The sequence below is a fragment of the Actinomycetospora chibensis genome (assembly GCF_028737215.1).
Taxonomy (GTDB): domain Bacteria; phylum Actinomycetota; class Actinomycetes; order Mycobacteriales; family Pseudonocardiaceae; genus Actinomycetospora; species Actinomycetospora chibensis.
In genome coordinates, this window is record NZ_JAQZAM010000001.1 from 169,542 (window position 1) to 227,212 (window position 57,671).

Genomic DNA, 57,671 nt, shown 5'->3' on the forward strand with positions numbered 1-57,671 from the left:
TCCTCCAGCTCGGCCTCGATGGCCTTGATGGCCTTCTCCATGCGCTCGGGCCCCGCGACGTAGTGCGTCGCTGGGAAGATCCGGACGTCGTCGACCTGCCGGACCACGTCGCCGGTGAGCGGGTTGAGGTAGTAGAGCGCCTCGATCTCGTCGCCGAAGAACTCGATGCGGACCGCGAGCTCCTCGTACGCCGGGATGATCTCCACGGTGTCGCCGCGGACCCGGAACGTGCCGCGGGCGAAGGCCATGTCGTTGCGCTGGTACTGCACGTCGACCAGGGCGCGCAGCAGGGTGTCGCGGTCGAGCTCCTCGCCGACGGCCAGCTGCACCGAGCGGTCGAGGTACGACTGCGGCGTGCCGAGGCCGTAGATGCAGGACACCGAGGCGACCACGACGACGTCGCGGCGGCTCAGGAGGTTGGACGTGGCCGAGTGGCGCAGCCGCTCGACGTCCTCGTTGATCGAGGAGTCCTTCTCGATGTAGGTGTCCGTCTGCGCGATGTACGCCTCGGGCTGGTAGTAGTCGTAGTACGAGACGAAGTACTCGACCGCGTTGTTCGGCAGCAGCTCGCGCAGCTCGTTGGCCAGCTGGGCGGCCAGGGTCTTGTTGGGCGCCATCACGAGCGTGGGGCGCTGGACCCGCTCGATGAGCCAGGCCGCGGTGGCCGACTTGCCGGTGCCGGTGGCGCCGAGCAGCACGATGTCGTGCTCCCCGCCCTTCACGCGCTTCTCGAGGTCGTCGATGGCCGCGGGCTGGTCGCCCGCCGGGGAGTACGGGCTGACGACCTCGAACGGCACACCGGTGCGCTCGATCTCGCCCACCGGGCGGTGCTCGGAGTGCGCGAGCGCCTCGTCGGGCAGCCCCTCGGGGTTCTCCCCCTCCCGGGCCGAGCCGGGAACCTCTGTCGCGAAGGCCATGGGATCGAGGTTAACCGCGCCCCCCGACAGCGGGGCCCCGGCTAGGGTCGCCGCTCGTGGGCCTGCACCCTCCGAAGATCGAGACGTTCGACGTCGCCGCCGGCACGAACACCGACCCCAAGGGCTTCGTGCGCGCCGTGGAGGTCTACCGCGAGGAGCCGTTCGGGCTCTACGTCAGCCGTCCGATGGTCGACCATCCGACGCTGACCCACCTGCGGTCGTGGTTGCTGCCCGGGCTGGGCGTCCGGGTCACCGACTTCAGCTGGCGGCCCGGCCACGAGCGCCTGCAGGACCACTACCTCGACATCGTCGACATCACCCGCGACGGGACCACCTGGTGGACCGAGGACCACTACATCGACCTGGTCGTGCACACCGGGGAACGCACCGAGGTGCTCGACCTCGACGAGTTCGCCGAGGCCGTGGCGGCCGGCGTCCTCGACGCGCCGCGGGCGGAGCGCGCCCTGGGGACGAGTCACCGCACGCTCGCCGGCCTGGCGGCTCACGGCCACGACCTCGACCGTTGGCTCGCCGGTCACGAGGTTGCCCTGACGTGGGAGTGATCCCCGTCACGCCGTGAATGACACGTCTGCGATTCGGGTAGGGCCCGCTTCGGGGACCCTCCATCGAGTGTCCTAGGGTCCTGCTCCGTGAGCCCCGTCGTCTCCCGCCGGCTGGTCGAGGTCGTCGACATCCGTAGCGCGACCCGCACCCTCCCCCTCGCCCCGGAAGAGGTCCTCGAACAGGCCCTCGACCGATGGCAGGTCACCGGAGGTGGCCTGCGCACCACGGTCCTGAGCCCCGACGACCCCTTCGTGCTGGCCGAGACATGCTGGTACGTGCCCGAGCACGGCCTGCGCCTGCGGCGACGCCGGCCCCGGCACACCGACGCGGCCGACGTCACCACCGAGATCGGCGCCGTGCGCATCGACGTCGACGACGCGCGGTGGCGCTGCACCGATCTCCTGCTCGGTCTGGAGATCGTGGACGGGCGCCCGGCACGGGTGGCGCACCACGCCGACTTCGCGGCCGCCGTCGCGGGCGGGGTCCTCTCGGCCACCGACGCCGACGAGGCGATGAGCACGGTGCACCGGGTGCTCGGCGAGCTCGGCGAGGCCCGCCACGACCTCGACGCGTGGACGGGGTCGCTGGGGATCGGGTCGCTGACCCGCTACTGATCGCACCAGGCAGACCAGCCTGGAGCCGCCCGGGCCCGGCGAGACCGGTCAGGGCAGCGCGACCTCGGTCCGCACGGCGTCGGGGTCGGTGCGCACGCGCCGCGGGTCCTTGCGGGCGGCGTCGCGCGCCTTGACGATCCCGCGCGCCTGCTTGGCCTGGCGCCGGTCCTTCGCGTCGAGCACGAGGATGCGGGCCGGGCAGCCGGGGTCGGCCGAGCCGTGCCGGCCCGCGTCGACGACGGGGTACCCGGACACCGCGAGCGCCTCGGCGAGCTCGATCCCGGGACGGTCGGCCTCGACGAGGAGGTCGACGACGGCCGGCGCCGGCAGTCCGGGCACGGCGCCCGGACCGACGTGCTCGACGCGGCGCACCGTCTCGCCGCCGGCCACGGCGACGCGGGCGGCCAGCCGCCGGCCGACGGCGGCGCGGTCCTCGGCGGGCGTCACGATGTCGGTCGGCACCTCGACGGCGCGGCGGCGCTCGATGTTCCCGGCGAACGGGACGAGCCGGGAGTGCCACAGACGCTCGACCTGCTCGCGCAGGGCGCCCGCGGGCCCCGCGTTCTCCAGCCACACGTCGGCGGCGGCCCGGCGGGCGGCGTCGTCGGCCTGGGCCGCCATCCGGGCCCGGGCGTCCTCGACGGTCATGCCGCGCGCCTCCACGAGGCGGCTGACGCGGACGTCCACCGGGGCGTCGACGACGAGCACCAGCGCGAACGCCGCCCCCATCCCGTTCTCGACGAGCAGGGGGACGTCGTGCACGACGACGGCGTCCTCGTCGGCCTCGGAGACCAGCTCGGCGGTCCGCCCGCCGATCAGCGGGTGCAGGATCCCGTTCAGCTTCTGCCTCTTGGCGTCGTCGGCGAAGACGATCTGCCCGAGCGCCGGCCGGTCGAGGGCCCCGTCCGCGTCGAGCACGTCCTCCCCGAACGCGGCGACGACCTCGGCGAGCCCGTCGGTACCGGGTTCGACCACCTCCCGGGCGATCGCGTCGGCGTCGATCACCACCGCGCCCAGCTCGGTCAACGTCGCCGCGACCGTCGACTTCCCCGCCCCGATCCCACCGGTGAGTCCCAGCCTCAGCACCCCCGCAGTCTGCACGAGCGGGGGTGGGCGTCACTCGACCCGGGGTCGAGACCGACCGGTGCGTCACTCGTGTCCCAGACGTCACAACGCTATGGTGGCGCCTCACCAGCATCACACGCCTCGGGGAGTTGCCGCCGTGTTCCGTTCGCGCCGCACTGCGGGTTCTCACGGGGGCCGTCATCGCCTCGGCGACCCCGGTCTGGTCTCGTGCCGGGCCATCCCCCAGATCGCGGCCGCCCTCGCGGTGCCCGAGATCGCCCGCCGCGGGCTCGTCGAGCGCCTGCTCGCCGGCTCCCGGCACCTGCGCCCGGCCTTCGAGCGCTCCGCAGCGCGTCCGGCCCCCCGCGCCGCCGTCGCCTGACGCCGCGAGGGCGTCCCTCGCTGCACCCTGAGCAGCCGAGGCGTCCCTCGCTCCCCCCGGGGCGCGCTTCGCCTGACGCCGCGAGGGCGTCCCTCGCCGCGCCCTACGGAGCCGAGGCGTCCCTCGCTCCCCCCGCGCGCGCCTTGGAACGACGACGGGCCCCCACCCCGCGAGGGGTGAGGGCCCGAGGTCGAGCAGGTCTAGCAGCTGATGATCAGCCGCCGGAGAGCTTCTCGCGCAGCGCCGCGAGCTGGGCGTCGCTGGCGAGCGCGCCGCCGCCGCTCTGGGACGGCGGGCCCTGGCCCGGGTCCGAGTCGTCGTCGCGGGCGGCGGGGGCCTCGTCGTCCCCGCCCTCGGACGACGGACCGCCCGAGGAGTAGTTGGCCGGCGCCGCCTCGGCGGCCTCGGCCTCCTGCTCCTGCGTGCGCTGGAGCTGCGCGATGTGCTGCTCGTAGCGGGCGTACGCCGCGGCGTACTGGCGCTCCCACTCCTCGCGCTGGGTGTCGTAGCCCTCGCGCCAGTCGCCCGAGTCGGGGTCGAAGCCCTCGGGGTAGATGTAGTTGCCGGCGTCGTCGTACTCGGCCGCCATGCCGTAGAGCGCCGGGTCGAACTCGGTCTCCGTGGTCATGCCCTCGTTCGCCTGCTTCAGCGAGAGGGAGATGCGGCGACGGTCGAGGTCGATGTCGATGACCTTGACCATGACGTCGTTGCCGACCTGGACGACCTGCTCCGGCACCTCGACGTGGCGCTCGGCCAGCTCCGAGATGTGGACCAGACCCTCGATGCCCTCGTCGACGCGGACGAACGCACCGAACGGCACGAGCTTCGTGACCTTGCCGGGCACGATCTGGCCGATCTGGTGGGTCCGGGCGAACTGGCGCCAGGGGTCCTCCTGCGTCGCCTTGAGCGACAGCGAGACCCGCTCGCGATCCAGGTCGACGTCGAGGACCTCGACCTTGACCTCCTGGCCCACCTCGACGACCTCGGAGGGGTGGTCGATGTGCTTCCAGGACAGCTCGGAGACGTGGACCAGACCGTCGACGCCACCGAGGTCGACGAACGCACCGAAGTTGACGATCGACGAGACCTGGCCGGACCGGATCTGGCCCTTGGCGAGCTGGTTGAGGAACTCGCTGCGCACCGCCGACTGGGTCTGCTCCAGCCACGCACGGCGGGAGAGGACGACGTTGTTGCGGTTCTTGTCCAGCTCGATGATCTTGGCCTCGATCTCCTTGCCCACGTAGGGCTGGAGATCGCGGACGCGGCGCATCTCGACCAGCGAGGCGGGGAGGAAGCCGCGGAGGCCGATGTCGAGGATGAGTCCACCCTTGACGACCTCGATGACGGTGCCCTTGACCGGCTCGTCGTTGTCCTTGAGCTGCTCGATCGTGCCCCACGCGCGCTCGTACTGCGCGCGCTTCTTGGACAGGATCAGCCGGCCCTCCTTGTCCTCCTTCTGGAGGACGAGGGCTTCGACCTCGTCGCCGACGGCGACGACCTCGTTGGGGTCGACATCGTGCTTGATGGACAGCTCGCGCGAGGGGATGACCCCCTCGGTCTTGTAGCCGATGTCGAGCAGGACCTCGTCCCGGTCGACCTTGACGATGGTTCCTTCGACGATGTCGCCATCGTTGAAATACTTGATCGTCTCGTCGATGGCGGCGAGGAAGTCCTCTTCCGACCCGATGTCGTTGATCGCAACCTGGGGGCTGGTCGACTGCGGGGCGGTGTGGGTGTCGATGGACATACGGTGGACGGCTCCGGGAACATGGTCAGATCGAGTGGGCAAGGGCTCCACGGGAGTGGGTCGTCTCTGCGACGCGTGCACCGGTGAAACCCTCGAGCAGGACCGGAGACGAGGACCGCCGCCCACCGCTGCCACAGAGGGGCCACAGAGGGCACGCGGAACAGGGCGAGACCACTGACGTGGACCTTCATCGTAACCACGCCCGACAGGGCCCGGCAATCGGGGCACCTCTCGCTCGCGCTCGGCGTGTCGCAGGGCACCACCACGGCGTGTCGCGCTCCTCGAGGTGTGGCGCCGGGGGGCACGACCCGCGCATCCGGGCGTGTCAGGATGCCCCGGTGGCGCCCCCTCCTTCGTCCGCGCGCGCGGACGGGCCTGCGCGGGGGGTGCCCGAGCAGGGGGTCTCGGCGGAGCAGTTCCTCGGCGCCGCCGGCGTCGCGCGCCGGTCGGTCGGTCCCGCGGAGTCCACCGCGGCCAGCCGCGCGTGGTGGGACGCCGACGCCGACGACTACCAGGACGAGCACGGCGCGTTCCTCGGCGACGACGACTTCGTCTGGTGCCCCGAGCGCCTGCGTGAGCAGGACGCCCGGCTGCTCGGTGCGCCGGACGCGCTGCGCGGCGCCCGGGTGCTCGAGGTCGGCTGCGGCGCGGCGTCGTGCTCGCGCTGGCTCGCCGGCCGCGGCGCCCGCGTCGTCGGTCTCGACCTCTCAGCCGGGATGCTCGCCCACGCGCGGGCCGCGGACCGGCGCACCGGCGCCGTCGTGCCGCTCGTCCAGGCCGACGCCGGGGCCCTCCCCTTCCGGGACGGCTCCCTCGACGCCGCGTTCTCCGCGTTCGGCGCCCTCCCGTTCGTGGCCGACGCGGCGGGGGTGGTGCGCGAGGTCGCCCGCGTGCTGCGGCCCGGGGCGCCCTGGGTGTTCGCCGTCAACCACCCGATGCGCTGGATGTTCCCCGACGACCCGGGCCCGGACGGGCTGACGGTGTCGCAGTCGTACTTCGACCGCACGCCCTACGCCGAGGTGGACGACGCCGACCGCGTCGTCTACGTCGAGCACCACCGCACGTTGGGCGACCGCGTGGCCGACGTCGTGGGCGCCGGCCTCGTCCTCGAGCGCCTCGTCGAACCCGAGTGGCCCGAGGACCTCGACGAGGTGTGGGGCCAGTGGTCGCCGCTGCGCGGGGCCCTCTTCCCCGGCACCGCGATCTTCTGCTGCCGCCGGCCCGGGAGCGCGGTCGCGTGATCGGCCGGTCGCGGGCCACGCCGTCGGGCCGGGCGCCCGAGGTGGTGCTCGACGACCTCCTGCGCGAGCAGCAGTCCCGGTTCGCCGACCTCGACCCCGGCCTCCCGCCCGCGGTGCTCCCGCCGCCCGGCGACGTGATCGTGGTGGCGGGCGAGGGCAGCGAGGCGGCCGGGGTCCTCACCCGCCACAGCTGGCCCGCGGGCAGCGCTCCCCTGCTGTGGTCGGCGGCCGAGGTCACCGAGCTCCACCCCGTCCTGGGTTCCGCGGGCCTGCGCGGCGCGGAGGGCCTGCTCGCCGAGTGGCGCGCCCGCATCCCCGCCCGCGTGCGGCATGCGTCGGACTCGGCGGCCGTGGTCACGTGGCCCAGCCGGGACGTCGTCGCGTCGCGCGCGTTCCTCGACCACGGCCTCGTGCCCCTGGCGGTGCTCGCCGTGCGCCGCCCCGGTCCGCCGGTGCCCCCGCCGTCGCCGGACCCCCACCTGCGGGTCCGTCGCGCCCGCGAGGACGACCTCGACGGGTGCGTCGAGCTGGCCATGCACGAGATCGCGTACTCGAGCCTCGTCGGCGGCAGCGTCATGCGCGCCGAGGCCGAGGCGGTGAAGCGGACCGCGCTGCGCGAGCGCTGGGCGCGCGACGAACCGATCTGGGTCGCCGAGCGCGACGGACGGATGATCGGGCTGCTCGAGTGCGGCTTCACCGACGCCTCGCCGGGCACCTGGCTCGCGGGCCTGCTGCCCGTCGGGCGCTGGGGCTACGTCAACTGCGCCTCGGTGCTGCCCGGACGCCGAGGGCAGGGGGTCGGCCACGCGCTCGTCGCCGCCGCCCTGCCCGGGCTCCAGCCCCCCGGGGCCCGCGGCACCTACCTCTACTACAACCCGCCCAACCCGGTGTCCTCGGTGTTCTGGCCCCGCCACGGCTACCGGCCGCTGTGGACGCTCTGGGAGATCCGGCCCGCGACCGCGTTGCGGTGATCCCTCAGGCGCTCCGCGTCAGCGAGTGCTCCACGAGCGTGATCAGCACGTCGGTGCACGACGCGTCGTCGCGGGCGTCGACGTAGCGGATCGGGCAGCGCGCCGGCACGGCGAGGGCGTCGCGCACCACATCGACGTCGACGCCGTCGGTGCCCGGGAACGAATTGAGGGCGACGACGAACGGCAGCCCGCGGTTCTCGAAGTAGTCGATCGCCGCGAAGGAGTCGTCGATACGCCGCAGGTCGACGAGCACGACGGCACCCACCGCGCCGCGGGCGAGCTCGTCCCACATGAACCAGAACCGCGACTGGCCCGGCGTCCCGAACAGGTAGAGCACGAGCGAGTCGTCGACGGTGACGCGGCCGAAGTCCATGGCCACCGTGGTCGTCGTCTTCTCCGGCACGATCGAGGTGTCGTCGACGCCGTCGGACAGGCTGGTCATCTGCTGCTCGGTCGACAGCGGCGGCACCTCGGACAGCGCCGCGACCAGCGTCGTCTTCCCGACGCCGAAGCCGCCCGCGATGAGGATTTTGAGCGGGAGCAGGTCGCGCGCCTCGCGGGTGGCGGTCCCCCCGGCGCTCACCCTGCGGTCACCGGGCTCGGAGTCCATCGAGCAGCCTCTCCAGGAGTTCACGGCGGGGACGGCCGTCGGGCCCGACCAGCGGCAGGTGGACGGCGAGGTGGTCCTCGGCGGCGAGGTCACTGACGAGCACGCGGGCCACGCCGATCGGGACGTCGAGCAGCGCGCCGATCTCGGCGAGCGACTGGGGCACCGTGCTGGCCTCGACGATCGCGCGAGACTCGGGCGGGAGACCGGGCGCCTTGGCGAGACCCGTGTCGGTGGCCGTTACCAGCGCCTCGATCGGCATGTCGGTCCCGGCCGTCGACCGGGTCCGACCCGCGGTGAACGCGTAGTTGGGGACGACCCGGCCGCCGTCGGCGTGCGCACGCTGGCGACGGTCCACGGTCACGGTGCGATCGGGTCCTGGGCCCGGGCCGAGCGCGCCGCGCCGGGGGTGAGGGCGTGCCCGACCCGCGAGGCGAGCATGGTCATCTCGTAGCCGACGAGGCCCATGTCGGCCGTGCGGTCTGTGACCACGGCCAACGTCGAACCGAGGCTGATCGAGGTCGCGAACAGGTAGCCACCCGCCATCTCGACGATCGTCTGCGCGACCGGCTCCGACTCGAGCAGCGTCGCCGTGCCCCGCGCGAGGCTCACGAGCCCGGAGACGGCGGCGCACAGCTGGTCCGCCAGGTGCTGGTCGACCCCGTCGCTCACCGCGAGGCGCAGCCCGTCGGCGGAGACGACGAGGACGTGCCGCACCCCCGGCGTCCCGCCGGCGAAGTCCGAGAGGAGCCAGTCCAGCCCGCTGTCGGTCGGTGCACTCACGTCTGCCTCCCGGAGGTGGTCCCGCGGTGCGGGTCGTGATCGTTCGCGGTGGACCCGTTCACGTCGGCGGGGGCGCCGATCGCGGACCGGGCCGCGGCGCGGCTGGCCTGATAGGCCGACAGGGCGTCCATGGCGTTCCGCCCGGCCCCGGTACCCGGCGTTTCGCCCGGCGGCATGGCCGGGCTCGCGGCGGTCGCCGCCGGGATGCCCGGCGTCACCGCCACGGCCGGCTCCGGGGGCCGCCGGATGAGCTCGGGGGCCAGGTGGCTCTGCGGGCGGCGGCGGGCGAGGACGAGCCCGTTCGGACCGACGACGGACGGGGCCTCCTCGTCGGACCGTCGTGGCGCCGGGGCCGTGCCGGCCGTCTCCGGCGCCTCGGTGCCGGCGTGGCGCCTGCCTCCACCCTTCGGATCGACGACCGGGGCGGAGGTCGGGTCGGGGGCCGCCGGGGGCGGCACGACGATCGGGTGGATGAGACCCCGCCGGCCCGCACCGGTCGGGCGGCCGGCGGCGGCGGGCATCTCCTCCACCGTGGCGTGCCCGTCGGCCCCGTCGGCGGGCGCGGCCTTCGTGACGGCCTCGGCCTTCCCCTCGGCCTTGGCCTCTGCCGTCACCGGGGCGTCCGACGCCGCGGGGGTGTCGGAGGGCCGGCCACCCTCCCGGTCGGACCCGGGCGCCGCGTGCGCTCCCCGGCGTGCGGGACCGTCCCCGGGCTCCGGATCCGTGCCCTCGGCCCCGTGGGCCCCGTTCGTCCGTCGCTCGCCGGGCCAGGCGTGCCGGCCGTCGATGGCGATCGGGCCCGACACCGGGGCCTCGTGGGCCGGGCGGTCGTTCCCGTTGTCGCCGGACCCGCGGCGCGGCGCGGGCACCGCCGAGGCGGGCACCCGCTCGAGGCCCCGCATCCCCTGGTCGCCGACCGTCGGCACCGTCGGGGAGGTCTCGGCGAAGAGGGGAGCCGGGACGACGAGGACCGCGGTCACCCCGCACCCGGGGGTCGGGGTCAGCGACACCTCGATCCCGTGGCGCTCGGCCAGCCGGGCCACGACGTGGAAGCCGAGCCGCCGCGCCGCGTCCGAGACGTCGACGTCCTTGGGGTTGGACAGCAGCTCGTTGGCTGCGTCGAGCTCGACCGGCGGCATCCCGATGCCGGTGTCCTCGATGATCAGCAGGTGGGAGCCCGGCGCCCGCAGGTGGGGCCGGCTCTGGATCGACACCGTGGCCGTCGGCGGCGAGTAGCGCGCGGCGTTCTCGACCAGCTCGGCGATCATGTGCGTGAGGTCGGCGACGGTGCTGCCGACGATGCGGGGCCGTTCGTCGACGGCCAGCGTGACGCGGTCGAGGTCCTCCGTCTCGGCCACCCCGGCCCGGACGACGTCGCGCAGCGCCACCGGCGCCGACCACACCCGGGCCGGCTGCTCTCCGGAGAGCACCAGCAGGCTCTCGGCGTTGCGCCGGACGCGGGTCGCGAGGTGGTCGAGCCGGAACAAATCGGCCAGCGCGTCGGGGTCGCGCTCGCGCTCCTCGAGATCGTTGATGATGTCGAGCTGACGATGGAACATGCTCTGGTTGCGTCGCGCCAGGTTCAGCAGCAGTTCCGAGGTGAATCTCTGCTGGCGCACCTGCGCGTCGTGCAGTTCGGTCGCCAGCTCCGCCCGCCGCCGTTGCTCGTCCTCGGTGAGCTTGCAGAAGATGGCCACACCGAGGCACGCGAGGAGCACCGCGGCGCCGTGGATCATCGACCACACCCACGGCGAGTGCTGCGCCGCGTGGTGGTTGAACATCAGCGACGGCACCAGCAGCGAACCGAGGCCGTGGCTCAGCGTCGTGAAGGCGATGTTGAAGACGAACGGCGCCCAGTGCTGGTACAGCGTCAGGAAACCGATGATCACGAAGAACGAGAAGTGCGCCTCGATCGACCCGCCGGAGAGGATCACGAGCCCGACGCAGCACGACGACAGGCCCGCGGTGACCCACAGCGAGCCCGCCAGTCGGCCCTTCGAGAACCAGCCCGCGGCCGCCGTGACCAGCGGGACCAGGGCGATCACGGTCGTCAGCGCCGGCGGGTTGCCGACGACGAGACCGAAGATCAGCAGGACAGGCGTCTGCGCGATCAGGACCGACAGGAGGAAATGGTGGCGCCGCAGCCATGCCGCGTCGTCGACCATGTCCCCGCGAGGGAGGTAGTCCAGGACACGGACCATCCGGCGTTTCACCGTCCTACTCCGGAGGCGGATGACGAACGCGCGGAACCGTACACGCGCCGTTGACCATTCCTGCGGGGAGAACCGGGGAAAGGGGTGCCATCGCACCGACCGGTCGCCCACGGTTTCACACACCGCATTCGCAGGTGTGTCCGTGGCATCCGGACGCCGACGTCGCCCAGCGCCGTTCGGCGCGCCACCGCTGAGCCGACCGGGCGTGTTCACGAACGCCGACAGGTCGTGGAAAAAGCGTCCGAAAGAGTCCGTGCGTGCGCCTCCCGTGGTCCGAGCGGCGTCAGGGGCAGAATCGTCCCGAGCCGTCCGGTCCCCCTCCTTCGACCGGTCGGAGCACGCCGAGGCTAGCCGGATGCTCCGGAGGCGGCGGAGGAACACGTTGGGTGACAGCTCATACGCCCTTCGCTGTCACTGACCGGGATTCCGGTCGGTTTCTCCCGACGCCGCTCGGGGTGCACCGGGCGGCCGCAGGCCGGCGGGGTCGGTGAGGTCCGGCGGGACCTCGTCCGGGCGCCGGGTGCCCCAGGCGCTGGTGGCCAGCGCGCGGTAGGCCTCGGCGAGACCCTCGGCGAGCGCGGGCGGCAGCCCGGCGGCCTCCTGCGTCGCGGCGATCTCGGTCATCTCGTCGACGAAGCGCCACGCCTTGGTGGCCGCGACCGCCGCGGAGGCGACGCCCGCGTCGGGGAAGTCGAGGCGGACGTCGGCGAGCACCTCGTCCAGCACACCGTGGGCCTCGGCGGTCACGAACGCCTGCGCGAGCAGTGCCTGGTACCCCTTGCGCACCGAGGCGGTGCACATCTTGGCGGCGCTCGCCGCGCCGACCGGCCCGTCGAGGACGATCCAGCGCACACCCGGCGCGCCCAGGGCCGCGACGTCCCCGGCGCGGGGTCCGGACAGGAACACACGGGTCGGGGTGGGCGTGTCCGGGCGCGGCGGCGGACCCGAGATCGCGCCGTCGACGAGGTCGCCCGGCAGGCGCTCGGCGACGGCGCGGACGGTGTGCGGGGCGACGGCGTCCATCTCGACGGTCAGGGGCCGGGCGCCGGTGGCCTCGCACGCCGCGGCGAGGGCGTCGCCGGCCGCGCGGGCCGCGCCGGGCGGGACGACGAGCAGGACCACGTGGACGGCGCGCACCAGGTCGCCGAGCCCGCCCGCGTCCTCGAACACGCCGTCGGCGCGGGCGACGGTGTCCCTCGAGCGCCCCGCGAGGCTCGTCAGCACCCGGTGGCCGCCCTCGGCCAGGCACCGCCCGAGGGCCGTGCCCATCGCGCCAGGGGCGACGAGCCCGACGGTGGTCATGCCCGAGATGATCCCGCTGATCATCCCGCCGCGCGCTCGGCCTCCGGGACCCGGCCGGCACGGGCCGGGACGAACCGGATGGCGTCGTCGTCGACCCGGCTGCGGCGCAGCGCCACCGCGTCGATCGCGTAGTTCATCGCGAGACGCCATGGCGCGCGGGTGCCCTGCTTCGGCAGCTCGTCGATGGAGCGCTGGACGTAGCCGGCGCCGAAGTCCAGGAACGGCGCCTCCTCGACGTCCGGGTCCCGCTCGGGTACCGCCACGCCGAGCCCGTGGTCGCGCAGGTGGCGCAGGAGCCGGACGACGTACTCGGCGACGAGATCGACCTTGAGCGTCCAGGACGCGTTGGTGTAGCCGATCATGTACACGAGGTTCGGCACACCGCTGAGCATCATGCCCTTGTAGGCCATGGTGTCGGGGAGGTGCACCGGCTCGCCGTCGACGACGACCTCGGCGCCGCCGAACATCTGCAGGTTCAGCCCGGTCGCGGTGACGACGATGTCGGCCTCGAGCTCCTTTCCCGAGGCGAGGCGGATGCCGCCCTCGGTGAAGGTCTCGATGGTGTCGGTGACGATGTCGGCGTGCCCGGAGCGCACGGCGCGGAAGAGGTCGCCGTCCGGGACCATGCACATCCGCTGGTCCCACGGGTCGTAGCGCGGGTTGAAGTGGGTGTCGACGTCGTAGCCCGCGGGGAGAGCCGCCTGCGTCGCCCTGCGCAGCAGGCCGCGCACGAACCGCGGGAAGCGCTGGCTGATCTGGTAGAGCGCGATGATCTGGGCGATGTTCTTGGTGCGCGTCAGCGGGTCGGCGACCGACCGCGGGAGCCACCGCGACAGCACCTCGGCCACGGGGTCGGTCCGCCCGATCGAGAGCACGTAGCTCGGCGAGCGCTGCAGCATCGTGACGTGGGCGGCCCCACCGTCGCCACTGCCCTGTCCCTCGAGCATCGCCGGCACCAGCGTCACCGCCGTTGCGCCGCTGCCGATGACGACGACCCGCTTGCCGGCGTAGTCCGTCTCGGGGTCCCAGAGCTGGGGGTGGACGACCGTGCCGCCGAAGCGGTCGAGGCCGGGTAGATCCGGCGTGTAGCCCTGGTCGTAGCGGTAGTAGCCCGAGCACATGAGCAGGAACGAGCAGGTCAGCGGCTCCTGGCCGGGCAGCTGGAGCGTCCAACGCTGGGCGTCGGAGTCCCACGACGCCCGCGTGAGGCGGTGGCCGTAGCGGATCTTCTCGTCGACCCCGTACTCCTGCGCGGTGTCGCGCACGTACTCCAGGATCGAGGGCCCGTCGGCCAGGGCGGTCGCGCTGCTCCAGAGCCGGAACCGGTACCCCAGCGTGTGCATGTCGGAGTCCGACCGGATGCCCGGGTAGCGGAAGAGGCTCCAGGTGCCACCCAGGTCCTCGCGGGCCTCGAGCACCGCGTACCGGGTGCCCGGCAGATCGCGCTCGAGGTGGCAGGCCGTCCCGATGCCGGACAGACCCGCGCCGACGATGACCACGTCGAGGTGCTCGGTACTCACGCGTACCACCGTAGCGGGCGGTACGCGCCGGTACCAGCCGGCGGGCCCGCCGTCACACCCTGATGGTCAGTGCGCCGCCTGGTCCCACGACCGGCCGAAGCCGACCGAGACCTCGAGGGGGACGTCGAGCTCGAACGCTGCGCCCATCTCGCGGCGCACGAGCTCGGTGACCGCCTCCTTCTCGTCCCGCGCGACCTCGAGCACCAGCTCGTCGTGCACCTGCAGCAGGATCCGCGAGCGCAGCCCGGACTCGCGCAGCGCCTGGTGCACCCCGAGCATCGCGACCTTGATGATGTCGGCGGCGCTGCCCTGGATCGGGGCGTTGAGGGCCATCCGCTCGGCCATCTCGCGACGCTGGCGGTTGTCGCTGGTGAGGTCGGCCAGGTAGCGGCGCCGGCCCAGGATCGAGCTGGTGTAGCCGTCCTTGCGGGCCTGGTCGACCACCTGCCGCAGGTAGTCGCGCACGCCGCCGAAACGGGTGAAGTACTCCTCCATCAGCTCCTTGGCCTCGTCGGTGGAGATCCGGAGCTGGGCGGAGAGCCCGTAGGCGGACAGGCCGTAGGCGAGGCCGTAGTTCATCGCCTTGATCTTGGCGCGCTGCGCGGACGACACCTCGTCCTCGGCCACCCCGAACACGCGCGCGGCGGTGACGGAGTGGAAGTCGTAGCCCGACTGGAACGCCTCGATCAGCGCTTCGTCCCGCGAGAGGTGCGCCATGATGCGCATCTCGATCTGCGAGTAGTCGACGGTCATGAGCTCGTCGAACTCGCCGTTTGCGGAGTCGGACCCGACGACGAACGTGTCCCGGATGCGGCGGCCCTCGGCCGTGCGCACCGGGATGTTCTGCAGGTTCGGCTCGGTGGAGGAGAGCCGGCCGGTGCGCGCGATCGTCTGGTTGAACGTCGTGTGGATGCGCCCGTCGTCGGAGAGCGCGTCGAGCAGCCCCTTGACCGTCACCCGCAGGCGCGTGGCGTCGCGGTGCTCGAGCAGGTGCTCGAGGAACGGGTGCGGGTTCGACTCGTTCAGCGTCTGCAGCGCGTCCGCGTCGGTGGTGTAGCCCGTCTTGGTGCGCTTCGTCTTCGGCATCTCGAGCTCGTCGAACAGCACCACCTGGAGCTGCTTCGGCGACCCGAGGTTGATCTCCTTGCCGATGACGTCGTACGCGGACTGCGCCGCGGCCTGCACGCGCGCCCCGAACTGCGACTCGAGATCGTGCAGCGCGCTGACGTCGACCGCGATGCCGGCGGCCTCGAGGTCGGCCAGCACCGCCAGCAGGGGAAGCTCGAGCTCGGTGAGCAGGGCGGTGCCGCCGAGCTCGGCGAGGTCCTCGTCGAGCTTCTCGGCGAGGTCGGTGACGGCGCGGGCGCGCAGCATCTCGGCCTGCGCGAGCGCCGTGTCGGCCTCCTCCTCGCCGCCGTCGAGCGTGAGCTGGTCGCCGGCGTCGCCGCTCTCCTCGACCCGCAGCTCGCGGCGCAGGTAGCGCAGCGCGAGGTCGGCGAGGTCGAAGCTGCGCTCGCCGGGCCGGGCGAGGTAGGCGGCGAGGGCGGTGTCGCTGGTGACGCCCTGGAGCGCCCAGCCGCGCGCCCGCACCGCGTGGCTCGGACCCTTGATCTCGTGGCCCGCCTTCGGAAGGGCGGGATCGGCCAGCCAGCCGGCGAGGGCCGACTCGTCGTTCTCGTCGAGCGTGCGCACGTCGACGAACGCGCTCTCGCCGTCGGCCGCGGCGAGCGCGATGCCCTCGAGGTCGCCCGCGCCGTGGGCCCACGTGCCGCGGAAGGAGAGGCCGGTGCGCGAGCCGTCGCGGGCGTGGTCGTCCAGCCAGTCGGACACCGCGCCGGGCTCGAGGGCGGCGCCGCGGACCTCGAAGCCCTCGTCGGCCTCCGGGAGCGCGGCCGTGAGCGTGGAGAACAGCCGCTCGCGCAGGACCCGGAACTCGAGCTGGTCGAACAGCTGGTGCACGGCATCGCGGTCCCACTGGCGGACCTCGAGGTCGTGGGGGCCCGCGCCGATGCCCTCGACGTCGCGGACGAGCTCGGTGAGCTGGCGGTTGAGCACCACGGAGGACAGGTTCTCGCGCAGCGCGTCGCCGGCCTTGCCGCGGACCTCGTCCACGCGGTCGACCAGCGCGTCGAGGGACCCGAACTCGCGGACCCACTTCTGCGCCGTCTTCTCCCCCACCCCCGGGATGCTCGGGAGGTTGTCGCTCGGGTCGCCCCGCAGGGCCGCGAAGTCGGGGTACTGCTCGGGCGTGAGGGTGTAGCGCTCCATGACCTGCTCGGGCGTGTACCGCACGAGATCGGACACGCCCTTGCGCGGATAGAGCACCGTGACCTCGGGGCTGACCAGCTGGAACGCGTCGCGGTCGCCCGTACAGATGGACACGCTCATGCCCTCGGCCACGGCCTGCGTGGTGAGCGTGGCGATGACGTCGTCGGCCTCGTAGCCCTCGACCGCGAGCACCGGGATCGCGAGCACCCGCAGGATGTCCTTGATGAGGTCGATCTGGCCGCGGAACTCGTCGGGCGTCGCGGACCGGTTGGCCTTGTAGGCCGCGAACGTCTCGGCCCGGAAGGTCTGCCGCGAGACGTCGAAAGCCACCGCGACGTGCGTCGGCTCCTCGTCGCGCAGCAGGTTGATGAGCATGGACGTGAAGCCGTAGACGGCGTTCGTCGTCTGGCCCGTCGTGGTGCTGAAGTTCTCCGTCGGCAGGGCGAAGAACGCCCGATAGGCCAACGAGTGCCCGTCGAGCAGCAGCAGGCGACCGCGCCCGCCCGCCGGTGCGTCCGGGACGGTCTCGGGTTGGGTCGCAGTGCCGGTCGGAGCCACGCCACGAGTCTAGGGGCGAGGTCCGACACACCCCGGGCGCCCGGGGAGCCGCACACGACCGACCGCCCTACCCTGCGGGGGTGACCAGCTCCCCGGCCCCCGAGTCCGCCGCGGTGCCCGAGATCGAGGTCCAGTACCCCGACGAGCAGCTCGCCGCCCGGATGGGCATCGAGATCACCGAGTGGACCAAGGAGCGGGTGGTGGGCACCATGCCCGTTGCCGGCAACCGCCAGCCCTTCGGCCTGCTGCACGGCGGCGCGAACGGCGTGCTCGCCGAGACCCTGGGCTCCACCGCCGCCGCGATGCACGGCTGGCCCGAGCGTCTCCCCGTCGGCCTCGAGCTCTCCTGCACCCACCACCGCTCGGCCCTCGACGGCCTGGTCACCGGCGTCTGCACGCCGCTGTCGGTGGGCCGCACGATCGGCACGTTCGAGATCGTGATCTCCGACTCCGAGGACCGCCGCGTCTGCACCGCCAAGCTCACCTGCGTCTACCGCTCGCGGCCGCCGGGCTCGACGGGCTGATCCCGGCGATCCGGGGTCGTCGCCCCTGGTCAGCGGGCCGCGAGCGCGCTGCAATGGGGAGATGGCCCGCCCCTGTCCCGTCGGCCCGATCATCGGCCGGGACGCCGAGTGCGACCTGCTGCGCGGCCGGGTCGGGGCGCTGACCGACGGTGTCGGCGGCGCGGTCCTGCTCACCGGCGAGGCCGGGATCGGGAAGTCGCGGCTGCTCGCTGAGGTCGCCGACGGCGCCCGCGCCCGCGGGCTCCCGGTGCTGCGCGGCCGCGCCGTGCCCGGCGGTGGGGCGTACCGACCCCTCGCCGAGGCCCTCGCGCCGCCGCTGCGCGCCGGGCCGCTCCCGGAGACGCCGCGGCTGCGGCCGTTCCGGACGGCGCTCGCGCGCCTGGTCCCGGGCGCGGTGGACGGTCCCGTCGACCCGCCGGCCGGACCCGGCGCCGATCCCGCCGTCGTCCTCGGCGAAGGGGTCCTCGCGCTGCTCGCCGAGCTCCACGGCGCCCGGGGCGCCGTGCTCGTGCTCGACGACCTGCACTGGGCCGACGCCGACACCCTCGACCTCCTGCACTACCTGGCCGGCACCGTCGACGCGGGCCCGGTGCTGCTCGCCCTGGCCACGCGGGACGACGAGGACCACCGCGGCGTCGCCGCCCTCGCCGCCCATCCGGACGTCGCCGTCCTCGCGCTGGACCGGCTCGGCGCCGACGCGGTGGCCGCCCTCGCGAGCACCCGGGCGAGGTCGCCCGGCGATCTCCGGGAGCTCCTCGCCCGCTCCGAGGGCCTGCCCTTCCTCGTCGAGGAACTGCTCGGCGCCGGGCCCGACGCCGTGCCCCCGAGCTGGGCGGGGCTCGTCGCCCGACGGTTGGGGGCCCTGCCCGACGGGGCCCGCGCGGTGGTCGACGCCGCGGCCGTCGCCCCCGGCGACCCCGACCACCGGCTGCTCGCCGACGCCACCGGCGTCGACGAGGCCGGGGTGCTCGCGGCGCTGCGGGCGGCGGTGGCCGTGGGCCTGCTGGCCTCCGCCGAGGGGCGCCTCGCCTGGCGCCACGCCCTGACCCGCGACGCGGTGCTCGCGGCCCTCCTGCCGCCCGACCGCGCGGCCGTGGCCGGCCGGCTCGCGGCGGCGCTGGAGGCGCGGGACTCCCCCGGCGACCGGGAGGCGGCCGCCGCGGGCTTCGCCGAGGCCGGCGACCACCGGCGGGCGACGACCCTGCTCGTCGACCTCGCGCGCCACGACGCCGACCGGGGCGCCCTGGGCCACGCCGAGGAGCTGCTCGTCCGGGCCGGGGAGCTGGGCGCGGAGCCCGGTCGCGTGGCGGCCGAGCGGGTGCGGGTGCTCGGCCTGCGCGGCCGGGCGGCCGAGGCGCTGACGGTCGGCGGGGCGGCCCTGGAGTCGGGCGAGGTCGTCGGCGACGAGCACGCGGAGCTCTGCCTGCGCCTCGCCCGGGCCGCGGTGCTCGGCGGGCGCTGGGCCGAGTCCGAGCAGTGGATCGCGCGCGCCGGCCGTCCCGACGACCCCCGCTCGCTCGTGCTCGCCGCCGACGCCGCGTTCGGGGCCGGCGACACCGCCGTCGCCACGGTGCGCGCCCGGGCGGCCGTGGCGGCCGCGGAGGCGGGCTCCGGCAGCGACGAGACGCTCATCGAGGCGCTGCTGGTCCTCGGCCGCTGCTCCCTGACCGACGACGACCTCGACGGCACGGCGATCGCGGAGCGTGCGGCGCGGATCGCCGGTGAGCACGGGCTGACGCCCTGGCGGGTCGAGGCGCTCTTCGCGCTGGGCGCGCGACGCCTCAGCACCGGCGACGTCCACGCGACGGACCTCGCCCGGGCCCGGGATCTGGCCGAACGGCACGGGATGCTCGCCCAGGCCGCGCAGTGCGACCTGCTGCGCGCGGACGCCGCGCTGCACCTCCACGGTCCGCGGGCGGCGCTCGCGATCGGGCGTCCGGCCATCGAGCGGCTGGGGCGCCTGCACCTCACCTCCCTGCAGGGCATGGCCGAGCTGTTCGCGGGCGCGGCCGCCGCCCTCGCCGGCGAACGGGCGGAGGCCGACGCCCTGCAGGCCGCCGGGCTCTCCCGCGCGGACGTGTCCCCGGAGGTCGCCGTGCTCGGACCGCTCGTGCCGGCGCTGGCCGCGCTCCTCGCCCACGACCTGCCCCGGTCCGCCGAGCTCCTCGACCGCGCCGTCCCCGCCGCCCTGGAGCACCGCAGCGCGGCCCCGCTCGCCTTCTACGGTCTCTGGCCACTCCTGCGGACCGCCGTCGGAGGCGGCGACGCCGAGGCCGCCCGCGACCGGGTGCGCGGGCACCACATGCTGATGGCGCGCCCCAACGCCGGCATGCTCGGCTACGCCGACGCGATCGCCGCCGGGCGGGCGGGGCGCGGTACGCGGGCGGAGACCCTCGCCGCCGAGGCGGCGGCCTTCCTCGACGACACGCCCTGGTGGCACCGCCTCGTGCGCACCGTCGTCCTCGACGCCGCCGTGCGCGACGGCTGGGGCGATCCGGTGCCCGCGCTGCGCGCCGACCTCGCGGTGCACGAGCAGTGCGACGACCCCGGCGCCCGGGCGCTCGCCCGCACGTGCCGCGACCTGCTGCGGGCCGCCGGCGCGCCCACCCGGACGTCGCGCTCCGCCGACCCCGTGCCCCCGGACCTGCGGCGGCTCGGCGTCACCGCACGGGAGGCCGAGGTGCTCCGGCTCGTCGTCGACCACCGGAGCAACGCCGACATCGCGGCGCGCCTGCACCTCTCGACGCGCACCGTCGAGTCCCACGTCGCCCGGCTGCTGGCCAAGACCGGGACGAGCGACCGTGCCGGGCTACGGACCTGGGCCGACCGCGGGCCGTTGATTCCGTAGTCGGTACGGATCCGCGCCGACCCCCGTGACGCGACGCTCGACGTCATGAGCCACCACAGCGACACCCACGTCCTCGTCGTCGGCGCCGGCCCCGCGGGCCTCGCGACCGCCCTGTCCGCCGCCCGGCACGGCGCCCGGGTGCTGGTCGTCGAACGGCATCGGAGCACCTCGATCCATCCGCGGGCCTCCGGCCTGAGCACCCGCACCATGGAGATCTTCCGGACGTGGGGCGTCGCCGACGCCGTGCGCGCCGCGGGCTCGGTGATCCTCGCCCGCGCCTCGGCCGGGGCGACCCTCGCGGACCCCGACCTCGCCGAGAGCTCGATCGGCTATCCCCTGCCCCGCGAGGCCCTCGCCGTCAGCCCGACGTTCCCGGCCTGCTGCGCCCAGGACCTCCTGGAGCCGATCCTGCTCGCAGCGGTGCGCCGCGCGGGCGTCGACGTCCGGTTCGACACCGAGCTCACCGACCTCGCCGTCGACGACAGCGGCGCGTGGGCGCGGGTCCACGACCGGGTCACGGGCGCGACGACGACGGTGGCGAGCCGTTTCGTCGTGGGTGCGGACGGCCCGCGCAGCCGCGTGCGCACCGCGCTGGGCATCGGCACCGAGCACCTCGGCGGGATCGGGCGCCACATCCAGCTGCTGTTCCGGGCCGACCTCTCCGCCGTGGTCGGCGAGTGGCAGCACGCGCTCTACATCGTGTCCCACCCGGAGGCCGCGGGGCTGTTCATCGCCTTCGGCGGCGACCGCTGGGGCTACGCCCGCCCCTGCCCCACCGACGACGACATCCCCGACGACGCGCAGTGGCTGACGCTCCTCCGGACGGCGTCCGGGATCGCGGACCTGGCGCCCGAGCTGCTCGGCACCGCGGTGTTCGACCTGGAGGCCGAGCTCGCCACCACGAGCCGGGCCGGTGCGGCGTTCCTCGTCGGCGACGCGGCGCACCGGATGACCCCGGTCGGCGGGGTCGGCCTCAACACCGCCGTCCAGGACGGCCACAACCTCGGCTGGAAGCTCGCCTGGGCCGCCCAGGGCCGGGCCGGCGAGCCGCTGCTGGCGAGCTACGCGCCCGAGCGCACACCCATCGGCGAGCGCCGGGCCCGGCGCTCGGTCCGCCCCGGCGAGCCCGACCCGGCCGACGGGCTCCTCGGCGACCTCGGGGCCGGCTACACCTCCCCCGTGCTCGCCGGCCACGCGCCCGCCCTGATCGACCCCGACGCCCTGGCCGCGGAGTCCGGCGAGCGGGCCCCGCACGTGTGGGTCCACGTCCACGGCCGGCGGTGCTCGACCCTCGACCTGTGGGACGGGCGCCTGACCCTGATCACCGCCGACGCGTCCTGGCGCGCGGCCGCCGAGGACCTGTCCCTCGCCGCCCCGGACCTCGCGAGCGCCCGGGTGACCAGCGCCTACCGGCTCGGCGACGGCGGCGCGGTGCTCGTGCGACCCGACGGCTACGTCGCCTGGCGGGCGGACGTCCCCGTCGCCGACCCGGTCGGAGCGCTCGCCGACGCCGTCGACCTCGCCCTCGGGCTCGCCGCTCGGGGAACGAACGGCGACTTCGTGCCGCGGGAAGCAGCGAACCCGCCGTTCGTTCCGACAGCCGGCGAGCCTCAGCTCACGCCGAGGTAGGCGTCCTGGATCGTGGAGTCGGCGAGGAGCTCCGCGCCGGTGCCGGAGCGGGTCACCTCGCCGGTCTCCATGACGTAGGCGAAGTGCGCCAGGCCCAGGGCCTGCTTCGCGTTCTGCTCGACGAGCAGGACGGTGGTGCCCTCGGCGTTGATCTCAGTGATCACGCGGAAGATCTGGGCGATGAACTGCGGCGCGAGGCCCATCGACGGCTCGTCGAGCAGCAGCAGGCGGGGCTTCGCCATGAGCGCGCGGCCCATGGCGAGCATCTGCTGCTCGCCGCCCGAGAGCGTGCCACCGGCCTGGGAGCGCCGTTCGGCGAGCCGCGGGAAGATCTCGTACACGCGCTCGAGGTCGGCCGCGAACTGCGGGGTGCGCCGGTCCGAGCGCAGGTAGGCGCCCATGTCGATGTTCTCGGCGACCGTCATGCCCGGGAAGATCCCGCGCCCCTCGGGCACCTGGCTGATACCGCGGGCCACGCGCAGGTCGGCGCGGACGGAGTTCAGGTCCTCACCGTCGAAGCGCATCGACCCCGACTGCAGGCCGAGGATCCCCGAGATCGCCTTCATGGTGGTCGTCTTGCCCGCGCCGTTCGCCCCGATCAGCGAGACGATCTGGCCCTCCTCGACGCGCAGGGTGATCCCGCGCAGGGCCTGGATGCGCCCGTAGGCGACGTGGACGTCCTCCAGCTCGAGCAGGCTCACGGGGCGGACTCCTCATCGAGGTCGCCGCCCAGGTACGCCGCGACGACCGCGGGGTCCCTGCGGACCTCGTCGGGGATCCCGTCGGCGATCTTGCGGCCGAAGTCGAGCACGACGAGACGGTCGGTCACGCCGAGGACGACGCGCATGTCGTGCTCGACGATGACGACCGTGTACCCGTCGTCGCGGATCTTGAGGATGAGCTCGGAGAGCGCATCCTTCTCGCTGGCCGAGAACCCGGCGGCGGGCTCGTCGAGGCAGAGCAGCTTCGGCTCGGTGGCCAGGGCCCGGGCGATCTCGAGCCGGCGCTGGTAGCCGTAGGGCAGCGCCGTCGCCTTGTCCGCCGCGCGGTCGGCGATGCCGACGAACTCCAGCAGCGCCATGGCCTTCTCGACGGCCTCGCGCTCCTCGCGGCGGTGGCGGGGCAGACGCAGCAGCGCCCCCGGCACCGACGTGCGGTGCCGTGCGTCGGTGCCGACCACGACGTTCTCCAGCGCCGTCATCGCCCCGAACAGCCGGATGTTCTGGAACGTCCGGGCGACGCCGGTCTGGATGATCTTGTAGCGCTTCATCCGCGCCAGCGACCTGCCCTCGAGGAGGATGTCGCCCGAGGTCGGCCGGTAGACGCCCGTCATGATGTTGAAGCAGGTGGTCTTGCCGGCGCCGTTCGGGCCGATCAGCCCGAGGATCTCGCCGCGGCGGACGTCGAAGCTGACGTCGTCGAGGGCCGTCAGGCCCCCGAACCGCACCGTCAGCCCGTCCACCGCGAGCAGGGTCTCGCCCTTCGCGACGCTGAAATCGCGCTCCGGCGCGACCGAGGCCGACACCGCCGCGTCGTGCTCCGCGCGCTCGGCGGCGTCCATGTGCTCGAGGGACTCGAGGAGCCCCTCCTCGCTCGGGGGCGTGTCGAGCGACGTGTCGGTGGACGACGGCTCGCTCATTCCCCACCTCCCCGCGGCGAGGTTCCGGCATGGTCGTCGGGCACCGTCTCCGGCAGGTCGCCCCGCGCCTTGCTCGACGGTGTCAACCCGCTCGGTGCCACGGCCGCCCCCGCCCCGAACAACTTCTGGTACGCCTGTCTGCCGTTGGCCAGCAGGTGCTGGCGCATCCCGAGCAGACCCTGCGGGCGGAAGATCATCAGGACGATGAGGGCGACGCCGAAGATCAGGAAGCGGTAGGTCGGCTCGAACTGGAAGCGGTCGGGGATGTACGAGACGAGGAACGCCCCGAGGATCACGCCGACCTTGTTGCCCTGCCCGCCGAGCACCACCGCGGCGAGGTACAACGTCGACGTCGTGATGTCGAAGCGCTGGTTGTTGACGTAGCCGACCTGGGCGGCGAACAACGTGCCCGACAGACCGCCGACCGCCGCGCCGATCGCGAAGGCCCAGATCTTGAACCGGTAGGTCGGGACGCCGGAGAGCTCCGCGGCGTCCTCGTCCTCGCGGACGGCGATCCACGCGCGACCCACGCGCGAGCGCTCGAGGTTCCCCATGAACAGCAGGACGATCACGATGATCATGACCGCGAGCCAGTAGAAGCCGAGGGCGTCGGTCTGCGAGAAGATCGGGGTGCCGTCGGGGAAGTCGCCGCCGGGACGCGCGATGTTCTGGAAGCCGCGGTTGCCGCGCAGCGGGTCGACGTTGTCGGCGAGCAGCCGGACGATCTCCCCGAAGCCGAGCGTGACGATTGCCAGGTAGTCGCCGCGCAGCCGCAGGGTCGGCGTCCCGAGGATGACCCCCGAGACCATCGTGACCACCATCGCGATCGGCACGATGACCAGCCACGGGTAGCGCACACCCAGCTCGGAGTCCGGGCTGGACAGCAGCGCCGCGGTGTACGCGCCGATGGCGAAGAAGCCGACGTAGCCGAGGTCGAGCAGGCCCGCCTGGCCGATGACGACGTTGAGCCCGATCGCGATGAGCGCGAACACCGCCGCGTTGAACAGCGAGATCGGGAAGTCGGTGTAGGGCTCGGTCGTGATGATCGGTGGGTTGAGCACCGGCAGCGCGAGCAGGAAGAGCACGACCGGGACCATGTAGCCCCACTGCGCCGGCCTGCTCTTCGCGTTCCACCAGTGCGAGACCCCTGCCATCCGTTCCCTCATGCCCGGGACCTCGCCAACGACTCGCCGAGGATGCCCGTCGGCCGGAACATCAGGATGAGCACCAGGAGCACGAACGCGACGACGTCGCGCCAGTCGCCGCCGAAGAGGCTCTGCCCGTAGTTCTCGACGACGCCGAGGATCAGCCCGCCGAGCAGAGCGCCCCGCAGGTTGCCGATGCCGCCCAGCACGGCCGCGGTGAAGGCCTTGATGCCCAGCAGGAAGCCGCCGTTGTAGACCGCGCCCTGGGGGATCGTCATGAGGTAGAAGAGCGCCGCGACGCCGGCGAGGATGCCGCCGACGGCAAAAGTGATCATGATGACCCGCTCGCGGTTGACGCCCATCAGCGTCGCCGTCGCCGGGTCCTGCGCCACGGCTCGGATGCCGCGTCCGAGACGGCTGCGGTTCACGAACTGGTCGGCGACGACGAACATCGCGAGCGACGCCAGGATGATGACGATCTGCAGGTTCGTGATCGGCGCGCCGAAGATCGTGAAGACCGGCGAGGGCGGCAGCAGGCGGATCGTGCCCTCGGGGTTCGACCCCCGCCAGATGCGGATGACCTGCTGGATGGCGAACGAGGCGCCGATGGCGGTGATGAGGAACGCGAGGCGCGGCGCGTTGCGCCGTCGCAGGGGTCGGTAGGCCACCCGTTCCAGGCCGACGGCGGCGAGGCCGGACACCGCCATCGCCACGAGCCCGGCGAGGATCAGGTCGAGGATGATCGCCGCGAGCGGCAGGTTCGGGATCGCGCCGGGCTCGAAGCCGAGGCCGAGGAACGTCAGGTAGACCGCGAACACCCCGATCACGAAGATCTCGGAGTGCGCGAAGTTGATCAGCTGGAGCACGCCGTAGACGAGCGTGTAGCCCAGGGCGATGAGCGCGTAGACGCTGCCGTAGGCGAGCCCGTTGATCGTGTTCGCCCAGAAGCGGTCGGCCAGCAGACCGACGTCGAAGTTGATCCAGGGCTCGGCGTGCACGACCAGCGGTGCGGCGTGCGCCACGGCCAGGTCGAGAACGGAAGTCGGGATGACGCGCTCCCGGGTGCGTCGGGCGCCCGCCGGGGCGGGCACGGAGGGGTGCCGGTAGGGCAGTGTCGAGCACCGTGGCGTGAGCCGTCACAGGGGGTGCCCGGGGGGGCCGACACCCGACGGCCGCGCCCCCGCGCGACGCTGCGCGGGGACGCGGCCGAGGGCGCCGGACGGGTCGGTCAGATCTGGCTGTCCGTGACGATCGTGTTGCCCTGGACGCGGTACATCCAGACCGGCGTGTTCGTCAGCTCGCCGGTGGGGCTCCACTGGAAGAACTTCGTGAGGCCCTGGCCCTGGTAGTTGCGGACGTGGTTGAGCAGGCCGGCCCGGTCCGCGATGCCCTGGTCCAGACCGCGCAGCAGGATCGTCGTGGCGTCGTACGACTCCGCCGAGTAGGTCTGCGGCGGGACACCGAAGGCCGCACGGTAGGCGTTCGTGAAGTCGGTGAAGCCCTCCTGCGGCACGCATGGGCAGGACAGCAGCGTGCCGTCGGCCGAGCCGGCCGCGTTGACGACGTACTGCTCGTCCTTCACGCCGTCGGGGCCGATGAAGGTCGTCTGCACACCGGCATCACGCAGCTGCTGGATCAGCGGCGCGGCCTCCTGGTAGTAGCCCGAGTAGAAGATCGCCTGCGGGGCGGCCTGCTGGACCTGGCCGATGATGGCCGAGAACTCGCGCTGGTTGGTCTTCACGTCGATCTGGCAGCCGGCTGCCGGGCCGAGCACCTGGCTGACCTGGGTGGCCAGGCCGATGCCGTAGTCCGAGTCGTCCTTGATGACGCACACGTTCTGGGCGTTGAGCCGCTGCTGCATGTAGCGGGCGACCGCCGGCCCCTGGACGGCGTCGTTGCCGAGGCCGCGGAAGAAGTTCGTCCACCCGTTCTGTGTGAGGGCCGGGTTGGTGGCCGACGGGGTGATGTTGACGATGCCGGCCGCGTTGAGGGCCGGGCCGACCGCCCGGGACTCGCCGGAGAACGGCAGGCCCACGATGCCGAGGACCGCCGGGTTGTTGATCAGCGCGGTGGTGGGACCGACCGCGGTGTCGGGCGTGCCGCCGGTGTCGGCGCGGACCAGCGTCACCTGGCAGTTCGGGTTGGCCGCGTTGTGCTGGTCGACCGCGAGCTGCGCGGCGTTGACGATGGCGATGCCGAGCGCGGCGTTCTGGCCCGCGATGGTGCCGGCGTAGCCGATCGACGTCCCGGGAGCGCAGCGCCCCTGGCCGTTGCCCGCGGGCAGCACGGCATTGGTGGGCTGGGAAGGTGCCCCGGCCGCCGGACCGCCGCCCTGCTGCTCGCCTCCCCCCTGGTTGGCGCAGCCGCTGAGGACCAGCGCCACCGCTGCCGCGAGCGCACCCACGGCTGCGATCCGTCGTCGGATCACGTCCACCTCCGTCACAGTTCGCGTCGGGTCCGCTGATCACGCTCGCCCGGTCGGGTGTGGAAGGTATAGGCGTGCGAGGTCTCGGGCGCAAGCGCCTGCGCCGTCGTATCCGGACCGTAACGTCCGGACCGGTACAGAGATCCGTTTCGTGCCCGTCGCGGGACAGGGCCGGGTGGCTCAGTCAGCAGGGCCGACGACCGCCCACCGCCCCTGCTGGACGCGGTACACGGTCACCGCATCGGTGCTGACGTCCCCGAAACGGTCGAACGACAGCGGCCCCGTGATGCCGTCGCCGTGGAACCCCTGCACCGCGCGCACGATCTCGGGGCGCAGCGTCGGCGTCCACTCGCCGTCCTCGGCGAGGCTGCGCACGGCGGAGTCGACGAGGACGTTCGCCGCGTCGTACGTGAACGCCCCGTACGAGCCGATGCTCTCCGGATAGCCCGCCCGGCGATACGCCTCGACGAACTCGCGCGCGGCCGGCAGCGTCTCCGGCGGGGGGCCGACGGAGGTGCCGAGGTCGCCCTCGCGACCACCCGCCGTGACGTAGCCGGGGTTGACGACACCGTCGCCGCCCATCACCGGCACGCTCACGCCCCCGGCGGCGAGCGCCGCCGACAGCGGGCCGCCCTCCGGGTACTCGCCGCCGTAGAACACGGCGTCGGGCCGGGCGGCGGCCACGCTCGAGACGACCTGGGCCTGCGGTGTGCCCTGCGGCGCGCGGACGCGCGCGACGACCTGGCCGCCCTGGGTCGCCAGCTGCTTGGCGAACTCTTCGGCGATGCCGTCGCCGTAGGTCTTGCCGTCGGACACCACCGCGACGCGCCGCTTGTTCTCGGTGCGCGAGAGGTAGGTGGCCGCGGCCGGACCTTGGACGGCGTCGGTCGCGACGGTGCGGAAGAAGGTCTGGTACTGCCGCAGGGGCGCGGTCACGGCGTTGGCGCCGCGGGTCAGGCTCGTCGCGGTGCTGCCCGGGGAGATCTGGACGACGCCGGCCTCGCCGAGGACGGGCTGCACGGTCTGGGCGACCGACGAATTGAACGGACCGAGGACGCCGATCAGGGACGGGTCGCGCGCGAGCGTCGCCGCCGCGGCGGCTCCGACCTGGGGGTCCGCCCGGTCGTCCTGGCTCTGCACGGCCAGGTGGTAGCCCGGCACCGCGCACCGGGCGTTGGCCTGGTTGATCGCGACGTCCGCCGAGTTCTTCATCCCGAGCCCGACCGACGCCAGCTCACCCGACAGCGGCGCGATGAGCCCGACGACCAGCGTGCCCCGGCTGGTGTCGCAGTCGCCGCCGTCGCCCGACGAGCCGCCCGATCCCCCGCAACCCGCGACCACCAGCGCGAGTGTCGCGACGACCGCCGCGAGGGTCCCGACCCGACGTCGTCGCGCGCCCACTCGCCTCAACCCCTGCCGTGTCCGACCTCGATGCGTGGCGGGAGTCCACGGTAGGTCACAGCCGGGCGACGGCCACGACGGGGACCGTCACGACTCATCCGTGCTGCTCAGCGCGCCGCGACCCGAGCAGGTGACGCCTGGTCACCCACAGGCCGCACTCACGCTCGGTGACGTCAGCCGAAGGTCTCGACGACGGCGTCGGCGACCGCCCGCATCGTGGTGCGACGGTCCATCGCGGTGCGCTGGATCCAGCGGAAGGCGTCGGGCTCGGTCATCTTCTTCTTGGCCATCAGCAGGCCCTTGGCGCGCTCGACGGCCTTGCGGGTCTCGAGACGGTCGGTGAGACCCGCGACCTCGGCCTCGAGCGCGGCGACCTCGGCGTACCGTGACGCTGCCAGCTCGATCGCCGGGACCACGTCGGTCTTGGAGAAGGGCTTGACCAGGTAGGCCATCGCGCCGGCGTCGCGTGCGGACTCGACGAGCTCGCGCTGGCTGAACGCCGTGAGCATCACGACGGGGGCGAGGCGCTCCCCGGCGATCGTCCGCGCGGCCTCGAGCCCGTCGGTGCCGGGCATCTTGATGTCCATCATGATCAGGTTCGGGCGGAGCTCGCGGGCGAGGCGCACGGCCTCCTCGCCGTCGCCGGCCTCGCCGACGACGTCGTACCCCTCCTCGCGCAGCATCTCCACGAGGTCGAGACGGATGAGCGCCTCGTCCTCGGCGACGACCACCCGCAGTCCACCGGGCGCGGCCTCGGCCTCCGGAGCGGCGGCGGCCTCGATGTCGGTCTCGGTGACGATGTCGGCCGACTGGCTCATGTGCGGCTCCCTCTCGATGCGCGTCGTCGCGCCACCCCAGCACGCGCGACGCTGCGTCGACCCCGGGCGGCGGTCCCGCCCGCCGGTCCGGCTCGGGGCCGTGACGACCGGTTCGGGCAGGCCGTTTCGATTCAGGGACGATACCTCCACTACGGTGTCGTACCGACGGTGACGCTTTTCTCCTGTGGATGCCGTAACACGCCCCCGTAGCCCAATCGGCAGAGGCAGCGGACTCAAAATCCGTCCGGTGTGGGTTCGAGTCCCACCGGGGGCACTCGTCCTTGCAGGTCAGCGCCTCGACGGGTGGCACGGAGCCTGGGTCGCTCGCGGCCGATTCGGGACCGGCGGCACGCCGCGGGCGCCGTAGCCCTGGCGCGGCGGGACGACGAGCACGCGACGGCCGCCCTCGCGCATCCCGGAGATGCCGAGCTCGAAGCCGACGATCACGCCCTTCAGCGGGAACACTCGACGGGCGTGCCGCCGCGGCCCCACGACAGGTCGAACTCGCCGGAGTCCGAGACGCGGATGCCCGGTACTGACGAGATCGGTGATGTCGAGGTCGTTCGGCAGGGTGTCGGGGTGACTGCCGCGCCTGGAGCGCGGGTCAGGTCGTCGGGCTTGGCCACGGTGACTGCCTACCTGGACCCCACGGCACTAGCGTGACCACCATGTGCCGCCTGTTCGCCCTGCATGCGGGACCCCATGACGTGCCCGCGGAGTTCTGGCTGCTCAGCGCGCCGGACTCGTTCGCCGCGCAGAGCGAGCGCAACGCCGAGGGGTTCGGCATCGCAGCGCTGAGCACCCGCGACGGGCTGCTGCTCGTGCGCAACCCGGTGAAGGCGGGCGACGACGCGATGTACCGACAGGTCTCCCAGCGCGTGCGGGCCAGCCAGCTGCTGGCCCACCTGCGCTACGCGAGCACCGGCGCGGTCTCGCTGCCCAATACGCATCCCTTCGTGATCGACAACCGGATCTTCGCCCACAACGGCGTCGTCGGCGACCTCCCCGAACTCGAGCGCCGGATCGGTCCCTCGATAGCCATGGTCGGCGGCGACACCGACAGCGAGCGGTTCTTCGCGTTCCTGACCTTGGCCGTGCGCGACGCCGGTGGCGACGTCAAAGCCGGCATCGTCGCCGCGGTGCACGAGCTCGCCCGCGAGATCGAGCTCTACAGCCTCAACTTCGTGCTGGGCGCGAACGGGCACCTCTGGGCGTTCCGCTACCCGGAGCACAACCCCTTGTGGATGCTCCACCGCGCGCCCTCCGACGAGGCGCTGGTCCACGACGACGCCGCGGGCACGTTGCACATGCACTCCGACGCGGCCGTGGACCACCCGGTCGTCGTGATCGCCAGCGAGCGGATGGACGCCCGGCCGGGCTGGGAGGAGGTCGCGGTGGGCGAACTGGTGCACATCGGCCCTGACCTCACCGTCGAGCGTGAGGTGATCATCGCCGAGCCGCCGTCGAAGCCGATGGTGCTCTCCGGCCACGCGGCACGCACGCAGTCCTACGAACGCGACTGATACCCGGCGGCGACCAGGTCCTCTTCCGCAGGCGGCCCGTGGTCGCGGCCGAGGGCGAGGCCGACGATCTTACCGACCGTGCGGCGCGCCTTGCCGAACCGCGCCGCCACCCCCCGGGCGGATCGGAGCCCCCGACCACTGCGCCGCACGCCGACCGGAGGAGTGGCTGCCATCCACGTGGCCCAACGGCTGGCTTCACCCCGGATCCTCGACCGAGACCTGCTCGACGATCTCGTGCCCCCGCGGGGCCAACTCGGCCGAGCTTCGGTGACCGACCCTCGCGGCCGCGCCTGCACCGCGTGCGCCCTCATGAAAGTCGAGACCGGCCGTCTCGGTCAGGGGGTTCGCATCTGGCGCCCGTGCACCGCGAGCGCATAGATGACAACGATATCGACGAAGATCACAATGACTGACCAGAAGGGGTACGCGGCCATGAACGCCAGGTTCACCACTGCGCTGAGCGCCGCGAGGCCGATCCCGACCACTCGGGCCCAAGTCTGGCCGGTCATGACCCCGAGGCCCGTCGCGACCAAGACGAGGCCGATCACCAGATGTAGCCAGCCCCAGGCGTTGTAGTCGACGTTGACCACCAACCCCTCCGGCCCAACGGCGTAGAACCCCCGATGGAGCAGGGCAACGAGTCCTTCGATCCCCTGAAACGTGCCGAGCAGTATCATCATCACGCCGGCGAACGTGATCCAGCCACGCCAGTCGCCAGATCGCTCCCGCGCGTCCGACCACGACGCGTCATTCTGAGGCGGTCCGCTCCTGGTTCGATCCGTGTCGGTCATCTCGCGCTCCTTCGACGGTGCCTGCGGTACCGCACTTTGGGCACCGAGCCCATGATCGACCAGCACCGACAGGGCCCGACTCACCCGCGCAGGATGAGCCCTCGAACCTGGGAGCGGCCGCGGGTCCCGCTCGTCTGCGGCGGCCACCGGTGACTTGAAGGTGGCTCGTGGTCCTAGCGATCTGTGCGGTCCCTTCTTCTGTGCGCGAGGAATGTGTCCGGGACCGATTACAGGACGGGAACGGTCACTTCTGCGATGCGCCAGCAGCGGGTGGCGCACCGTCGGCAGGTGACGACACCGCAGCAGGACGTCAGCTCCGCCGACGACCCCGCTGGACCTGGAGGCGAACCCGGACCCCCGAACTCGCCGGTCGCGCCTGCCCCGGGCCCAGCGCACCTGGGACAACTCGCGTACCGGGGTGTTTGATGCACTAACCGACTTCGACGAGATCACCCTGACCAGCAACCTATGTCACGCGCTGAACACCCGCGGGGTGATCGACCAGGCCATCGGCATCGTCATCGCCCACCAGCAAGGCACCCCCGCCGAGGCGTTCGACGTGCTGCGCAGCATCTCCCAGGCTCGCAACTTTCGCTTGCCGCAAGTCGCCACCGACCTCGTCGAACGCACCGTCACCCACTCCCGACCCCGCGACCTGCGGGACAACGGCCACTGAACCGTCGACTCGTTCGACCCCAGGGACGTCAGCGTTCGTGGATTCTGGCGTCCTCCGGTCTCTGGGTTCGAGACACTGCTGGGGACGGGAGGTGGCGGGATGGGGGTGTCCGAGCGCATCGACACGTTCCAACGGCGGCACCGATGGGCCGCCCTGCCGGTGGCGGTCGGCTACAAGTTCATCGACGACGAGGGCGTGTACCTCGTCGCGATGCTCAGCTACTACGGCTTCGTCTCGCTGTTCCCGCTGTTGCTGCTCGCCGTGACGATCCTCGGCTTCGTGCTGCGTGACGACCCGGCCGCCCAACAGGCGGTGCTGGCCTCCGCGCTGCGAAACATCCCGATCATCGGAGACCAGCTCCGCGCGAACGTGGATTCCCTCGAAGGCAGCGTCACCGCGCTCGGTATCGGGCTCCTGGTGGCGCTCTACGGCGCCCTCGGGGTGACCCATGCGGCGCAGTACACGCTCAACCGGGTCTGGGCGGTACCCAAGGCCGCACGCCCGAGCGTCCAGTCAGCCTACGGCCGCGGACTGCTCATGATCGTCCTGGCCGGGACGGGCATTCTCCTGTCGGCGATCGCGACGATGGCAGCAGAGATCACCGGACTCGGGTGGTTGGTGCAGCTGGGCGGGGTGGCCGTTGCGCTAACGCTGAACATCGGCATGTTCCTGCTCGCCTACCGCCTGCTCGCCGCCCATCCGTTGCCGGTGCAGCGCGTATGGGTTGGCTCGGTGGTGGCCGGGGTGATCTGGCAGCTGATCCTGAACTTCGCGACGTACCTCATCTCCACGAGGTTGCAGGGGGCCAGCGCCAGCTACGGGTTCTTCGGGATCGTGCTCGGCCTCATGGCGTGGATCTACATTGCGATGACCGTGTTCGTCGTGTGCGCCGAGCTCGACGCCGTCCTCGTCCGGCGGCTCTACCCGCGGAGCCTGTTCAGCATCTACCCCGCCGACCGGAACACAACTCCGGCCGACCGCCGCGCCTACGCGTCCTACGCCGAGACCGAACGGCAGAAGGACTACCAGATCGTGGATGTCAGTTTCGATCAGCCCGATCCGTCGGGCGAGGCCGGAAGGGGCCCGGGTTAGGTCGTTCGGCCTCAGATCAGCGCGCCGCGGACCGCATCGCGATCGCCGACACCCATTCTTCCATGACCAGGGCCTTAGGTTCTGGCACGCTGAGACGCACCGCCCACGCCACCACTGCAACACGAGCACCACGATGATCGCACCGGCCGATGAACCGATGATCCCGCTGAGGCGGAAGGCCAGACCGTCGCCGGCGATCAGAAGGCGAGAAGACCTCCGAGGAACGACCCGAGAATCCCTGCGACGAGAGCGCTCCCCCACTCAATGCCCCGAGCCGATCGATTGCCGACGAGCTGCGCAGCAGCACCGACGAGCAGCCCGAACAAGATGATTCCGAGCAGGAGCATGGGCAGAGAGTATCGACAGAGACGGAACCCGCTGCTCTCCGGCACCCCATGCGCCGACCCTGCATGAGTTGCTCTCGGGATTTCGAACGAAGTGGCTGCCCGATGCTCTGCGGCCGTCGGGCACGAGGTTGCCTACCGGTCCGGTTCCTGCTCCTCGGGCTGCGGGTGACGGGACTTGAGCCGCGGCTTTCCGGGTCACCGCGGTCACGGCACCCGAGTCGGGTCGAGTCAGGGATCCGTACCATCTGTTGGGCTCCGGCCACGGCAGGACGGCCGCTCAGGGATCACGTGTCTCCGCGCCGGACCTCGAAGACCTGTGCGAGGCCTGGCTCCTCCGGGTCGTCCGTGATCTCTCGGGCATCTAGCCAGGAGCCGATCACGTGGGCGAGCTCGCGGGGGTGGCTGAAGTTCATCGCGTGTGCCGCGCCCTCGATCACCGCGATCGTCAGGTGCGGCGGCGCCAGGCGGCCGACCTCCTGTACCCGCCACGGCGGCGGCATGAGCGGGTCACGGGTACCGATAACGGCGAGCGTGGGCACGGGTGTCCGCAGGATGCGTTCGAGCGAGGGGAATCGCATGAGCTCGCCGAACAGCTGCAGAGCGTTCAGGGGACCGAAGTGCAGATAGTCGGGGAGCACGACGCAAGCCATGCGCGGGCTCTCGTGCCAGGCGTCGCGCGCGAGTTGCACGAGTGCCCTGGTCAGCGGCTGGTTGTGCATCCCGCCCGCGGGCGAGGCGAGCACGACCCCGGCCACGCGGTCGGGAGCGCTGTGCGCGACCTCCAGGCACACCGGTCCGCCCATGGAGTTGCCGACCAAGACCACGCGGTCGAGATCGAGCGCGTCGAGAACCTCGAGCAGCGCCCACGCCAGCGACGGGATTCCCAGCACGTGATCCCAGACCGGACTGTGTCCATAGCCAGGCAGATCGGGGACCAGCGTTGTCGCACGGTGTGCGAGTGCCGCGGCGGTGGGAAGCAGGTAGCTGCCGGAAACTGCGAAGCCGTGCACGTGCACGAGCGGGACCGAGCCGGGAACCTGCGGACCCTTGCGGACGAAGACCGGGCGTCCCTGGACCTCGACCCGGAGCTCCTCCCAACCCACCTCGGCCATGACCCAGTGTCACAGACAAGGGCCCGCCCCGCCCACCGCCTGAACCGCCCAGGCGTGTCGGGAGAGCTTGGGGTGCCCCCGGGGCGATTCACCACCACACGAGGGTGATCGCTTCCCGGTAGTGCGGGGACAGCGTGTCGAGCAGGCCGTGCAGCACCATCCGGGCGTCGGCGGCGGTGTAGTCGTTGGTCCCGGACGCGGGGTCGAGCCCGGACGGCATGGCGGTGGTGGGGCGGGTGCGGGCCCGCCGGAGCCGATCGATGGCCCCATGGCGGGCGATACTCCACAGTCACCCGGCGGCGCGGTCATCATGGACGGCGAGGTCCCGGAGCTCGTGCTCAGCGTGGTGCTCACCGTCGAGAGCAGCGGCGAAGAGGGCGGTCACGGCGTCTCGGTACGGGTGGGGAGGCCTGGTGGCGTTCATGCGCTGCTCGACGCAGCCGACAGCCAGCCGGTTCCCGACGAGCGCCCGTCGGCGATCAGGCGCGCGCCTTGTCTGTCGTGCGGCTGGCCGAGCTCGGCGGGGTTCCGATCGGGCTGCAGAACTCGCCAGCTCGAGTGGCGCAGGTGCCCGTCGTCGGTCCAGCTGCGGATGCGGGCCTCGCCGACGAGCCGCGGTACGCACCACCGCGCGGCGCACTCCTCGGGAACGACGCCGATGAACGGGCTCTCAGTAGGGGCGTAGGGGGCGCTACTGCTCGGCGTCGGTCGGTAGCGCTCCCCCGCGCACTCACGGCCGTGTCGATGCCGGCGAGCCTTTCGGGGCGATCTCGCCCGAGGCCGCGGGCCGCGGGCCGCGGGCGGCAGGGCCTCGTCGTGGCCGGGATCATCCGCATCGGATGACGACGGCGGGGCCGCGCTCCCAGAGGCTGAAGGACCGCTTCTCCGGAGACGACGTGACCGACAAGCAGCCCCGCGGCCCTGAGGACGCGGAACAGCCATCGAGTGGTGGAGGAGTCAGCCGACCGCCAGGTGATGAGGTGGTACATCCGCGACCTGACACGGACCAGCCGGGCAGACCCGCGTCGCCGGACCGCTGTGCCATCGGCGAGCCCCCGTTGGTGAGGACCAACGGGCCATCGCTGGGCCGGGTGGCCGCCGTCGTCCTCGTCGGCGCTCTGGTCGTCGTCGGAGTCGTCGTTCTGGCCCTCCTGGCCTACCGCGCACGGCAGGCGCTGCTGCTCGCCTTCACCGGCTTCTTCCTGGCCGTGGGTTTCGAGCCGGGGGTCGGATGGCTGATCCGTCACGGGGTGCGGCGCGGGCTCGGGGTGGCACTGACCGCGCTGGGTCTGGTCGCGGTCGGGGCCGTGCTGACGGCGGTGCTGATCGTGCCCGGCCTCCGCCAGCTCAGAGCTCTCGTCCAGGAGGCTCCCCAGTTGCTGGACCGACTCTCCGAGAGGTTCGGTGGACCGGGGACGAGCGCCGGTGCGGCGCTGGCCGACCCCGTGACCTACGCACAGGTCTCCCAGGTGAGCGAGCAGCTCGGCCAGGTGCTGGTCTCGGCACTCACGGCCATGTTCAGCGCCCTGGGTCTGCTGCTGGGCGGAGCCGCGGCAGCGCTCACCACGCTGGTCCTGATGGTCTACTTCGGGCTCGCGATGCCCCGCATCCGAGCGAGCCTGGCTCGCCTGCTGGCCCGTTCGGATCGCGTCCAGACCCTCGACCGGGCGCTCGGCCGGGTCGGCGGCTACATCTCCGGTCAGATCCTCGTCTCGCTCATCGCCGGGGCGGTGTCGTTCGTCTTCTTCCTCGTTGCCGGGGTGCCCTATCCGGCGCTGCTCGCCGTTGTCGTCGCCCTGTTCGACGCGCTGCCCCAGATCGGCGCCTTCCTCGCCTCTCTCATCGGTACAGCAGTCGCCCTCTCGCAGAGCTTGGGACTCGCGGTCGCGACGCTCGCGTTCTTCTGCGCCTACCAGGCGGTCGAGAACTATCTGATCGCGCCGCGCGTCTTCTCCCGCACCATCGACATGTCCCCGCTCGCGGCACTCGTCGCGGTCCTGGTCGGTGGCTCGCTCGGCGGCTTGCTCGGTGCCCTCGTCGCCCTCCCCGTCACCGCCGCCGGCAAGATCGTCCTGGCGCATCTGCTGTTCGGGCGTCCCGACCTGACCACCTGACGGCACGGACGCGACCCCACGCGAGGTGAGCAGCCCACGGGCGGCGCCGAGCGTGCCGCCCTGCGGCCGAGCGTGCCGCAGCTTCCATCCGTGCGATGGCCACCGCCGGCGCGGCCTTTCCTCCCATCAGCTCGCAGTGTTCTCGTCTCGTCCTTCTCGGTGGCTCTGCTGGAGTTCTCGGATGTCACCGGACGGTGAGCGCCCGGGCGGGGGTGACCGCCTTCCGCGCGTCGACTGGTGGCGGTTGCGGTGCTCGGCGTCGACGGATCCACTTGCCGGCTTCGACCACGACGGGGAGCACCAGTGCGAGGCCGATGCAGGCCAGCCATTGGGTGCCGGTCAGCGCTCGGGTCAGGAGGCTGCGCTGCAGGAAGGCGGTCTCGGTGGCCAGCACGAGGAGCACGACCGGAGCGACCGAGATGGCGACCGCCTGGAGGAGCGGCGGCGTGAGCCCGCTGGCCGGGTCGCGGCGGTTGGTCAGGGCGTTGAAGACGGTGCCGAGTCCCATCACCACGAAGGTCATGGTCAGCGACGCGCTGGGCTGGTCCGGTCTGGGCTGGTCGGGGCCCGCGACGAGGGGCGTCAGCGCGGCGAGGAAGAAGACCACGGCATACAGGACCCAGAGCCCGACCGCGGTGCGGTTGGTGATCGGCACGTTCGGGTCCCGGGGTGGGCGGTGCATGACGTCGGGGTCGCCGGGATCCACGGCGATGACCACCACCCCGGCGACGGTGACGAAGAACAACAGGTAGAGCACCATCGAGGGGGTGAGCGCCACCCCCTGATTGATGTTGAACGCGGTCGCGGCGACGAACAGCATCACCAGGGCGAGGAGTTGGGTCATCTGGTAGCGCACGTAGGCCACGACCTTGTCGTACACACGTCGGCCGATCTCAACCGCCTGGACGAGGGTGCCGAAGTTGTCGTCGGTGAGGATCATGCGGGCGGCCTGCTTCGAGACCTCGCTACCGCTGCCCATCGCCACGCCGATGTCGGCCTGCTTGAGCGCGGCGGCGTCGTTCACCGCGTCACCGGTCATCGCGACGATCAGTCCCTGGTGCTGCATCGTGCGGGCCAGACGCAGCTTGTCCTCCGGTGCGACCCGACCGAAGACGTGCAGCCGCGGTAGCCGCCGGGTCAGCTCCTCGTCGGACAACGCCTGCAGCTCGCGACCGCTGATCGCCCCTGGTCCGAGTCCGAGCTGCTCGCCGATGGCCTCGGCGGTGACAGCGTGATCGCCAGTAATCATCCGGACGTCGATGCCGGCCCTCAGAGCGATGCGCACCGCGCTTCTCGCCTCGGCACGCAGGGGGTCGATGATCCCGGCGAGCCCCACGAAGGCCAGGTCCCGGGTCAGGATCATCGGGTCGGTCCTCATCGACGCGAGCTCGCTGTCCGCGACGAGCCGGGCGGCGAACGCGAGCACCCGCAGGCCGCTGCTCCCCATCCGCTCGTTGGCGGCCTCGATGTCCGCCCGGACCTCCTCGACGGACACCTGCGAACCGCTCAGCGGACCGCCGGCGTGGCTGCACCGTGCCAGCACGACGTCCGGGGCGCCCTTGACCAATTCGATGACGCGGTCGATCCCGTCGGCGGTGAAGCGGTGGAAGGTGGCCATGAACTTGTACTCGGAGTCGAAAGGCACCTCGGCGATGCGCGGATAGGTCCGACGGGTCTCCTCGGCATCGACGCCGAGCTTGGCGGCGAGCACGACCAGCGCAGCCTCGGTGGGGTCGCCGATGACATCACCGTCGTCGCCGACCGTGGCGTCGGTGTCCAGGGCCAGACCCAGCGCCAGCCGTGTGAAGTCGGGCGTGCCAGCACCGGCGACACCCCTGATCGCTCCGGACTTGCGGTAGCCCTCGCCGTCGACCGCGAACCAGGCGCCCCCGGTGTACAAGGTCGAGACCATCATCTCGTTCATCGTCAGGGTGCCGGTCTTGTCGGTGTTGACGGCGCTGGTCGAGCCCAGGGTCTCCACGTCGGTGAGGTTCTTGACGATCGCCTTCGCCTGGGCGAGCTGCTTCGCACCGGACGACAGCAAGGCCGAGACGAACGCCGGCATCCCGGTGGGGATCGCGGAGATCGCCATCGCGGTCCCCAGCAGCAACAGCTGGTCCAGGGCCGTCCCGCGGAGCGCGCCGACGACCACGATCAGCGCCACGGCGATCCATGCGACGAGACCGAGGACCTTGGTCAGCGACCCGAGCTCGATCTGCATCGGTGATCGGGTGCGGGTCACCGAGGTCAACATGGAGGCGATCTGACCCATCTGGGTCTGCATCCCGGTCTCTGTCGCGACCAGCCTCGCGGTACCTCTGGTCACCGAGGTGTTCTGGAACAGCACGTTCGCCCTGTCGCCGACCGCGACGTCCTGGTCGGGAAGGGTGCCGGCGGCCTTGGCCACGGGCGCGCTCTCCCCGGTGAGCGCGGCCTCTTGGACCTCCAGGGACGACGATCGGACGATCCGCCCGTCGACCGGGACGATGTCGCCGGCCTCGAGCGCGACGATGTCGCCGGGGACGAGCTCGGACGCCGGGACCTGGACGACCTCGCCGTCGCGGAGCGCCCTCGCCCGGGGCACCTGCAACGTCGAGAGTGCGTCGACGCTCGCCCTGGCCTTCAGTTCCTGCCGGGCTCCGAGGACGACATTGACGACCACCAGCGAGCCCACGATGGCCGCGGTCGAGAGCTCCCCGATGAGAACGCTCACCGCGACCACCGCGACCAGCATGAGATTCATCGGGTCGCGGAGCTGCTGCAGGGATACCGCCCACACCGACGGCGGCTTCTCGGCAGCGATCTGGTTCGGTCCGTACCGGGACAGACGAGCCCCCGCGTCGGCCTGGGTCAAGCCGTGCTCGACGTCGCTGCCCATGGCATCGATCACGCGGTCGGGGTCCTGAGCGAACCAACGCTCGACCGGCACCGTTGCTGCGGATCCGCTCTCCGGAACAGCGTGCGTCTTGCGGACCATCGAGCGTCTCCCGTCGCTGCTTAGCCGGTCGGAGCTGCCGGACCGGCTCCGAGAGACGCCGCGGGGCCGCTGACGTGGGACCACCCGACGTCGCTGACGCGCCGGCGAAGATCACGCATCGTGCTCTCGTCCGCCGGCCACCCACGCCTTGGCCTGCGGGAGCTCGGCGAGCGGGAACGCTCGTAGCTGTCCCGGCACGAGGGCGGAGAACAGGCGGAGCGCCGGCCTGAGCCAGTCCTGGTCGCTGACGACGGCGACGCGCTCATAGGACGACGCGTGGCGCGCCGCGAACTTCAGCTCCTCGGCCAGCGCGTCACCCTCGTACTCGAGCAGCTCGGAACCGAGGACGTAGAGCAAGCGGATCGTCCTCCCGGCGGCGATCTCCCCACGGAGGACGGGCTCGACGGCTTCTTCGAAGTCGTCGTCGTCGAACTTGCCCACCACCTCGAAACCGATCGCTCCCGGCGGCATGTCCGCTATCGGCTTGAGCATCGCTCTCCTTCACCCGGCGATCGTGTCGGCACGCCATGGCCTTACTGAGGTCAGCCGACCACCTTGAGGCCGGTGCCGATCTCACTGACCACGCGGTTGTCGCGGTTGCGGGCCATGATGTGGCCCAGCCCGAGCACGCCCGCGACGGCCCAGGGGACGACGTCGAACGCAGCGAGGGCGCTGACCGTGATCAGGTAGCTGAGACTGCCGGTCAGCGGCCAGCCCACCGGGCCGACGTACGGAATATCGATGTGCCATTCCCAGCCGGCGGGCTCGTCCCGTTCGTCGGTCGAGGCCAGCGGACCCGCTGGATCGTCGTCGGGCGTCATCGGTCGCTCCCACGTGCTCGGGTCTCGGTGCGCACACCGTGCCCCGACCGGCACCGGACCGCCTCATCCGAGATGGGTGATCTCGGAGCGCCTCTCGGCTCCATCCCCGCCGCGGGCGAGTGAGTCTCCGGGTGCCGGCTGATCGAACCTGGGTACGGTCGGGATTTCTGATCGCGGTCGGGACACGCCGTCCATCGAGCGTCGCGATCGATCCGCTACCCGATGAGCTGGGTTTCGACGGTGCCACGATTTCCCGACGTGGTGGCTCGGGGTTCGGTCGCACGCCCCAGGAGCCGATCATCCGGCGTCAGTGGAGCTGGGCCTTGAGCACGATGATCCCGACGCCGAGCACGACCGACGCGGCCACCGAGCCGACACGAAACAGGGGCGATCGGTGTGAGCCCCGGGCTTCGATCACGCTGACGGCCACCAACGTCAGGACTCCCAACCACAGGGCGACGTCGATGGCGGTCGGCACCGTGGTTCCGAGGACGTCGGCGATCAGGAGGAAGGCGCCGGCGAGGACCCCGGGCGCGGCGGCCATCGAGCAGGCGCTCAGCTCGTGGCGGACCTCGGCGGCCGGCAGCGCACGGACCGAGGCCAGGGCCATCGAGAAGAGGCCCGCGTAAGCCTCACCGAAGAAGATCACGAGTCCGGTCCCGACGACCGTCAAAACCGCCTTCGTCAGGGTCGTCTCGTGGTCTCCGAGGTAGGCCAGGACCGACATGGCGAAGATCGACCCGGTGAGGGTCGCGCGGAGCTTCGCCCGGGTGTGGGGGCCGAGATCGCCGTGGCCCCCCGTCGCGGTGCCCGATCCCTCCGGTGCGACTGCCATCGGTGCTCCTCCCACCTTCGTCTCGCTCGGTGCCCGGTCCGTCAGACGAAGGCCTGCCGGATGGCCGCGCACGTCGAGCCCGGGTGCGGTGCACCGCGATGCCGATCCGCTCCCGGGGGCGGCCGGGTCCCGCGGTGGGCGTCACGTCGATCAGCATGCGCCGGTCGGGGCCCGCCCGACCTCCCCCGCGATGTATGAGACCCAGGGGTCGTGGAGCGCCGACAGCTCGCCCTTACTCGACGCCGTGCGTCCTGCGCGACGGATACCCGGCCACTCGACGGAACAGCTCGACCGACGCCGCGCCGGGTCTCGGGAGTGGCGCGCCAGCCGTCGGTGCGCGGGATGCCCGCGGAACCCGGACGCGGAGGGCGGCGGCCGTCGACCGGAAACGCAGGGGCGGTGCGAGCCTCAGCGCCTCCCCGTCGACCCCCACCGCGAGGAGCTCGTCCCCGGAGTCGACCACGAGCTCCGGCGTGCTCCACTGCCGGAATCCCCGGTGACGGCTGAGGTTGCCGCGAGCCTCGGCCGCGAGCAGGGCAGGCACGTCGGTGGTGCTGTCGAGGGTGAGCGTGACGACCCCGAGCACCCCCTCGTCGAGGCGTGCCCTCGTGCCGAAGCCGCTGAACCGTTGGACGCGGTAGACGTTGTTCGAGACCAGGAGCAGGTCGGTGTCGATCTGCCGGTCGGGCTCCTCGGGGTCGAGACGCAGGCCGAGCCCGCGGGCGTCCGGTCCGAGCAGGTCCGGCAGCATCTGCGCCGCTGTGCGGACCTTCGCGTTCCGGTACCCGTCAGTCTGGACGACCGTGGCGTAGATCCCCAGCGAGACGTTGTTGACGAAGACCCGGTCGTTCACCCAGGCGAGGTCGACACGCCCTTCGGCAGCGTCGCCGAAGGCGTCGAGGGCGCTGACCACGTCATCGCGGTCGAGCCCGAGGTCCAGCGCGAAGTGGTTCCGGGTCCCGGCGGGGACACAGACCATCGCCACCCCGTGCCTCTGGGCCACCTCGGCGACCAGGGCCTGCGAGCCGTCGCCGCCGGCCATGCCGAGCACGTCGGCACCCTGGGCAACAGCTCGCTCGGCCAGCGCTCGCAGGTCGTCGCCCGGGTGCAGCAGGATCGGCGTGATGCCCCTGGCGCGGGCTTCGTTCTCGAGGTCGAACCGGACGACCCGGCCTCCCCCGGAGCGGGGGTTCATCAGCAGCACCCCGTGTGCGGCCGGTCCGACCGGCCCGGTCGCGAAGGAGGGCGCCTGCTCGACGTCGTGCAGCGCCACTCGGGCTGCGGCCAGCGAGGTCAGCACCAGCACGATCACCCCGAGGACCCGCCACAGGGCGTGGAGGTCGAACAGGAGTACCGCGCTGATCAAGGCGCCGGCGGCGATCGCGCCGGCGACGTTCCGCCGGACCCCGCGATGGACCATCGCGTCCCACCCGGCCAGGAGCGCGAGGACGACCGCCGCCAGGACCAGCGGGAGCCTCACCGGTTCACGGACGAGACCGGCCACGACGATCGCCGCGGCCCCCAGCGCGGCGGCCAACGATGCTCCGGCGGCGCATCGCGTCCGCAGAGGGACCACATCCGATCGCGCGGTCAGGGGCTCCCCCGTACCGCCCATCCGTGGTCGTCCCCTCGGGTCGTCCGGTCTTTCCACCTGACTCGAGAGGCTCGCGCCTTCCCGGTCCCGGCCAGGATCGCGGGAACCGAACGGTATGGGCTCGCCCGAAGAAGATGAGGCGGACATCCGCCTCGTCGGTGCCGGGCCCGGTCAGCGGCCGGGGACGTCATCCGGCGCGGGTGACGCGTCGAGCGCGGATCGGCGGGACTCTGACGACCCCGATGGCATGCGTCCGCAGGTTCGAGGAGACGACGATGACCGACCAGCAGACCCCGCCGGGACGATCGACGTACTCCCGCGCCGCGCACGGCAGGTCCCCGTCCGGACTCTCGGACGCATGGACCGGCTGGGTCCACTTCGGCGGCGTCCTCATGATCGTGGTCGGCGCGTTCGCCGTCATCGAGGGCGTCATCGCCCTCCTCCTGCCCACGACCTACCTGGCCACCAACGAGCTCGTGCTGACCGTCACCTTCGCCGGCTGGGGCTGGCTCCACATCGTTCTCGGTGCCCTCGTCCTGGCCGTCGGAGCGAGCCTCGTGCGCGAGGAGGTGCCCTCCTGGGCGCGCGGCACCGCCATCGTGCTGGTCGCACTCAGCACCGTCGTCCAGCTCGCGTGGCTGCCCGCCTACCCGATCTGGTCCGTCGTGATGATCGTGCTCGACGTACTGATCATCGGCGCACTCGCCGCGACCGGGGACCCGGCCGCCCGGTCACGCTGAGGCCGGGCCACGACGAAGGATGCCGTGCGCCGGCCCACGCTCCTCACGCTGACCCTTCCCGGCTGCTGGGGCGCGCTGATCCTCAGCTGCTTGTCGTTCACGCCGTCCCTCCTTCCCCGCGGCGGGGTCGTCCAGGGTCTCGTGTGGGGCATCGGTGCCGTCATCGGCTACGGCCTGGGAACGCTCGCCGCCTGGATCTGGCGGGCCTTCGCCGATCGCGACCCACGGCGACCGGGGCACCGTGCCTGGCTCGTCCTAGGGGTGGTGGCGGGTCTCCTGCTCGCGGTGTCGTTCACGCTCGGGCAGTACTGGCAGTCGGAGATCCGGGAGCTCGTCGGGGTCACCGACCACGACGTCGTCCTCGTGGTCGCGTCACCGTTCGTCGCTGCGATCACGTTCGTCCTGCTCCTCCTGCTCGGGCGAGGACTCCGCGGTCTGTACCGGTGGTGGGCGAGCCTGTTCCGCCGATGGATCGGGCGGCGGGCCGCCGACGCCGTGGGATGGATCGTCGCCGTCGGGTTGGCCTACCTGGTCGTGAGCGGTCTGCTCCTCGGCGGGTTCGTCGACGCCGCAAACGCCACGTTCTCCCTGCGCAACGGCAGCACATCGGAGGGGACACACCGACCCGCGAGCGGCGCGCGCTCGGGCGGACCCGATTCGCTGGTGCCCTGGGATTCCCTCGGTCAGCAGGGGCGGGACTTCACGGGCCTGGGCCCGACGATCAGCGACATCCAGGAGCTGACCGCCCGTCCGGCTCTCGAGCCCGTCCGGACCTATGCCGGCCTGGACTCCGCCCCCGACGCGGAGACGCGCGCGGAACTCGCCGTCCGGGACCTGGAGCGGGCCGGCGGCTTCCAGCGCAGGAACCTGGTGGTGGTCACAACCACCGGCAGCGGGTGGGTCGACCCCGCGCTCGTCGACTCGTTCGAGTACCTCAGCGGCGGCGACTCCGCGACCGTGGCGCTCCAGTACTCCTACCTGCCGTCGTGGATGTCGTACCTGGTCGACCAGTCCAAGGCCCGCGACGCCGGCCGCGCTCTCTTCGACGCGGTGTACGGGAGGTGGTCGACCCTGCCCGCGGACCGGCGGCCCCGGCTCTTCGTCGCCGGGGAGAGTCTCGGATCGTTCGGGGCCGAGACGGCGTTCAGCGGTGAGTACGACATGGCCAACCGCACCTCCGGGATCGTCTTCGCGGGGCCACCCAATTTCAACAGCCTGTTCCGCGAGTTCACCGATCACCGCGAGCCGGGCAGCCCCGAGGTGGCGCCGGTGTTCCGGGAGGGCCGGGTCGTGCGGTTCACGAACGACCCGGAGATCGACATTCCACCGGCGGGCGCCTGGCCCCGGAGCCGGGTGCTCTACATGATGAATCCGTCGGATCCCATCGTCTGGTGGAGTCCGCGGCTCGCGCTGCACCGGCCCGACTGGATCCGTGAGCCGCCCGGTGACGATGTGCTCCCGGGGATGATCTGGATTCCGTTCGTGACGTTCTGGCAGGTCACGGCCGATCTACCGTTCGCCGTCGATCCGCCGGGAGGTCACGGGCACCACTACACCTCGGCCTACGTCGACGGGTGGTACACCGTCATGCAACCGGCCGACGTGACACCGGCCGAGCTGACAGAGCTGCGCACCCGCGTCGGCTGAGGCGTGGTCAACCGCCGAGCGCCGTCTCGGCGGCCCCGCTCTGTTCGGGGTCACGCAGCCGCGTCATCGGGAACGACAGCAGCAGACCGAGCACGCCCGCCACGAGCGGGACGAGCAGGGCGGCCTGTAGCGCGGGCGGCCGCGCCACCGTGTTGATCCGGAGCACCTCCTCGCGCGCCGCGGGCGGCTCGTCGGCCAGGAGCTGTCCGAGGCCCGTGTTGCTCATCACCTCGGCGTCGTGCTCCAGCGCCACGGCGACGCGTTCCTGGTCGCCGGGCGCAAGCACCGAGCTGGAGCGCGCCTCGGCGGTGAACGTCGTCGCGAGCGTGGCCAGCATGACGGCGCCCGCGAGCGCCAGGCCGAGCGAGAGCCCGAACGAGCCCGCGGCGGAGTTGACCCCGGCGGCCTCGCTCGCGCGCTCCTCGGACATCGGTCCGAGTGTGTAGGCGTTGAGCTGGGAGACGAGCAGTCCGAAGCCGGCACCCGCGAGCGCGAGCGGGAGGATGAGCGCCCAGCCGAAGTCCGCGCGTGGCACGGTCGCGATGAGGACGGCGTTGCCGATCACGAGGAGCAGGAAGCCGACCCGGATCACCGTGGCCGGGCGTCGCCGTCCAGCTCGCCTCCCCGCGACCAGGGCCACCGCGAACATCGTCAGCGACAGCGGCGCGAGCGAGAGGCCGGCGAGCAGGGCGCTGTACTCGAGGACCATCTGCAGATAGATCGGCAGCGCGATCATCGTGCCGCCGAGGGCGGTCTGCTGGAGCAACTGGGCGGAGATCCCCAGGCGGAACCACGGGGACTCGAAGAGCCCGGCGTCGAGCAGCGCGGCCCGGCCACGACGGCGACAGCGGATCAGCCAGACGGCGAGCAGGCCGAGCGCAACCACACCGGTGACGACGAGGGCACCGACGGCCTCGCCGCCCTCCTGCCAGACGAGGATGCCCAGGACGACGCTGCCCATCCCGACCACCGAGAGCACCGACCCGAGGACGTCCACGCGACGCGGGCCGAGGTAGGGCACGTCGTGCACTAGGCGCACGCCGCAGAGCACGACGCCGATGATGAGCACCTCGAGGGCGAAGCCGAGCCGCCACGACAGGAACGTCGTGATGAACCCGCCGAGGAGCGGGCCGACCGCCGCGGCGATGGCGGCCGCGGCCCCGACCAGTGCGTAGGCCTGCTTGCGCTCGACGCCGGCGAAGTTCCCGTGGATCAGCGACTGCATGGCGGGCAGCAGCAACGCCGCGCCGAGCCCGCCGATGACGGCCCAGAAGATGATGATCGCTGTGAGCCCCTGCGCCAGGGTCATCGCCACGGCCCCCGTCGCGTAACCCAGGAGGCCGAGCACATAGGCCCTCTTGCGGCCGATCAGGTCACCGACCTTGCCTCCGATGATGATGAACGCCGCGGACACGAGGGCTTCGAGGGCGATCGCCGACTGCACACCGCTGACGGTCGTGTCGAGGTCGCGCACAACCGCCGCGATGGAGACGTTCATCAGCGACGTGTCCACGACGAGGACGAACATCGCCATCGCCAGGAGCAGCGCGAGCAGCCGGCTCCGACCGCCGGCTGGTGCGCTCCCCTCGCTCGACACCTCGGCCATGGGACCTCCTGGCCCCACCGTGCGTCGGACACCGTCGAACGGCATCACCCGCCGCGGGCGAGGCTCCGGAGAGCCGCGGGGCGGAAGGTCATCCTCCTGAGGAGCCGGATTCGCGGAAGAGGTCGACATGGCGGAGGCAGACGGCACCCGCGCGGAGGCGCGCGAGGACGCGGCGACGCGCAGGAACGACGACGAATCGGTCTTCACGAATTCCGCGAGGGAATGGGTGCGTTTCGGCGCCATCGTGATGGTGATCGTCGGCGGGTTCTCCGTGCTCGAGGGCGTGATGGCCCTGGCGGCACCGGACACCTACGTCACCCGCGAGGGGACCGTCCTCGCGATCGACCTCGCCGGCTGGGCCTGGCTGCACCTCGTCCTCGGCGCGCTCGTGCTCCTCAGCGGCCTCGCTCTGCTCCGCGACGCGATGTCCGGTCGGGCTCGCGCCGCGGGAGTCACGGTGGTCGGGCTCAGCGCGATCGTGCAACTGGCCTGGCTACCGGCCGCGCCGATCTGGTCGATCATCATGATCGCCCTGGACGTGCTCGTCCTCGGCGCGATCGTCGCGGTCGGGAACCAGCACAGCGCGGGCAGGCTATGACCGTCCACGGCGACGGCCAGGCGCCCGTACCCGGCGCGCGCGAGCCACGCCACAGCACGAACGACGATGCTCCTGCGCCGCGCTCCGGCGGGCCTCCGGGTCGTCCTGGCGCCGTCCGTCCCGACTGGGTCGTGTTCGGCGTCGGGGGGGCGCTGGTCCTGGCCTTCGTCGGCTGGGGCGTCGTCGACCCCACGTCCCTCGCGTCGGTGACCGGCGCGCTGCTCGACGGACTCATCCGGGCCGGCGGATGGGCGTTCAGCCTCGCCGCACTCGGGTTCGTCGTCTTCGCCCTGTGTCTCGCGTTCAGTCGGTTCGGGCGCATCCGCCTCGGCGGGGACGACGAGCGGCCGGCGTTCCGGACGTCGTCGTGGGTGGCGATGATGTTCAGCGCGGGCATGGGTATCGGGTTGATGTTCTACGGCGTCGCCGAGCCGCTCGCCTTCTACACCAGTCCCCCGCCGGGATCGGTGCCACCGGGCGACGACGTCGAGGCCGTGCGCACCGCGATGGCGACCTCGCTGTTCCACTGGACCCTGCACCCGTGGGCGATCTATGCGGTGGTCGGCCTGGCCATTGCGTACTCGACCTTCCGCAAGGGCCGCAAACAGCTCATCAGCTCCGCCTTCGTCCCCCTCATCGGCCAGCGGGCGGCCGACGGCTGGCTCGGCAAGGTCATCGACATCATCGCCATCTTCGCGACCGTGTTCGGTTCGGCCGCGTCCCTGGGACTGGGCGCCCTGCAGATCGGTGGGGGCCTCGAGGCGACCGGGCTGGTCGCCTCCGTCGGCAACAGCGTCCTCGTCCCGATGATCATCGTGCTCACCGCGGCGTTCGTCCTCTCCGCGGTGTCGGGCATCGCGCGCGGCATCCAGTGGCTGTCGAACATCAACATGGTGCTCGCGGGCCTGCTCGCGCTGTTCGTGTTCGTCCTCGGCCCGACCGTGCTCATCCTCGACCTCCTGCAGACCGGGCTCATGGCCTACTTCACCGACTTCTTCGAGATGGCCGGACGCTCGGAGGCGACCGGCGGCCCCGCGATGCTCGAGTGGCTGAGCGACTGGACGATCTTCTACTGGGCCTGGTGGATCTCCTGGACACCGTTCGTCGGGATGTTCCTGGCCAAGATCAGTCGCGGCCGCACCATCCGACAGTTCGTCGGGGGCGTCATCCTCGTGCCGAGCGTGGTGAGCCTGGTCTGGTTCGCCATCTTCGGGGGGTCGGCCATCGCCCAGCAGAAGATCGGGCTCGACCCGGCCTCCGCGGGTACCGAGCAGCAGCTGTTCGCGGTGCTCTCGCAGTACCCCGCCGCCTCGTTCACCGGATTGCTCGTCATGGTTCTCGTCGCGATCTTCTTCGTCTCCGGGGCGGATGCCGCATCGATCGTGACCGGCACGCTCTCCCAACGGGGCACCGACGAGCCGAAGCGCTGGGTGGTCGTCTTCTGGGGCGCGATGATGGGTGCGGTCGCCGTGGTGATGCTGCTGGTCGGCGGCGAGGATGCGCTCAAGGGCCTGGAGAGCCTCACCATCCTCGTCGCCGCTCCCTTCGTCGTGATCATGCTGCTCCTCTGCGTCGCGTTCGCCCGCGACCTCAGGAACGACCCGCAGGTGAGGCTCGAGGACAAGAGCGCGGAGGTCGTCGAACAGGCCGTCGACTACGGCACCAGCCACTACGGCGACCACTTCACCCTCCGCGTGCTGGCCTTTCCGGGGGCTCGGCCTCGACGTCGGGCGGACGCCCCGGAGGCGGTCACCACTGGCAACGGCGACGTCGACGGGACAGGAACGACGCCGTCCGCAGCCGAGTGAGGCGACCAGACACTGTCCCTGGACCGGCTCACGCAGCGTCGGACTCGGCGCTCTGGTCGCGGTCGGCCGGGTCCGTCGAGAGGAGCCCGAGCCCCACGAGACGCTCCAGCCTCCGCACCGTGAACGGGTGCGATCGCGGGAGCTGGGCGAGGCCGACCCACACTCCGCGCAGACGACGGCCCTGGTCGAGAAGCTGCTCGATGTCGACCTCTGTCTCGGTGTAGCGGCCGGAGGCGAGGAGGACGAGGCCCACGGCGCCCTGCGGCTCCAGGGCAGCGCCGATCCGGTCGCAGGAGTACTCCCGCAACCGGGACAACGTGGGCCCGAGGATCGGGATCCGCTGGGAGTAGGCCACGGCGAGCTGGTACCAGAGCGAGACGTGGTGCAGACGGATGTGTGCCATCTCGTGTCCCAGGATGAAGCGAAGACCGTCGCGGTTCTCCTCGCGCAGGTGGGCGAACAGCTGGCTCGACACCACGACGTAGTCCTGACCGGCCGCCTGCGCGGCGAAGGCGTTGAGCGCGCCGTTCCCGTTGGCCAGGTAGACGACGGGTCGCCGGCCGAGCCCGAGGGCCTCCGCGAACTCCTGCGCGGTGCCGTAGAGGGCGGGGAACTGCCGCTCCGAGAGCTGCACCGCCGTGCCCAGCACCGAGGCCCGCTGAACCTCACGCACGACGATCAGGGCGGGAACGAAGAGCAGGAGCCCGACCAGCGCGGCGCGGACGGTGTTCGCGAACCCGGAGTCCTGCATCTCCGCCGGCAGGAAGGGCACCACCAGGGCCGATCTCACGATCACCAGCACGATGGCCAGGTTGAGGACCACCATCACGACGAAGAACGGCACCTCAGCCGGATGCCTCGACACTCGAGCCGGGCGGGGCGATCCGCGGTGTCGATCTCTGCGTGTCGATGCCTGCTGGTCGCTCACGACGGCCTCCGGACGGCAGATCGGTCTCGCGCCGATGGTGGGCGGGAAACGCGGCGCCCGTCCTCGCCTCCCACGGATGAGGGCGAGCGGCCCAACCCGCAGCCCGCGACCCCTCAGGGGCCTACCGCGGCATTGCGCGCAGGGAGACGAGCTGCAGCCCGAACGACTCGAGGCGGGCCAGGACGCCGTGGAGGTGGGCCCCGTCGACGACCTCGCCCAGCAGGACGGTCTCGGCCGGAGCCTCGGTCACGTCGAACTCCTCGAAGTCCTGACTGACGTCAGGGGACAGTCGTCCCTGGACCCGGAGCTCGTAACGGGTGGATGCCATGGAAAGCCCTCGCCGACCTGCTCGCGTGAGTGGGTAGCCGGAGCTCGTGATGTGACCTCCGGGGACCACAGCGTGGCTCGCCGAACCGTCGACGGCCTCATGCCGCAGAGGTGACCCGACGACGGATCCCGGGTCATCCCCGGAGCGCACGACCGTCGGCGTGAACGCATGCCGCTGCCTGAACAAGCGAATCCAGCGTTCGGCGGAACCCATCACAGAGAGCTATGCCCGGCGCCACAACGAAGTCACACTGAATCACCCAGTCCGAGCGACCGAGCCCGTTGGCGGTGAACGCGCCATGCGACTCTCGAAGACCACGGTGCCGCTCCTCCCGGCCGAGGTCGTCGAACGCCTGCGGGTGCGGCGAGCGCTCGACGAGCCGAGCGGCGCGACGGGGTCCTGCCCGGTGGTGCTCGTCAGTGCCCCGCCGGGTCACGGGAAGACCGTGGCGTTGGCCGACTGGGTCCGCGCCACGCCCGAGGTCCCGACGGCCTGGCTGTCGCTGGACGCCTCGGACCGGGACGAGGCCACGTGGTGGCGGTCGGTGATGACTGCCCTGTGCGCGAAGGTCCCGGCCGACAGCGCCCTCCACAGGCTGCACGCCGCCCCCGCCGCCGGGCGCCCGCACGACGATGCCTTCCTCGCCACGGTCCTCGATGTGCTCGACGACCTGCCCGACCCCGTGCGACTGGTCCTCGACGACGTCCACGAGATCCTGGGGCATCCGGCCGAGCGTGAGCTCCGCGCCCTGGTCCGGTATCCGATCCGTGGCCTCACGATCGTCCTGTGCAGCCGGTTCGACCCACCACTCGGACTGGATCGGCTCCGCCTGGACGGCCGCCTGCGTGAGGTGCGGGTCGACCGGCTCGCCTTCACGATCGCAGACACCGCGCAGCTGTTCGAGCAGACGTCGATCGAGCTGACCACGGAACAGATCGGCAGTCTCGTGGCACGCACCGAGGGCTGGGTCGCCGCGCTGCGTCTGGTGGCGAGGTCCCTGCAGAGCTCACCCGACCCTGCCGCGGTGGTGCAGGACTTCGCCGGCGACGACCGCTCGGTCGCCGACTACGTGGTGGACGAGGTCCTGTCCAAGCTCGACGATCGGGAGCGCCGCCTCGTCGAGGCCGCCAGCGCATGCTCGCCGATCTCGGTGGAACTGGCCGCCGTGCTGACCGGCGATCCCGAGGCGGCCGAGGTCCTCGAGCGCGTGGAAGCGTCCACGAGCATGGTCACCGCCATCGACCGTCGGCGCGAGCAGTTCCACACCCATGAGCTGCTGCGCAGCCACGTCGTGGCCAGGTTGCGACGCACCCGCTGGCAGGATCTCCGCGACCTCTACCAGCGCGCGGCCGCGTGGTACGAGGCCCAGGACGACCCCGACGCTGCCCTCCACTACTCCGCGCTCGCCTGCGACGTCGCCGGGACCGAGGCCCTCCTGAGGGCCCGCGCGATCGAGCTGCTGGCCCGCGGGGCGTTCCGGTCCCTCGAGGAGCCCGACCGTCTGCTCGAGGCCCGTGGTGAGGACCACCGCGCACGCATCGTGCTCGCTCTCGCGGCACTCGAGCACGACGAGCTCGACCGCGCAGCGACCCTCGCCCAGGACGTCGGGGGTGAGACCGGCGACGACGACGCCAACCTCGGCACCGTCCGCGCCGTGCTGCAGACCCGTCTGGCACTCGCTCGTGGCCGACCGGTGGACGCGCGGGCCGCGGCGCTGCGGATCGCGCCGGAGGCCGTCACCGGAGCTCCCCTGCGGACCCTCGCCCTGACGACCCGCGGTTACGCGTCGGTCACCTCGGAGCCGGACCGCGCCCGCGCCGACGCGGAGAAGGCCCTGTCGCTGGCCGAGCGGCACGGATGGCGCTACGCCGTCGTGCAGGCCAGGACCGTCCTGGCGCTCGCTCATGCCCACCGCGACAACCTCCTCGTGGCCGTCGAGCATGCCCAGGCCGTCCTGCGATCGGTGGCTGACGAGGGGTGGAAGCACACGCCGTGGGCGGTGGGCGCCCTGGTGGTGCTGGCTGGCGCCGATGTCCTCGGTGGGCGCCCGGAGCACGCTCTCGCCGGGGTCGCCCGGGCCGAGGCGATGGCAGCCCTCAACCATGTGGAGCACCGTCGGTCGCTCGAGGTCCTGCGTGGCGCCGCGGAACACGACAGCGGCCGGGAGCTCGATGGATGGCACCGCCTGCGGGCCTGCCGCGCTCGCCAGGACACGGACCAGCTCGACGTCCGCCAGGTCGCGCTGGCCGCCCTGCTCGAGCACGAGATGGCGCTCGGGCTGGGGCGGGTACACGAGGCCGCGGGGCTCGTGCGTGACGTCGAGGCCCGGCTGGACGGGACGGGCGACGCGGTCCTCCTGCGGGCCCGGGAGCTCTGGGCCACCACCCGGGACGTGCGCGCACGCCGGCTCCTCGCCCCGGCATGCGAAGGCAGTCTCCCCTTCGTCACCGCTCTCGCCGCCGTCGAGTCCTCCGTGCTCGATGCGGAGATCGCCCTCGCGCAGGGAGCGCACCCGTTCGTCCGCCGCCGGCTGCACGACGCACTCCGGCGGGCGGCCACGCAGGGTGTCGTCCGTCCCCTCCTGCGAGCAGCACCGACGGTCCACCGATACCTCGAGCAGCGACGCGGGAGCTTCGACGACCTCGACCGCACGGTCGCACGCGTGCTCTCCGCCGGCCCGTCGGCGTCCTCGCCGCCGGTCGTCGCGCTCACCGAACGGGAACGGGAGGTCCTCGAGCTCCTGCCGAGCATGCGCTCCGTGGTCGAGATCGCCGAGGACCTCGCGGTCTCCGCCAACACGGTGAAGACCCACCAGCGAGCGATCTACCACAAGCTCGGCGCAGACACCCGTCGCGCCGCCGTGCTCCGGGCTCGCCGAGTGGGCCTCCTCTCCAGCTCCGACTGAGGCTCGACCTGAGGCTCGACGTGGCCGGTCGTCCCGCGACCTCCGGACCCGCGCCGACCTCGCCGACCACGCGGGCGCAGTCCGCGGGACCCGCGTCACCCTCACCCGCCGTGGGCGACCTCGCGTCGTACCGGATCGACGGTCGGGGCAGCCAGTGCCGGCGGTGGGAGAGCTCACCCGCCCAGGGCGAGGAGGGGCCCCGGGCCGGGGAGCACCGTGCACGGAGACCTCGTCCACCCAGCTCTGCCGCCCGTGCGGAGGCGATGATGACCGAACAACAGACACCGAGCTCCTCGCCGGACCGCGTGTCGATCCCTCGGCAGCGGGAGGCCGAGCCGCCGGCGAGCGGCTCGCCCGAGTCCTGGTCCGGCTGGGTCCGCTTCGGCGGCATCGTGATGGCGGTGACCGGCACCTTCTCGGTCCTCGAGGGCATCCTCGCGCTCGCCGCCCCCACGACGTACGTGACCATCGACGGCGCTGTGCTGGCCATCGACCTCGTTGCCTGGGGCTGGCTCCACCTGGCCCTCGGCGTGCTCGTACTCGCCACTGGAGCCGCGCTGCTCGGCCGCGACGTCCCGGGCTGGGCCCGCGCGTTGGGCATCGGGCTCGTGACGGTCAACATGATCGTGCAACTGGCGTGGCTGCCGGCCTACCCGATCTGGTCGATCCTCGTGCTCGCGCTCGACGGGCTCGTCCTCTATGCCTTGATGGCGACCTGGGACGACACCCGCGCATGAGCCACGGGAGATGTCGGAGCCCTCGTGGGGGGCGGCTAACCCGACGTGTGTGAGGTGGCCGACCGGCGGCGCCGCAAGCCTGGCTCGAGGCTCGACCCCTCTAGAAAGGCTCACCAACCATGGCCACGCTGACAGTGTGGAAGTTCCAGACGACCGATGGCGCGGACGGAGCCGTCGACCGGCTGAAGTCGCTGGAGAAGCAGGAGCTGATCCAGGTCCACGACGCTGCCACGATCTCGTGGGAGGAAGGCGCCAAGCGCCCGACCACCCGACAGCTCCACAACCTCGTGGGGGCAGGCGCGATGGGCGGCATGTTCTGGGGCATGCTCTTCGGTCTGATCTTCTTCGTTCCCTTGCTCGGGGCCGCTGTCGGGGCGGCCACCGGAGCAGCGAGCGGAGCTCTGGCCGACGTGGGGATCGACGACGACTTCATCAAGAACGTTCGGGACCAGGTCACGCCCGGCACATCCGCTCTGTTCGTCATGACCTCGGGAGCGGTCATGGACAAGGTGCACGATGCCTTCCGGGGCGATCGCGTCGAGCTGATCCACACGAACCTCTCCGAGGACCAGGAGAAGGCCCTCAAGGAGGTCTTCGCCTGACGACGGTCCCTGACCGCATCGGGCCGACGGCGGTGCAGCCGCCTGCAGGCGCCACGGTCGCCCCGGCGCGTCGGCAGCGATCGAGAGCCGACGGCTAGGGGGAGCAATGTCGCTGCCGGGTCGCTTGTCCTCGATCATCCCTGTTCCGGGCGAGTCGGAGAGCTGAGGAGCGGCGCCAGCCGAGGTACCGGTCTGGGTACCGCTCATGTCACACCACCACCGCCGACGGACCGTCACGATGCTTGATCACCTCGGTCGATCTGACCGCTGACCAGCACGAACGCCCACCGCGCACCACCACTGCCGACAGGATTCACCACCCGTCCGGTGGGTTCGAGTCCCGCCTGGGGCACTCTTCGTCGCAGGTCAGAGCTCTGACCTGGTTCTATCGGTCGGAGCTGGTCGTCCTTCACCTGCCGAAGTCTCCTCCGAGGAGCCTCGAGACCTCTGCCCGTAGGCGCTGCGGGCCGACGTCTCCGGCCACCGCTGGGTCTGACCAGCCCGATATGCAGGACCGCTGCTTGCGAACGTCGATCGCCCTTCGATGACAGGCCACGCGGCGCGGCTGAGCGAGGTGTCGGCAGCTCCAAGCGCAGCGGCGTCCTTGGGTCGGCACAATCGGTGCACGTGCTCGGCGACTACGTCGCCGAGCCAGAGGCCGTACTGCTCGCGTGTCCAGCCACGTTGGTCGATGAGCAGCAGCGCGACCTCCGGCGAGACGAGGGTCCACACCACGTCGACGGCGCGGTCCAGTGCAGGGCCGGCCGATGTGCCGGAGAGCCGGACGAGCAGGTTCCGCGTGCCCTCGAGGCGTTCGGCCCGGGTGGCCTCGAGCAGACTCTGCAGCTCCGGCTCGTGGGCGGCATCGGCGAGAACTCTCAGCACGGGCCCGATGCGCTCGACGAGCTCGGCGGACAGCATCCCGAAGGTTCGGGTTGCCGCGGCAGGGTCGGGGTCGGCCAGCATCTGGGTGTACTCGGGCCGGTCCGCGACCGCGACGGACTCGTGGTCGCCGACAACGGCCACGTCGTAGACCGCTTTGAGCAGGTCGGGCTTGGTGCGGAACGTCTTGTAGAGCGTCTCGCGCGAGACACCGGCTTCCCGCGCGAGCGCCGCCATCGACGTGCCGCCGTACCCGTCGCGCACGAACGCCCGCCACGCCGCATCGATGATCTGCTGGCGCGTCCTCGCCGCCTGTGCGGTGCGCAGGGGTGACTCGTAGGCCCTCTTGCCCATCACATTCTCTGACAGGTAGTATTTTCAATACACACACCGTCAAGTTAACAGGTGAGAGCCATGACCGCGACCACAGAGGCCACCGGCGCCAAGCCGACCGACCAGGACCTCCCCCACCCCGAGTCGGTGCTCGTCGCGATGCTTCCGGTAACGGACATCGGGGCGAGCGCCCGGTTCTACGGTCAGCTCCTCGGCCTCACCGTGCTCCGCGAGTTCCTCCACGACGGGCAGGTCACCGGATGCAGCCTGAGCCATCCCCGGGCCGGCTTCGCCCTGAGCCTGCGGCTCCGGGCCACCCTCGGCGCGCCGGCCGACCTGCGTGGCGAGCACCCGATCATCTGGCGGGTCCGGGACAAGGCCGCGCTGGAGCGGTACCGCACCCACGCGGACGCACTCGGGCTCTCCCCCACATCCCGCCGACACGACGACGCCGACCTGGTGGCCGTGGTCGACCCCGATGGGATCGACGTCCTGGTCGGGATTCCAGCCCGGCCCTGGGACCGCTTCCAGGGATACGAACTCGTGGCCGACGGGTACCGGCTCAGCCACGAACAGCCGCTGCTCGATGGCGGCTAGAGACCCGATGCGCATCACGAGAACCCCGTCCGGATCGCACGGCGCAACGGCGCCACCGAACGCGGTGCCCCGAGTTCCGGGTAGCCGCCGAGGATGGCGTCCAGCCACACTGGACGGGTTGATGGTCCCGTGAGGGGTGAACACCCGGGGGCCGACTCGTATGGCTACTCGCGCTTCCTGACCTCAACGGCCTCGAGCGCAACGTCCTAGAGGACTACACCCGTGATGAGCGCGAAGAACGAATCGGGTTCCGACGCGTCGCAGGTCGGCGAATCGAACGGAGGCCCGCACCGGGACCTGACGGTGGCTCTGGCCACGGTCGCGGTCGCTTTCGACCGGTTCCGTCTCGCGACCGCGCGCGGGCTGCTCGGCGTGGGCAACACCGAGATGCTCGCGCTGACCGTCATGGCGATGCGCGGACCGCTCACGCCGAGCGAGCTCGCCGGCGAGGTCGGTATCAGCAACGCCGCAGCGACCAGCCTGCTCGACCGGCTCGAGGTCGAGAACCTGGCCACCCGGAACCGTCACCCCCGCGACCGGCGCAAGCTCGTGATCGAGCTGACCGCCGTCGGACGTACCGCCATCCAGCTCTACCTGGAGCGCATCACGGCCGTGGTCGAGCGCGGCGTGTCCGCCTGCAGCCCTGGTGAGCGGAGCGCGCTGCTGCCGTTCCTGCGCCAGGTTGCGCACGGGCTCGCGGAGGTGCCCGACCCGCCCCCGTTCCAGCCGCATGTCGAACTCGACGATCGCGGCGGGATCACGGCTCACCTCACCGGGGAGCTGGACTTCGCGAGCGTCCCCGCTCTGGGCGACTGGCTCGATGAGCATGTGAGCGACGGCGCCGACAGCGTGACCATCGATCTGACGGCGGTGAGCTTCCTGTCCAGCGCGGGTATC

Annotated in this window: 52 protein-coding genes and 1 tRNA gene (2 of these 53 cut by a window edge); 22 read left to right on the forward strand and 31 right to left on the reverse strand. The window is 72.1% G+C overall.

Features of this window, described 5'->3' with window-relative positions:
- Positions 1-917: the 5' portion of an excinuclease ABC subunit UvrB gene (uvrB, locus tag PH189_RS00840; protein WP_274186834.1), read on the reverse strand. The gene continues 1,291 nt to the left of window position 1, outside the view; 917 of the gene's 2,208 nt are visible here — the first part of the coding sequence; it begins with the start codon at positions 915-917; its stop codon lies off the left edge, out of view.
- A 56-nt stretch (positions 918-973) separates the two neighbouring features.
- Between uvrB and PH189_RS00845 the strand changes: the two genes are divergently transcribed.
- Entirely contained in the window at positions 974-1,480 is a 507-nt protein-coding gene (locus tag PH189_RS00845; protein ID WP_274186835.1) for a ribonuclease FAU-1 family protein, read from the forward strand.
- 87 nt (positions 1,481-1,567) lie between these two features.
- Complete coding sequence (locus PH189_RS00850) at positions 1,568-2,095, forward strand: DUF402 domain-containing protein (RefSeq protein WP_274186836.1); 528 nt, start codon at positions 1,568-1,570, stop codon at positions 2,093-2,095.
- Between the two features lie 48 nt (positions 2,096-2,143).
- Here the strand turns inward: PH189_RS00850 and coaE are convergent, their stop codons facing one another.
- Positions 2,144-3,181: a dephospho-CoA kinase gene (coaE, locus tag PH189_RS00855; protein ID WP_274186837.1), complete on the reverse strand. Its 1,038-nt coding sequence runs from the start codon at positions 3,179-3,181 to the stop codon at positions 2,144-2,146.
- 136 nt (positions 3,182-3,317) lie between these two features.
- Between coaE and PH189_RS00860 the strand changes: the two genes are divergently transcribed.
- Positions 3,318-3,542 (forward strand): hypothetical protein, encoded by a 225-nt coding sequence (locus PH189_RS00860; protein WP_274186838.1) that lies wholly within the window; start codon positions 3,318-3,320, stop codon positions 3,540-3,542.
- Between the two features lie 214 nt (positions 3,543-3,756).
- Here PH189_RS00860 and rpsA read toward each other — a convergent pair whose 3' ends face one another.
- A complete protein-coding gene (rpsA, locus tag PH189_RS00865) occupies positions 3,757-5,289 on the reverse strand; it encodes a 30S ribosomal protein S1 (protein ID WP_274186839.1) in 1,533 nt (510 codons plus the stop codon).
- Positions 5,290-5,627: 338 nt separating this feature from the next.
- On the opposite strand from rpsA, the gene PH189_RS00870 reads away from it, so the two are divergent.
- Positions 5,628-6,530 (forward strand): class I SAM-dependent methyltransferase, encoded by a 903-nt coding sequence (locus PH189_RS00870; protein WP_378014884.1) that lies wholly within the window; start codon positions 5,628-5,630, stop codon positions 6,528-6,530.
- Positions 6,527-7,501: a GNAT family N-acetyltransferase gene (locus PH189_RS00875; RefSeq protein WP_274186840.1), complete on the forward strand. Its 975-nt coding sequence runs from the start codon at positions 6,527-6,529 to the stop codon at positions 7,499-7,501. The genes PH189_RS00870 and PH189_RS00875 overlap by 4 nt, the downstream gene beginning before the upstream one ends.
- Before the next feature lie 4 nt (positions 7,502-7,505).
- On the opposite strand, the gene PH189_RS00880 is transcribed toward PH189_RS00875, so the two are convergent.
- The 7 genes from PH189_RS00880 to polA form a co-directional block, all read right to left on the reverse strand.
- Complete coding sequence (locus PH189_RS00880; RefSeq protein ID WP_378014885.1) at positions 7,506-8,111, reverse strand: GTP-binding protein; 606 nt, start codon at positions 8,109-8,111, stop codon at positions 7,506-7,508.
- Positions 8,092-8,472 carry a DUF742 domain-containing protein gene (locus PH189_RS00885; RefSeq protein WP_274186842.1) on the reverse strand — a complete coding sequence of 127 codons (381 nt, stop codon included), beginning with the start codon at positions 8,470-8,472 and terminating at the stop codon, positions 8,092-8,094. Before PH189_RS00885 ends, PH189_RS00880 begins: the two co-directional genes overlap by 20 nt.
- Positions 8,469-8,891 carry a roadblock/LC7 domain-containing protein gene (locus PH189_RS00890; protein WP_274186843.1) on the reverse strand — a complete coding sequence of 141 codons (423 nt, stop codon included), beginning with the start codon at positions 8,889-8,891 and terminating at the stop codon, positions 8,469-8,471. Before PH189_RS00890 ends, PH189_RS00885 begins: the two co-directional genes overlap by 4 nt.
- A complete protein-coding gene (locus tag PH189_RS00895) occupies positions 8,888-11,092 on the reverse strand; it encodes an ATP-binding protein (protein ID WP_274186844.1) in 2,205 nt (734 codons plus the stop codon). The genes PH189_RS00890 and PH189_RS00895 overlap by 4 nt, the downstream gene beginning before the upstream one ends.
- Positions 11,093-11,515: 423 nt before the next feature.
- Positions 11,516-12,406 (reverse strand): NAD(P)-dependent oxidoreductase, encoded by an 891-nt coding sequence (locus PH189_RS00900; RefSeq protein ID WP_274186845.1) that lies wholly within the window; start codon positions 12,404-12,406, stop codon positions 11,516-11,518.
- A 20-nt stretch (positions 12,407-12,426) separates the two neighbouring features.
- Positions 12,427-13,926, reverse strand: coding sequence for a flavin-containing monooxygenase (locus PH189_RS00905; RefSeq protein WP_274186846.1), 1,500 nt, complete (start codon positions 13,924-13,926; stop codon positions 12,427-12,429).
- 66 nt (positions 13,927-13,992) lie between these two features.
- A complete protein-coding gene (polA, locus tag PH189_RS00910; protein ID WP_378014886.1) occupies positions 13,993-16,752 on the reverse strand; it encodes a DNA polymerase I in 2,760 nt (919 codons plus the stop codon).
- An 80-nt stretch (positions 16,753-16,832) separates the two neighbouring features.
- On the opposite strand from polA, the gene PH189_RS00915 reads away from it, so the two are divergent.
- The 3 genes from PH189_RS00915 (at position 16,833) to PH189_RS00925 (ending at position 21,753) form a co-directional block, all read left to right on the forward strand.
- Entirely contained in the window at positions 16,833-17,276 is a 444-nt protein-coding gene (locus tag PH189_RS00915) for a PaaI family thioesterase (RefSeq protein WP_274186847.1), read from the forward strand.
- Between the two features lie 61 nt (positions 17,277-17,337).
- A complete protein-coding gene (locus tag PH189_RS00920; protein WP_274186848.1) occupies positions 17,338-20,124 on the forward strand; it encodes a LuxR family transcriptional regulator in 2,787 nt (928 codons plus the stop codon).
- A 45-nt stretch (positions 20,125-20,169) separates the two neighbouring features.
- Positions 20,170-21,753 (forward strand): FAD-dependent monooxygenase, encoded by a 1,584-nt coding sequence (locus PH189_RS00925; RefSeq protein ID WP_274186849.1) that lies wholly within the window; start codon positions 20,170-20,172, stop codon positions 21,751-21,753.
- Here the strand turns inward: PH189_RS00925 and PH189_RS00930 are convergent.
- The 7 genes from PH189_RS00930 to PH189_RS00960 form a co-directional block, all read right to left on the reverse strand.
- On the reverse strand, positions 21,735-22,454 hold the full coding sequence (locus PH189_RS00930; protein ID WP_274186850.1) for an ABC transporter ATP-binding protein: 720 nt from the start codon (positions 22,452-22,454) through the stop codon (positions 21,735-21,737). The two genes, PH189_RS00925 and PH189_RS00930, sit on opposite strands and share 19 nt — an antisense overlap.
- Positions 22,451-23,392: an ABC transporter ATP-binding protein gene (locus PH189_RS00935; protein WP_274186851.1), complete on the reverse strand. Its 942-nt coding sequence runs from the start codon at positions 23,390-23,392 to the stop codon at positions 22,451-22,453. Before PH189_RS00935 ends, PH189_RS00930 begins: the two co-directional genes overlap by 4 nt.
- A complete protein-coding gene (locus PH189_RS00940; RefSeq protein WP_274186852.1) occupies positions 23,389-24,558 on the reverse strand; it encodes a branched-chain amino acid ABC transporter permease in 1,170 nt (389 codons plus the stop codon). The genes PH189_RS00935 and PH189_RS00940 overlap by 4 nt, the downstream gene beginning before the upstream one ends.
- Complete coding sequence (locus PH189_RS00945) at positions 24,555-25,541, reverse strand: branched-chain amino acid ABC transporter permease (protein ID WP_274187161.1); 987 nt, start codon at positions 25,539-25,541, stop codon at positions 24,555-24,557. Before PH189_RS00945 ends, PH189_RS00940 begins: the two co-directional genes overlap by 4 nt.
- A gap of 224 nt (positions 25,542-25,765) precedes the next feature.
- Positions 25,766-26,965, reverse strand: coding sequence for a branched-chain amino acid ABC transporter substrate-binding protein (locus PH189_RS00950; protein ID WP_274186853.1), 1,200 nt, complete (start codon positions 26,963-26,965; stop codon positions 25,766-25,768).
- Positions 26,966-27,142: 177 nt separating this feature from the next.
- A complete protein-coding gene (locus tag PH189_RS00955) occupies positions 27,143-28,363 on the reverse strand; it encodes a branched-chain amino acid ABC transporter substrate-binding protein (RefSeq protein WP_274186854.1) in 1,221 nt (406 codons plus the stop codon).
- Between the two features lie 173 nt (positions 28,364-28,536).
- Positions 28,537-29,181, reverse strand: a complete 645-nt coding sequence (locus PH189_RS00960; RefSeq protein WP_274186855.1) for an ANTAR domain-containing response regulator — start codon at positions 29,179-29,181, stop codon at positions 28,537-28,539.
- 200 nt (positions 29,182-29,381) lie between these two features.
- On the opposite strand from PH189_RS00960, the gene PH189_RS00965 reads away from it, so the two are divergent.
- Positions 29,382-29,455: transfer RNA gene (locus PH189_RS00965), tRNA-Leu, on the forward strand.
- A gap of 14 nt (positions 29,456-29,469) precedes the next feature.
- Here PH189_RS00965 and PH189_RS00970 read toward each other — a convergent pair.
- Positions 29,470-29,646 (reverse strand): FKBP-type peptidyl-prolyl cis-trans isomerase, encoded by a 177-nt coding sequence (locus PH189_RS00970; protein WP_274186856.1) that lies wholly within the window; start codon positions 29,644-29,646, stop codon positions 29,470-29,472.
- Positions 29,647-29,849: 203 nt separating this feature from the next.
- Between PH189_RS00970 and PH189_RS00975 the strand changes: the two genes are divergently transcribed.
- Complete coding sequence (locus PH189_RS00975; protein ID WP_274186857.1) at positions 29,850-30,704, forward strand: class II glutamine amidotransferase; 855 nt, start codon at positions 29,850-29,852, stop codon at positions 30,702-30,704.
- Between the two features lie 335 nt (positions 30,705-31,039).
- On the opposite strand, the gene PH189_RS00980 is transcribed toward PH189_RS00975, so the two are convergent.
- Complete coding sequence (locus PH189_RS00980) at positions 31,040-31,579, reverse strand: DUF7144 family membrane protein (RefSeq protein ID WP_274186858.1); 540 nt, start codon at positions 31,577-31,579, stop codon at positions 31,040-31,042.
- 334 nt (positions 31,580-31,913) lie between these two features.
- Between PH189_RS00980 and PH189_RS00985 the strand changes: the two genes are divergently transcribed.
- Together PH189_RS00985 and PH189_RS00990 are read left to right on the forward strand one after the other, a co-directional pair.
- Positions 31,914-32,171 carry an ANTAR domain-containing protein gene (locus PH189_RS00985; RefSeq protein WP_274186859.1) on the forward strand — a complete coding sequence of 86 codons (258 nt, stop codon included), beginning with the start codon at positions 31,914-31,916 and terminating at the stop codon, positions 32,169-32,171.
- A gap of 105 nt (positions 32,172-32,276) precedes the next feature.
- Complete coding sequence (locus PH189_RS00990) at positions 32,277-33,263, forward strand: YihY/virulence factor BrkB family protein (protein ID WP_274186860.1); 987 nt, start codon at positions 32,277-32,279, stop codon at positions 33,261-33,263.
- A gap of 631 nt (positions 33,264-33,894) precedes the next feature.
- On the opposite strand, the gene PH189_RS00995 is transcribed toward PH189_RS00990, so the two are convergent.
- The 3 genes from PH189_RS00995 to PH189_RS30270 all read right to left on the reverse strand — a co-directional run bounded on the left by PH189_RS00995 (position 33,895) and on the right by PH189_RS30270 (position 35,664).
- On the reverse strand, positions 33,895-34,626 hold the full coding sequence (locus tag PH189_RS00995) for an alpha/beta fold hydrolase (protein ID WP_274186861.1): 732 nt from the start codon (positions 34,624-34,626) through the stop codon (positions 33,895-33,897).
- A gap of 184 nt (positions 34,627-34,810) precedes the next feature.
- Positions 34,811-34,942 (reverse strand): hypothetical protein, encoded by a 132-nt coding sequence (locus PH189_RS01000; protein ID WP_274186862.1) that lies wholly within the window; start codon positions 34,940-34,942, stop codon positions 34,811-34,813.
- Positions 34,943-35,142: 200 nt separating this feature from the next.
- Positions 35,143-35,664, reverse strand: a complete 522-nt coding sequence (locus tag PH189_RS30270; RefSeq protein WP_337994117.1) for an ATP dependent DNA ligase — start codon at positions 35,662-35,664, stop codon at positions 35,143-35,145.
- A gap of 119 nt (positions 35,665-35,783) precedes the next feature.
- On the opposite strand from PH189_RS30270, the gene PH189_RS01005 reads away from it, so the two are divergent.
- Positions 35,784-36,836: an AI-2E family transporter gene (locus tag PH189_RS01005; protein ID WP_274186863.1), complete on the forward strand. Its 1,053-nt coding sequence runs from the start codon at positions 35,784-35,786 to the stop codon at positions 36,834-36,836.
- A 184-nt stretch (positions 36,837-37,020) separates the two neighbouring features.
- Here PH189_RS01005 and PH189_RS01010 read toward each other — a convergent pair whose 3' ends face one another.
- The 5 genes from PH189_RS01010 to PH189_RS01030 all read right to left on the reverse strand — a co-directional run bounded on the left by PH189_RS01010 (position 37,021) and on the right by PH189_RS01030 (position 43,006).
- The gene (locus PH189_RS01010; protein WP_274186864.1) at positions 37,021-39,813 is read right to left on the reverse strand and encodes a cation-translocating P-type ATPase; all 2,793 of its coding nucleotides are present in this window, start codon (positions 39,811-39,813) and stop codon (positions 37,021-37,023) included.
- 111 nt (positions 39,814-39,924) lie between these two features.
- Positions 39,925-40,305, reverse strand: a complete 381-nt coding sequence (locus tag PH189_RS01015) for a SpoIIAA family protein (RefSeq protein WP_274186865.1) — start codon at positions 40,303-40,305, stop codon at positions 39,925-39,927.
- A gap of 50 nt (positions 40,306-40,355) precedes the next feature.
- Positions 40,356-40,634: a hypothetical protein gene (locus PH189_RS01020; RefSeq protein WP_274186866.1), complete on the reverse strand. Its 279-nt coding sequence runs from the start codon at positions 40,632-40,634 to the stop codon at positions 40,356-40,358.
- A 307-nt stretch (positions 40,635-40,941) separates the two neighbouring features.
- Positions 40,942-41,469, reverse strand: coding sequence for a hypothetical protein (locus PH189_RS01025; RefSeq protein ID WP_274186867.1), 528 nt, complete (start codon positions 41,467-41,469; stop codon positions 40,942-40,944).
- 232 nt (positions 41,470-41,701) lie between these two features.
- Positions 41,702-43,006 (reverse strand): diacylglycerol/lipid kinase family protein, encoded by a 1,305-nt coding sequence (locus PH189_RS01030; protein WP_274186868.1) that lies wholly within the window; start codon positions 43,004-43,006, stop codon positions 41,702-41,704.
- A 332-nt stretch (positions 43,007-43,338) separates the two neighbouring features.
- Between PH189_RS01030 and PH189_RS01035 the strand changes: the two genes are divergently transcribed.
- Positions 43,339-43,803 carry a DUF7144 family membrane protein gene (locus PH189_RS01035; RefSeq protein ID WP_274186869.1) on the forward strand — a complete coding sequence of 155 codons (465 nt, stop codon included), beginning with the start codon at positions 43,339-43,341 and terminating at the stop codon, positions 43,801-43,803.
- 24 nt (positions 43,804-43,827) lie between these two features.
- Positions 43,828-45,450, forward strand: coding sequence for an alpha/beta hydrolase (locus PH189_RS01040; RefSeq protein WP_274186870.1), 1,623 nt, complete (start codon positions 43,828-43,830; stop codon positions 45,448-45,450).
- A 7-nt stretch (positions 45,451-45,457) separates the two neighbouring features.
- Here PH189_RS01040 and PH189_RS01045 read toward each other — a convergent pair whose 3' ends face one another.
- Positions 45,458-47,056 (reverse strand): MFS transporter, encoded by a 1,599-nt coding sequence (locus PH189_RS01045; protein WP_274186871.1) that lies wholly within the window; start codon positions 47,054-47,056, stop codon positions 45,458-45,460.
- A gap of 127 nt (positions 47,057-47,183) precedes the next feature.
- Between PH189_RS01045 and PH189_RS01050 the strand changes: the two genes are divergently transcribed.
- Both PH189_RS01050 and PH189_RS01055 read left to right on the forward strand, forming a co-directional pair.
- Positions 47,184-47,654 (forward strand): DUF7144 family membrane protein, encoded by a 471-nt coding sequence (locus PH189_RS01050; RefSeq protein ID WP_274186872.1) that lies wholly within the window; start codon positions 47,184-47,186, stop codon positions 47,652-47,654.
- Positions 47,651-49,462: a BCCT family transporter gene (locus tag PH189_RS01055; protein WP_274186873.1), complete on the forward strand. Its 1,812-nt coding sequence runs from the start codon at positions 47,651-47,653 to the stop codon at positions 49,460-49,462. The genes PH189_RS01050 and PH189_RS01055 overlap by 4 nt, the downstream gene beginning before the upstream one ends.
- A 28-nt stretch (positions 49,463-49,490) precedes the next feature.
- Here PH189_RS01055 and PH189_RS01060 read toward each other — a convergent pair whose 3' ends face one another.
- Both PH189_RS01060 and PH189_RS01065 read right to left on the reverse strand, forming a co-directional pair.
- Positions 49,491-50,306 (reverse strand): M48 family metallopeptidase, encoded by an 816-nt coding sequence (locus PH189_RS01060; protein ID WP_274186874.1) that lies wholly within the window; start codon positions 50,304-50,306, stop codon positions 49,491-49,493.
- A gap of 205 nt (positions 50,307-50,511) precedes the next feature.
- A complete protein-coding gene (locus PH189_RS01065; protein ID WP_274186875.1) occupies positions 50,512-50,718 on the reverse strand; it encodes a hypothetical protein in 207 nt (68 codons plus the stop codon).
- Between the two features lie 298 nt (positions 50,719-51,016).
- Here PH189_RS01065 and PH189_RS01070 point away from each other — a divergent pair, with 298 nt between their 5' ends.
- From PH189_RS01070 to PH189_RS01080, 3 genes are all read left to right on the forward strand, one after another.
- Positions 51,017-53,623 carry a winged helix-turn-helix domain-containing protein gene (locus tag PH189_RS01070; RefSeq protein ID WP_274186876.1) on the forward strand — a complete coding sequence of 869 codons (2,607 nt, stop codon included), beginning with the start codon at positions 51,017-51,019 and terminating at the stop codon, positions 53,621-53,623.
- Between the two features lie 266 nt (positions 53,624-53,889).
- Positions 53,890-54,360: a DUF7144 family membrane protein gene (locus PH189_RS01075; protein ID WP_274186877.1), complete on the forward strand. Its 471-nt coding sequence runs from the start codon at positions 53,890-53,892 to the stop codon at positions 54,358-54,360.
- A gap of 119 nt (positions 54,361-54,479) precedes the next feature.
- Positions 54,480-54,962, forward strand: a complete 483-nt coding sequence (locus PH189_RS01080) for a DUF1269 domain-containing protein (protein WP_274186878.1) — start codon at positions 54,480-54,482, stop codon at positions 54,960-54,962.
- A 366-nt stretch (positions 54,963-55,328) separates the two neighbouring features.
- On the opposite strand, the gene PH189_RS01085 is transcribed toward PH189_RS01080, so the two are convergent.
- Positions 55,329-56,198 carry a TetR/AcrR family transcriptional regulator gene (locus tag PH189_RS01085; RefSeq protein WP_274186879.1) on the reverse strand — a complete coding sequence of 290 codons (870 nt, stop codon included), beginning with the start codon at positions 56,196-56,198 and terminating at the stop codon, positions 55,329-55,331.
- A 60-nt stretch (positions 56,199-56,258) separates the two neighbouring features.
- Between PH189_RS01085 and PH189_RS01090 the strand changes: the two genes are divergently transcribed.
- A complete protein-coding gene (locus PH189_RS01090; protein ID WP_274186880.1) occupies positions 56,259-56,774 on the forward strand; it encodes a VOC family protein in 516 nt (171 codons plus the stop codon).
- A gap of 303 nt (positions 56,775-57,077) precedes the next feature.
- Positions 57,078-57,671, forward strand: the 5' portion of a protein-coding gene (locus PH189_RS01095; protein ID WP_274186881.1) for an STAS domain-containing protein. 213 nt of this gene lie beyond the right edge of the window; the window shows 594 of its 807 coding nt (coding positions 1-594); the start codon lies at positions 57,078-57,080; its stop codon lies off the right edge, out of view.

Bases quoted from the DNA above. Each gene is read 5' to 3' on its own strand.
- PH189_RS00975 (WP_274186857.1), top strand. From the start codon at position 29,850: ATGTGCCGCCTGTTCGCCCTGCATGCGGGACCCCATGACGTGCCCGCG.
- PH189_RS01075 (WP_274186877.1), top strand. From the start codon at position 53,890: ATGACCGAACAACAGACACCGAGCTCCTCGCCGGACCGCGTGTCGATC.
- PH189_RS01055 (WP_274186873.1), top strand. From the start codon at position 47,651: ATGACCGTCCACGGCGACGGCCAGGCGCCCGTACCCGGCGCGCGCGAG.
- PH189_RS01065 (WP_274186875.1), bottom strand. From the start codon at position 50,718: ATGGCATCCACCCGTTACGAGCTCCGGGTCCAGGGACGACTGTCCCCT.
- PH189_RS01020 (WP_274186866.1), bottom strand. From the start codon at position 40,634: ATGACGCCCGACGACGATCCAGCGGGTCCGCTGGCCTCGACCGACGAA.
- PH189_RS30270 (WP_337994117.1), bottom strand. From the start codon at position 35,664: ATGGCTGTTCCGCGTCCTCAGGGCCGCGGGGCTGCTTGTCGGTCACGT.
- PH189_RS01035 (WP_274186869.1), top strand. From the start codon at position 43,339: ATGACCGACCAGCAGACCCCGCCGGGACGATCGACGTACTCCCGCGCC.
- PH189_RS01070 (WP_274186876.1), top strand. From the start codon at position 51,017: ATGCGACTCTCGAAGACCACGGTGCCGCTCCTCCCGGCCGAGGTCGTC.
- PH189_RS00935 (WP_274186851.1), bottom strand. From the start codon at position 23,392: ATGAGCGAGCCGTCGTCCACCGACACGTCGCTCGACACGCCCCCGAGC.
- PH189_RS01015 (WP_274186865.1), bottom strand. From the start codon at position 40,305: ATGCTCAAGCCGATAGCGGACATGCCGCCGGGAGCGATCGGTTTCGAG.
- PH189_RS00900 (WP_274186845.1), bottom strand. From the start codon at position 12,406: ATGACCACCGTCGGGCTCGTCGCCCCTGGCGCGATGGGCACGGCCCTC.
- PH189_RS01045 (WP_274186871.1), bottom strand. From the start codon at position 47,056: ATGGCCGAGGTGTCGAGCGAGGGGAGCGCACCAGCCGGCGGTCGGAGC.
- PH189_RS01090 (WP_274186880.1), top strand. From the start codon at position 56,259: ATGACCGCGACCACAGAGGCCACCGGCGCCAAGCCGACCGACCAGGAC.
- PH189_RS00925 (WP_274186849.1), top strand. From the start codon at position 20,170: ATGAGCCACCACAGCGACACCCACGTCCTCGTCGTCGGCGCCGGCCCC.
- PH189_RS00940 (WP_274186852.1), bottom strand. From the start codon at position 24,558: ATGAGGGAACGGATGGCAGGGGTCTCGCACTGGTGGAACGCGAAGAGC.
- PH189_RS00960 (WP_274186855.1), bottom strand. From the start codon at position 29,181: ATGAGCCAGTCGGCCGACATCGTCACCGAGACCGACATCGAGGCCGCC.
- PH189_RS01080 (WP_274186878.1), top strand. From the start codon at position 54,480: ATGGCCACGCTGACAGTGTGGAAGTTCCAGACGACCGATGGCGCGGAC.
- PH189_RS01085 (WP_274186879.1), bottom strand. From the start codon at position 56,198: ATGGGCAAGAGGGCCTACGAGTCACCCCTGCGCACCGCACAGGCGGCG.
- PH189_RS01025 (WP_274186867.1), bottom strand. From the start codon at position 41,469: ATGGCAGTCGCACCGGAGGGATCGGGCACCGCGACGGGGGGCCACGGC.
- PH189_RS00895 (WP_274186844.1), bottom strand. From the start codon at position 11,092: ATGGTCCGTGTCCTGGACTACCTCCCTCGCGGGGACATGGTCGACGAC.
- PH189_RS00920 (WP_274186848.1), top strand. From the start codon at position 17,338: ATGGCCCGCCCCTGTCCCGTCGGCCCGATCATCGGCCGGGACGCCGAG.
- PH189_RS01010 (WP_274186864.1), bottom strand. From the start codon at position 39,813: ATGGTCCGCAAGACGCACGCTGTTCCGGAGAGCGGATCCGCAGCAACG.
- PH189_RS00880 (WP_378014885.1), bottom strand. From the start codon at position 8,111: ATGGACTCCGAGCCCGGTGACCGCAGGGTGAGCGCCGGGGGGACCGCC.
- PH189_RS01000 (WP_274186862.1), bottom strand. From the start codon at position 34,942: ATGCCGTCCGGGCTCGACCCCGCGTCCGGGACCAACGACTACACCGCC.
- rpsA (WP_274186839.1), bottom strand. From the start codon at position 5,289: ATGTCCATCGACACCCACACCGCCCCGCAGTCGACCAGCCCCCAGGTT.
- PH189_RS01050 (WP_274186872.1), top strand. From the start codon at position 47,184: ATGGCGGAGGCAGACGGCACCCGCGCGGAGGCGCGCGAGGACGCGGCG.